At 72.5% G+C, this 56,455-nt stretch carries 49 protein-coding genes and 1 riboswitch (1 of these 50 cut by a window edge); of the genes, 27 read left to right on the forward strand and 22 right to left on the reverse strand.

Going from position 1 to position 56,455, the window contains the following annotated elements; all coding sequences use genetic code 11:
* Positions 1-90 precede the first annotated feature (90 nt).
* Complete coding sequence (locus AB0G17_RS21065; RefSeq protein WP_361384706.1) at positions 91-1,575, reverse strand: M23 family metallopeptidase; 1,485 nt, start codon at positions 1,573-1,575, stop codon at positions 91-93.
* 326 nt (positions 1,576-1,901) lie between these two features.
* Positions 1,902-2,765, reverse strand: coding sequence for an alpha/beta fold hydrolase (locus tag AB0G17_RS21070; protein WP_361384709.1), 864 nt, complete (start codon positions 2,763-2,765; stop codon positions 1,902-1,904).
* Positions 2,766-3,127: 362 nt separating this feature from the next.
* Here AB0G17_RS21070 and AB0G17_RS21075 point away from each other — a divergent pair, with 362 nt between their 5' ends.
* A complete protein-coding gene (locus tag AB0G17_RS21075; RefSeq protein ID WP_361384712.1) occupies positions 3,128-3,541 on the forward strand; it encodes a cobalamin B12-binding domain-containing protein in 414 nt (137 codons plus the stop codon).
* A gap of 463 nt (positions 3,542-4,004) precedes the next feature.
* Here the strand turns inward: AB0G17_RS21075 and AB0G17_RS21080 are convergent, their stop codons facing one another.
* Both AB0G17_RS21080 and AB0G17_RS21085 read right to left on the reverse strand, forming a co-directional pair.
* The gene (locus AB0G17_RS21080) at positions 4,005-5,618 is read right to left on the reverse strand and encodes a DUF5691 domain-containing protein (protein ID WP_361384715.1); all 1,614 of its coding nucleotides are present in this window, start codon (positions 5,616-5,618) and stop codon (positions 4,005-4,007) included.
* Positions 5,619-5,725: 107 nt separating this feature from the next.
* Positions 5,726-7,117, reverse strand: coding sequence for an SWIM zinc finger family protein (locus tag AB0G17_RS21085; protein WP_361384718.1), 1,392 nt, complete (start codon positions 7,115-7,117; stop codon positions 5,726-5,728).
* Between the two features lie 139 nt (positions 7,118-7,256).
* Between AB0G17_RS21085 and AB0G17_RS21090 the strand changes: the two genes are divergently transcribed.
* The 5 genes from AB0G17_RS21090 to sucD all read left to right on the forward strand — a co-directional run bounded on the left by AB0G17_RS21090 (position 7,257) and on the right by sucD (position 14,479).
* Entirely contained in the window at positions 7,257-8,393 is a 1,137-nt protein-coding gene (locus AB0G17_RS21090) for an AAA family ATPase (RefSeq protein ID WP_361384721.1), read from the forward strand.
* Between the two features lie 164 nt (positions 8,394-8,557).
* Positions 8,558-11,023 (forward strand): DUF5682 family protein, encoded by a 2,466-nt coding sequence (locus AB0G17_RS21095; RefSeq protein WP_361385126.1) that lies wholly within the window; start codon positions 8,558-8,560, stop codon positions 11,021-11,023.
* A complete protein-coding gene (locus AB0G17_RS21100) occupies positions 11,020-12,189 on the forward strand; it encodes a VWA domain-containing protein (RefSeq protein ID WP_361384723.1) in 1,170 nt (389 codons plus the stop codon). The genes AB0G17_RS21095 and AB0G17_RS21100 overlap by 4 nt, the downstream gene beginning before the upstream one ends.
* Before the next feature lie 205 nt (positions 12,190-12,394).
* Complete coding sequence (gene sucC, locus AB0G17_RS21105; RefSeq protein WP_361384726.1) at positions 12,395-13,573, forward strand: ADP-forming succinate--CoA ligase subunit beta; 1,179 nt, start codon at positions 12,395-12,397, stop codon at positions 13,571-13,573.
* A 21-nt stretch (positions 13,574-13,594) separates the two neighbouring features.
* Entirely contained in the window at positions 13,595-14,479 is an 885-nt protein-coding gene (gene sucD / locus AB0G17_RS21110) for a succinate--CoA ligase subunit alpha (protein WP_361384729.1), read from the forward strand.
* A gap of 66 nt (positions 14,480-14,545) precedes the next feature.
* Here sucD and AB0G17_RS21115 read toward each other — a convergent pair whose 3' ends face one another.
* On the reverse strand, positions 14,546-15,901 hold the full coding sequence (locus AB0G17_RS21115) for a DNA-directed RNA polymerase sigma-70 factor (RefSeq protein ID WP_361384732.1): 1,356 nt from the start codon (positions 15,899-15,901) through the stop codon (positions 14,546-14,548).
* 153 nt (positions 15,902-16,054) lie between these two features.
* Between AB0G17_RS21115 and AB0G17_RS21120 the strand changes: the two genes are divergently transcribed.
* Positions 16,055-18,160: a DUF6350 family protein gene (locus AB0G17_RS21120; protein ID WP_361384735.1), complete on the forward strand. Its 2,106-nt coding sequence runs from the start codon at positions 16,055-16,057 to the stop codon at positions 18,158-18,160.
* Positions 18,161-19,021: 861 nt separating this feature from the next.
* On the opposite strand, the gene AB0G17_RS21125 is transcribed toward AB0G17_RS21120, so the two are convergent.
* Complete coding sequence (locus tag AB0G17_RS21125) at positions 19,022-20,119, reverse strand: hypothetical protein (RefSeq protein ID WP_361384738.1); 1,098 nt, start codon at positions 20,117-20,119, stop codon at positions 19,022-19,024.
* A 576-nt stretch (positions 20,120-20,695) separates the two neighbouring features.
* Here AB0G17_RS21125 and purN point away from each other — a divergent pair.
* The gene (gene purN, locus AB0G17_RS21130) at positions 20,696-21,331 is read left to right on the forward strand and encodes a phosphoribosylglycinamide formyltransferase (protein WP_361384741.1); all 636 of its coding nucleotides are present in this window, start codon (positions 20,696-20,698) and stop codon (positions 21,329-21,331) included.
* A complete protein-coding gene (gene purH / locus AB0G17_RS21135) occupies positions 21,328-22,884 on the forward strand; it encodes a bifunctional phosphoribosylaminoimidazolecarboxamide formyltransferase/IMP cyclohydrolase (RefSeq protein ID WP_361384744.1) in 1,557 nt (518 codons plus the stop codon). Before purN ends, purH begins: the two co-directional genes overlap by 4 nt.
* 59 nt (positions 22,885-22,943) lie before the next feature.
* Here the strand turns inward: purH and AB0G17_RS21140 are convergent, their stop codons facing one another.
* Positions 22,944-23,570, reverse strand: a complete 627-nt coding sequence (locus tag AB0G17_RS21140) for a hypothetical protein (RefSeq protein WP_361384747.1) — start codon at positions 23,568-23,570, stop codon at positions 22,944-22,946.
* 206 nt (positions 23,571-23,776) lie between these two features.
* On the opposite strand from AB0G17_RS21140, the gene AB0G17_RS21145 reads away from it, so the two are divergent.
* The 4 genes from AB0G17_RS21145 (at position 23,777) to AB0G17_RS21160 (ending at position 27,811) form a co-directional block, all read left to right on the forward strand.
* Entirely contained in the window at positions 23,777-24,637 is an 861-nt protein-coding gene (locus tag AB0G17_RS21145; protein ID WP_361384750.1) for a bifunctional methylenetetrahydrofolate dehydrogenase/methenyltetrahydrofolate cyclohydrolase, read from the forward strand.
* An 18-nt stretch (positions 24,638-24,655) separates the two neighbouring features.
* On the forward strand, positions 24,656-25,183 hold the full coding sequence (locus tag AB0G17_RS21150; protein ID WP_361384753.1) for a DUF3017 domain-containing protein: 528 nt from the start codon (positions 24,656-24,658) through the stop codon (positions 25,181-25,183).
* A gap of 387 nt (positions 25,184-25,570) precedes the next feature.
* A complete protein-coding gene (locus tag AB0G17_RS21155; protein ID WP_361384756.1) occupies positions 25,571-26,605 on the forward strand; it encodes a DUF2690 domain-containing protein in 1,035 nt (344 codons plus the stop codon).
* A 216-nt stretch (positions 26,606-26,821) separates the two neighbouring features.
* A complete protein-coding gene (locus AB0G17_RS21160) occupies positions 26,822-27,811 on the forward strand; it encodes a malate dehydrogenase (protein ID WP_361384759.1) in 990 nt (329 codons plus the stop codon).
* Positions 27,812-27,972: 161 nt separating this feature from the next.
* On the opposite strand, the gene AB0G17_RS21165 is transcribed toward AB0G17_RS21160, so the two are convergent.
* From AB0G17_RS21165 to AB0G17_RS21175, 3 genes are read right to left on the reverse strand one after another with little or no spacing between them, the layout of a single operon-like run.
* Complete coding sequence (locus tag AB0G17_RS21165) at positions 27,973-28,692, reverse strand: isocitrate lyase/phosphoenolpyruvate mutase family protein (protein ID WP_361385129.1); 720 nt, start codon at positions 28,690-28,692, stop codon at positions 27,973-27,975.
* Positions 28,689-29,138: a carboxymuconolactone decarboxylase family protein gene (locus AB0G17_RS21170; RefSeq protein ID WP_361384762.1), complete on the reverse strand. Its 450-nt coding sequence runs from the start codon at positions 29,136-29,138 to the stop codon at positions 28,689-28,691. The genes AB0G17_RS21165 and AB0G17_RS21170 overlap by 4 nt, the downstream gene beginning before the upstream one ends.
* A complete protein-coding gene (locus AB0G17_RS21175) occupies positions 29,135-29,662 on the reverse strand; it encodes a carboxymuconolactone decarboxylase family protein (protein WP_361384765.1) in 528 nt (175 codons plus the stop codon). The genes AB0G17_RS21170 and AB0G17_RS21175 overlap by 4 nt, the downstream gene beginning before the upstream one ends.
* A 47-nt stretch (positions 29,663-29,709) precedes the next feature.
* Here AB0G17_RS21175 and AB0G17_RS21180 point away from each other — a divergent pair, with 47 nt between their 5' ends.
* Positions 29,710-31,131, forward strand: a complete 1,422-nt coding sequence (locus AB0G17_RS21180) for a PLP-dependent aminotransferase family protein (RefSeq protein ID WP_361384768.1) — start codon at positions 29,710-29,712, stop codon at positions 31,129-31,131.
* 405 nt (positions 31,132-31,536) lie between these two features.
* On the opposite strand, the gene AB0G17_RS21185 is transcribed toward AB0G17_RS21180, so the two are convergent.
* The gene (locus AB0G17_RS21185; protein ID WP_361384771.1) at positions 31,537-32,364 is read right to left on the reverse strand and encodes a hypothetical protein; all 828 of its coding nucleotides are present in this window, start codon (positions 32,362-32,364) and stop codon (positions 31,537-31,539) included.
* A gap of 153 nt (positions 32,365-32,517) precedes the next feature.
* On the opposite strand from AB0G17_RS21185, the gene AB0G17_RS21190 reads away from it, so the two are divergent.
* Both AB0G17_RS21190 and AB0G17_RS21195 read left to right on the forward strand, forming a co-directional pair.
* Positions 32,518-32,850 carry a hypothetical protein gene (locus AB0G17_RS21190; RefSeq protein WP_361384774.1) on the forward strand — a complete coding sequence of 111 codons (333 nt, stop codon included), beginning with the start codon at positions 32,518-32,520 and terminating at the stop codon, positions 32,848-32,850.
* A gap of 3 nt (positions 32,851-32,853) precedes the next feature.
* Entirely contained in the window at positions 32,854-34,035 is a 1,182-nt protein-coding gene (locus AB0G17_RS21195; RefSeq protein ID WP_361384777.1) for a glutathionylspermidine synthase family protein, read from the forward strand.
* Between the two features lie 151 nt (positions 34,036-34,186).
* On the opposite strand, the gene rocD is transcribed toward AB0G17_RS21195, so the two are convergent.
* Entirely contained in the window at positions 34,187-35,395 is a 1,209-nt protein-coding gene (rocD, locus tag AB0G17_RS21200; protein ID WP_361384780.1) for an ornithine--oxo-acid transaminase, read from the reverse strand.
* A 109-nt stretch (positions 35,396-35,504) separates the two neighbouring features.
* Positions 35,505-35,594, forward strand: a riboswitch (ZMP/ZTP riboswitch).
* 26 nt (positions 35,595-35,620) lie between these two features.
* On the opposite strand from rocD, the gene glyA reads away from it, so the two are divergent.
* From glyA to AB0G17_RS21215, 3 genes are all read left to right on the forward strand, one after another.
* Positions 35,621-36,892, forward strand: a complete 1,272-nt coding sequence (glyA, locus tag AB0G17_RS21205) for a serine hydroxymethyltransferase (protein WP_361384783.1) — start codon at positions 35,621-35,623, stop codon at positions 36,890-36,892.
* A gap of 251 nt (positions 36,893-37,143) precedes the next feature.
* Positions 37,144-38,154 (forward strand): tryptophan--tRNA ligase, encoded by a 1,011-nt coding sequence (trpS, locus tag AB0G17_RS21210; protein ID WP_361385132.1) that lies wholly within the window; start codon positions 37,144-37,146, stop codon positions 38,152-38,154.
* Positions 38,155-38,334: 180 nt separating this feature from the next.
* The gene (locus AB0G17_RS21215; RefSeq protein WP_361384786.1) at positions 38,335-38,910 is read left to right on the forward strand and encodes a 2'-5' RNA ligase family protein; all 576 of its coding nucleotides are present in this window, start codon (positions 38,335-38,337) and stop codon (positions 38,908-38,910) included.
* Between the two features lie 111 nt (positions 38,911-39,021).
* On the opposite strand, the gene AB0G17_RS21220 is transcribed toward AB0G17_RS21215, so the two are convergent.
* Positions 39,022-39,777 carry a decaprenylphospho-beta-D-erythro-pentofuranosid-2-ulose 2-reductase gene (locus AB0G17_RS21220; protein WP_361384789.1) on the reverse strand — a complete coding sequence of 252 codons (756 nt, stop codon included), beginning with the start codon at positions 39,775-39,777 and terminating at the stop codon, positions 39,022-39,024.
* A 27-nt stretch (positions 39,778-39,804) separates the two neighbouring features.
* Positions 39,805-41,094, reverse strand: a complete 1,290-nt coding sequence (locus AB0G17_RS21225) for an FAD-binding oxidoreductase (protein WP_361385135.1) — start codon at positions 41,092-41,094, stop codon at positions 39,805-39,807.
* A gap of 298 nt (positions 41,095-41,392) precedes the next feature.
* Here AB0G17_RS21225 and AB0G17_RS21230 point away from each other — a divergent pair, with 298 nt between their 5' ends.
* Genes AB0G17_RS21230 through AB0G17_RS21245 form a run of 4 tightly spaced genes read left to right on the forward strand, consistent with a single transcriptional unit; the run spans position 41,393 to position 44,293 of the window.
* Positions 41,393-41,983: a phosphatase PAP2 family protein gene (locus AB0G17_RS21230; protein ID WP_361384792.1), complete on the forward strand. Its 591-nt coding sequence runs from the start codon at positions 41,393-41,395 to the stop codon at positions 41,981-41,983.
* Entirely contained in the window at positions 41,980-42,927 is a 948-nt protein-coding gene (locus AB0G17_RS21235; protein ID WP_361384795.1) for a decaprenyl-phosphate phosphoribosyltransferase, read from the forward strand. Before AB0G17_RS21230 ends, AB0G17_RS21235 begins: the two co-directional genes overlap by 4 nt.
* Before the next feature lie 47 nt (positions 42,928-42,974).
* The gene (locus tag AB0G17_RS21240; RefSeq protein ID WP_361384798.1) at positions 42,975-43,394 is read left to right on the forward strand and encodes a GtrA family protein; all 420 of its coding nucleotides are present in this window, start codon (positions 42,975-42,977) and stop codon (positions 43,392-43,394) included.
* A complete protein-coding gene (locus AB0G17_RS21245; protein WP_361384801.1) occupies positions 43,382-44,293 on the forward strand; it encodes a YihY/virulence factor BrkB family protein in 912 nt (303 codons plus the stop codon). Before AB0G17_RS21240 ends, AB0G17_RS21245 begins: the two co-directional genes overlap by 13 nt.
* On the opposite strand, the gene AB0G17_RS21250 is transcribed toward AB0G17_RS21245, so the two are convergent.
* A complete protein-coding gene (locus AB0G17_RS21250) occupies positions 44,247-45,551 on the reverse strand; it encodes a D-alanyl-D-alanine carboxypeptidase (protein WP_361384804.1) in 1,305 nt (434 codons plus the stop codon). The genes AB0G17_RS21245 and AB0G17_RS21250 overlap by 47 nt on opposite strands.
* Before the next feature lie 109 nt (positions 45,552-45,660).
* Between AB0G17_RS21250 and AB0G17_RS21255 the strand changes: the two genes are divergently transcribed.
* Both AB0G17_RS21255 and AB0G17_RS21260 read left to right on the forward strand, forming a co-directional pair.
* Positions 45,661-45,936 carry a hypothetical protein gene (locus tag AB0G17_RS21255; RefSeq protein ID WP_361384807.1) on the forward strand — a complete coding sequence of 92 codons (276 nt, stop codon included), beginning with the start codon at positions 45,661-45,663 and terminating at the stop codon, positions 45,934-45,936.
* 158 nt (positions 45,937-46,094) lie between these two features.
* On the forward strand, positions 46,095-47,651 hold the full coding sequence (locus AB0G17_RS21260) for an ABC transporter substrate-binding protein (RefSeq protein WP_361384810.1): 1,557 nt from the start codon (positions 46,095-46,097) through the stop codon (positions 47,649-47,651).
* Between the two features lies 1 nt (position 47,652).
* Here the strand turns inward: AB0G17_RS21260 and AB0G17_RS21265 are convergent, their stop codons facing one another.
* The 3 genes from AB0G17_RS21265 to AB0G17_RS21275 all read right to left on the reverse strand — a co-directional run bounded on the left by AB0G17_RS21265 (position 47,653) and on the right by AB0G17_RS21275 (position 50,450).
* Positions 47,653-48,381, reverse strand: a complete 729-nt coding sequence (locus AB0G17_RS21265) for a TetR family transcriptional regulator (protein ID WP_361384813.1) — start codon at positions 48,379-48,381, stop codon at positions 47,653-47,655.
* A gap of 37 nt (positions 48,382-48,418) precedes the next feature.
* The gene (locus AB0G17_RS21270) at positions 48,419-49,078 is read right to left on the reverse strand and encodes a Uma2 family endonuclease (RefSeq protein ID WP_361384815.1); all 660 of its coding nucleotides are present in this window, start codon (positions 49,076-49,078) and stop codon (positions 48,419-48,421) included.
* Between the two features lie 124 nt (positions 49,079-49,202).
* The gene (locus tag AB0G17_RS21275) at positions 49,203-50,450 is read right to left on the reverse strand and encodes an MFS transporter (RefSeq protein WP_361384818.1); all 1,248 of its coding nucleotides are present in this window, start codon (positions 50,448-50,450) and stop codon (positions 49,203-49,205) included.
* Between the two features lie 86 nt (positions 50,451-50,536).
* On the opposite strand from AB0G17_RS21275, the gene AB0G17_RS21280 reads away from it, so the two are divergent.
* The gene (locus tag AB0G17_RS21280; RefSeq protein ID WP_361384821.1) at positions 50,537-51,049 is read left to right on the forward strand and encodes a MarR family transcriptional regulator; all 513 of its coding nucleotides are present in this window, start codon (positions 50,537-50,539) and stop codon (positions 51,047-51,049) included.
* A 67-nt stretch (positions 51,050-51,116) separates the two neighbouring features.
* On the opposite strand, the gene AB0G17_RS21285 is transcribed toward AB0G17_RS21280, so the two are convergent.
* From AB0G17_RS21285 to sdhC, 4 genes are read right to left on the reverse strand one after another with little or no spacing between them, the layout of a single operon-like run.
* Positions 51,117-51,875: a succinate dehydrogenase iron-sulfur subunit gene (locus AB0G17_RS21285; RefSeq protein ID WP_361384824.1), complete on the reverse strand. Its 759-nt coding sequence runs from the start codon at positions 51,873-51,875 to the stop codon at positions 51,117-51,119.
* On the reverse strand, positions 51,875-53,629 hold the full coding sequence (gene sdhA / locus AB0G17_RS21290; RefSeq protein WP_361384827.1) for a succinate dehydrogenase flavoprotein subunit: 1,755 nt from the start codon (positions 53,627-53,629) through the stop codon (positions 51,875-51,877). Before sdhA ends, AB0G17_RS21285 begins: the two co-directional genes overlap by 1 nt.
* Positions 53,630-53,659: 30 nt before the next feature.
* Positions 53,660-54,136 (reverse strand): succinate dehydrogenase hydrophobic membrane anchor subunit, encoded by a 477-nt coding sequence (locus AB0G17_RS21295; RefSeq protein WP_361384830.1) that lies wholly within the window; start codon positions 54,134-54,136, stop codon positions 53,660-53,662.
* A gap of 8 nt (positions 54,137-54,144) precedes the next feature.
* On the reverse strand, positions 54,145-54,525 hold the full coding sequence (gene sdhC, locus AB0G17_RS21300; RefSeq protein ID WP_361384833.1) for a succinate dehydrogenase, cytochrome b556 subunit: 381 nt from the start codon (positions 54,523-54,525) through the stop codon (positions 54,145-54,147).
* 760 nt (positions 54,526-55,285) lie between these two features.
* Here sdhC and AB0G17_RS21305 point away from each other — a divergent pair.
* Positions 55,286-56,455 carry the 5' portion of a family 20 glycosylhydrolase gene (locus AB0G17_RS21305; RefSeq protein WP_361385138.1) on the forward strand. It continues 423 nt past the right edge of the window, so the window shows 1,170 of its 1,593 coding nt (coding positions 1-1,170); its start codon is at positions 55,286-55,288; the stop codon falls past the right edge of the window.

Raw genomic sequence — 56,455 nt, forward strand, 5'->3', positions numbered from 1 at the left:
CCCTCGTACTGGACGTACGTGGGCTTTCGCCCGGTGCGGCGAGAGTGCGTGCCAGGCGTCGCAGGACAGACGGGAATTTGACGACAGGCCCTAGGTGGGGTCGAGCCCGTGGCCGCGCAGCCACGGCAGTGGGTCTATCGGCGACCCGCCGCCGGGGCGCACCTCGAAGTGCAGGTGCGGACCGGTGGAGTTGCCGGAGTTGCCCGAGTACGCGATGACGTCACCGGCCTTGACCGGGCCGGACCGCAACTTGGTGCTGGAGAGGTGGCAGTACCAGGTCTCGGTTCCGTCGGCGGCCGTCACTATGGCCATGTTGCCGTAGGCGCTGTTCCACTGCGTACGGATGGTGCCGTCGGTCGCGGACATCACCGGAGTGCCGTACGAGACCGGGAAGTCGATGCCGGTGTGCACCGACATCCAGTTGACGCCCGCCTGGCCGAAGTACGCGCTCAGCCCACGCTGCTTGACCGGCAGCAGGAACTTCGGACGCGCGGCCTCCTTGCGCGCGGCCGCCTCGGCCTTGCGCTGCTTCTCCGCCTGCTGGCGGGCCTTGAGGTCGAGACGTTCCTGCGTACGGCTGGCGCGGTCGGCGAAGTCGCCCGCGCCCGCGCTGAGGTTGGCGAGCTGGGTGTCCAGCTTGCTGTTGGCGGCGACCGGCTTGACCGAGGACGGGTCGGAGGCGGTGACCGCCGCGGCGTCGCTCTTGCCCTCGCCACCGAGCCCGCTGACGGACGCGGCCGCGACGCCGGCGACCCCCATCACGCACACGGACGGCACCGCGACGGTGAGCAGGGCGGACCGCTTGGCCGGACTGCGCCGACGGCTGCGGGTGCCTCCGGCGGGGCGGCGGGGGGTGAGGGGAGCGACGGCGACCAGCGGCTCGACGCCGGACTCGTCGTCCAACTCCCCTTCGGGGAGCGGCGTTTCGAGACCGTCGTGGTGGCCGGTCCCGTCGGACTCGGGGTCGAGCACGGGGAACTGGGAGGTGCTCTCGGCGGGCGCGGGGAACTGCGAGGTGCTCTCGGCGGGCGCCTCGACGTGCTCGTAACCGTGCTCGTACGCCTGCTCGTGCCCGGCTCCGGGCTGGGCGACGGCGGCGTGCACGTCCGAGGCGCCGTGTGCGCCCATGCTCTCGACGCCGACGTTCCAGGCGGCCGTGTTGTACGTCCCCGTCTCGTCGTACGCACCGGCCACGTACCCCGCGCCGGGCACGGTCCACTGCCCGGTCGTGTCGTAGGCGGCGCCGTACGCGAACGCGGTGGTCTCGAACTGCCCGGTCTGCTGCGCCTGGTTCCAGGCGCTCGCGTCCCACTGCCCGGTGACATCGGGCCCGGCCGACTGGGCGGGGATGGTCCACTGCCCAGTGGTGTCGTACGAAGTCTGCTGGTGTTGGTGCTGATACTGCTGCGCGCCGTAGGTGTCCCACTGGCCCGTGTCGTACGTACCGGTGTGGCCCGAGTCGTAACCGCCGGGCAGGGCACCGAAGAGCGGGTCGGTGTTGAGGGCGCCGGTGGCGTCCGCCGTGGAATAGCCGTCGTATCCGGCGTACCCGGCGTGGGCGTGCTGGTCAGTCACCAACTTCTCTCTCGCCTCGGCAACAGGACCTGGGTTCGGGGGCCCTGGGGAGGGGCTCCCGTGGGGGAAGCAGTGGCGCGACTGTACCCGGCGGTACGCGACAGCGACAATCTTCCGCAGGTTTTATTGGAAGAGGAAACGGGCAATCAGCGTCTTTCGGCGGACTGCGGGCAGAGGCTTGGTCTTGCGTTCGAGGAATGTTCGAGAAAGTGGGCGGCGGGGGCGGGTTGGCGGCGGGTTGGCGCGGACTGTCGACGGGTTGGCGTCGAGTTGCGTCGGTTTGGCGGCGGGTCGGCGGCGGGTCGGCGGCGGGTCGGCGGCGGGGCTCAGGCGACGGAGAAGGTCTCGCGCGAGCTTCCCGCTTCTCCCTTCTGTCCCTCTCCTGCCGTCTCCACGGTCAACACCTGTCGTATGCCGGTCGCGACGGTCGGGTGGACCGGCAGGGCGAGATGCCCGATTCCTGATACCCGTATGTTGTGGACGGTCAGATCGGGGTGGTCGATACGGGCCGTCTCCACCGGGACCATCAGCGTGTCGAGGTCGCTCCAGAAACTCACGAACCGGGTCCGGCAGCCGGGGGCGGGCCGGCGCAGCTCCTCGACGACGTCGGAGCCGGGGCACATCTGGCGGACGATCGGGTGCGCGCTGATGAGCTGCGCCGAGCGGGTGCCCGCGTGCGGGGTGCCGAGGGTGACGAGCGTACGGACGCGCGTGTCGCCGCCGAGGCGCTGGACGTAGTAGCGGGCGATCAGACCGCCGAGGCTGTGCCCGACGATGTCCACCTCGGTGTGCCCGGTGCGCGCGCAGATCTCCTCGACGTGGCGGCCGAGCAGCTCGGCGGCGGTGCGGATGTCGCAGGTCAGCGGTGAGTAGTTGAGCGATTCAAGATGCCGCCAGCCGTGCCGGGACAGGGAACGGCGCAGCAGGACGAAGACCGAGCGGTTGTCGATGAAGCCGTGCAGCAGCACGACGGGCGGCCGGGCGCGCCCGGCGGTCGGCAGCTGCGGTGCGTCCTCGGGGACGGGGTCTCTGCGCTCGGCCGCCACGCCGGAGGGGTAGAGGACGAGATGGCCGGCCAGGACGGCGAGGTCGAGTGCGGTGGCGCGCAGCATCGCGGCGGAGACCCAGGCGCGGCGCAGACACTGCGGAAGGAGCGGAAACACCTGCACGGACGACCTCCCGAACGGCACGCCGGGAGGACGGCTCCGTCCCCCGTGTGCCCTCATGGGGGCGCCCCCGCGCCCCACGAAAACGCGCTCGTCCAGAACGCTGTGGGCCGGACCTCCGTGCTGTGCGGCTGACGGCACGGTGGTCCGGCGCCCTTCAGAGCGGCTCCTCTTGCGGCCGACCTGGCTGGTCCGGCGCGCGGGCGGCGGACAATCGGGTACGGCGGCGCAAAACGAACATGTCCCACTGTGTGATTTCCCCCTCCCCGGCCACCGTGAAACGGCGCCTTGCGGGATGCTGTAGATAACGTTCGTTCACTTCAGTTCGTTCACTTCAGTTCGTTCACTTCAGTTTGTTCACCTCGTGTGGTCGTGTGGAGGCAGTGATGGGTGTAACCGGTCCGATCCGCGTGGTGGTGGCCAAGCCGGGGCTCGACGGGCACGACCGGGGCGCCAAGGTCATCGCACGGGCGCTGCGCGACGCGGGCATGGAGGTCATCTACACCGGCCTGCACCAGACGCCGGAGCAGATCGTGGACACGGCCATCCAGGAGGACGCGGACGCGATCGGCCTCTCCATCCTCTCCGGCGCCCACAACACGCTGTTCGCGAAGGTCCTGGAACTCCTGAAGGACCGCGACGCGGAGGACATCAAGGTCTTCGGCGGCGGCATCATCCCCGAGGCCGACATCGCCCCGCTGAAGTCCCTCGGCGTGGCCGAGATCTTCACGCCCGGGGCGACGACGACGTCGATCGTGGAGTGGGTCAACGCGAACGTTCGCGCGGCGGCGGGGGCGTAAGGGGGGCCTGCTGTTGGCCTGCGGCCCGGCGCGGCGCGCCCGCGCGACGGAGCGGCATATGCCTCGGCCCCGCGCCCCTGAAGGCCTGACGGTTCGTCGGGTGCAGGTCCGCTCGGGCTGGTCGCGCCCGCGCGGCGGAGCCGCATGTGTCACAGCCCCGCGCCCCTGAAGGGTCCGGCCGTCCGTCCGGCGGGTGCCGGTTTGTTTGGGCTGGTCGCGCACTTCCTCGCGCCCCTAAAAGATCTGCCCGTCCGTCGGGTGCGGGTCCGTTTGGGCTGGGGGCCTGGTTTCCTGCGCTTCTGTAGTAGGTGGCCGGTTCCGTGTTTTTAGGGGCGCGGGGAACTGCGCGATCAGCCACGTGCAGCCCGCAGACGAACAGGGGCCGGGGCGCAGCCCCTGGGAGGTTGGCCTCGGCCGCCCGCCCGCCCCCGGAGGGTTAAGGGAACGGGCGGGGTGGGGGAAATCAACCCCCCAACTCCACCCGCATCGCCCCCCGCAACCGCAACGTCCCCACCAGCCGCTGAAACGCCTCCGCCCAATAACCCCCCGCCCCCGGCGACGCCCCTTCCTCCTCCGCCGGCACAGCCGTCAGCCCCTCCAGCCTCCCCGCCTCCGCAGGATCGAGGCACCGCTCCGCCAGCCCCATCACCCCGCTGAAGCTCCACGGATAGCTCCCCGCGTCCCGCGCGATCTCCAGCGCGTCCACCACGGCCCGCCCCAGCCCCGCCGACCACGGCACCAGACACACCCCCAGCAGCTGGAACGCCTCCGACAACCCGTGCGCGGCTATGAACGCCGCGACCCACTCCGCCCGTTCCTCCTCCGGCAGCGTCGACAGCAGCTTGGCCCGCTCGGCCAGCGACACCGTCCCCGCGTTGCCTCCCGGCGGGGAGGACGGGGTGCCGAAAAGCGCACGCGCCCACTCCGCGTTCCCCTGCCGCACCGCCGCCCGGCACCACGCCGCGTGCAGCTCGTCCCCCCAGTCGTCGGCGACCGGCAACGCCACGATCTCCCGCGCCGAACGCCCCCCGAGCCGCCCCGCCCAGCCCCCCAGCGGCGCCGCCTCCACCAACTGGCCGAGCCACCAGGACCGTTCACCCCGCCCGGTCGGCGGCTTCGGCGCCACCCCGTCGTGCTGCATTCCCGCGTCGCACTCGTGCGGCGCCTCCACCGCTATCCGCCCGCCGCCCCCGTCCCCCGACCGGTCGAGTGCGACGCACGACGCCGCCCGCGCCGCCATCCGCCCGGCCAGCGCGGACGCGGGCAGCGCCGACAACAGCTCGGCGGCGGTCGACCGGACGTTCCGGCTGCGGTCCGCGAGCGCCCGCTCCAGGAACGGCTCGTCCTCCCCGCCGAGCCCCGTCCGCAGCGAGTCGAGGAACATCAGCCGGTCCTCGGCCCGCTCGGCCGCCCACGTCGTGGCGAGCAACTCCCGCGCGGCTCCGGGCTCGTACGCCCGTACCGCCGCGAGCAGCGCCACCCGCTCCGCGAACAGCCCCTCCTCCCACAGCCGCCGCACCGCCTCGGCGTCCGAGGGGTCGGGCAGGACCGCGCCGCCCGCCCCGCCGCGCAGCGCGAACCGCCACTCCGGGTTCAGCCGGGCCAGCCACCTCCCGCGCGGCCCGGCGAACTCCAGCGCCTGCGGCCGCAGGTCCGTACGCGCCCGGGCCGCGTCCAGCAGCGCGGGCAGCAGCGCGGGCGGCGCCCGGAAGCCCCGTTCGGCCGCCGCGCTCAGCCACTGCGGCAGCAGCTCCGCCAGATCCGGCGCCGCTCCCCGCCGCCCCCCGGAGTGCGCCGCCGCCGAACGGTCCGCGAGCAGCTGTCCGAGCCGTCGCCGCGCGGCCTTCGGCAGCTCCGGCCGCTCATCGTCCGGCGCCCTCCCGGGCCGTACGGACGCGGGCGCGGGCCGAAGCCCCGCCCGGCGGCGGACGGTGTGCAGCGCGGCCTCGTCGAGGAGCGCGGCGGGCTCCCCGGCAGCGGGCCGCCGCTCGGTCCCGAGCAGCGCGGCGGTGACGAGCTCCTCCCAGGAACCGCCGTCCCTGGCCCGGCCCCCGGTCCTGGTCGCGGCAGCGGGCACCGTGGCCTCCCCTCCATGCATATGTGCAACCTCCTGTACGTGAGCGTGTACCTGTACGTGTACGTGCCTACGCGACGCGGTGACGGCAGCCGTCAGGGCAGCAGCCCTCACCGCAGCGACACCATCTCCCCCTCCGCCCACCCCGCCAGCGGCGCGAACCCCCGATGCCCGCACTCGCCGAACACGGTCACCGGGCCGCCGCCCGACAGCGCGACCAGCTTCCACAGACCCGCCCGGTCGGTTGCGCCCGCAGCGACAGGCAGCGCCAAGTCCCTCTCGGGATCCGCGAGTTGCCACCGTCCGCCGCCGCCTCCTTCGCCCGACGGCACCGGTATGACCCCGCTCAGCGTCACCGGCCACGCGTCCAGCCACGGGTCGTCCCGCAGCGCCCGGCCGTACCGCTCCAGCGCCTCGCCCGTCGTGCCGCCGGGCGGCGGGCCCCCGGCCGGGAGCGGCGCCCCGAACCGCTCGCCCAGCGCGGCCCGCAGCTGCCCGCCGCCCGGGTACGGCGTGAGCTCGGCGTCGATCGCGAGGCCGACCGGCAGGGCGAGCTCGGGCGCCCGGCCCGCCGCGCCGAAGTCGAGCAGCATCGCCGCACGGCCCGACTCCCGCCCGTACAACCAGATCCGGCGCGTGGTCAGCTTGGCGTCGGCCGTGTCGTACTGGGCCAGGACCTGCCAGATGTCCCGCACCGGCGGCCCCTGCGGCGGCGCGGGCACCCCGACCCGCGAGCGGACCGTGGCGGCCAGCGCGTCGGGCAGCGTCTCGCGGCCCAGCCAGGCCCGGTCGAGCAGATGCAGCAGCGCGCACTCCTCCAGGAGCCGCACCGGCCAGCCCGGACCGGAGCCCGGTATCGCCCCCAACTCCCTTACTCTGCCCGCCAGTCCGGGCGCCTGCGCGTCGACCATGCGGGCGGCCGTCTCCTCCCACAGCCCGTACCCCGGCCGCTCGGCCGCCGCCAGGCCGACCCGCAGCAGGTCCTCCAGACGCTGCTCCAGCTCGCTCGCCCCGGCCGTGACCCGCTCGGCGCGCTTCTCCGCGCGGCGCCGGGCCGCCTCCGGATCGGCGGTCCGCGCCTCGGCCGGGCTCGCCGCCCCGTCCCCCTTCTTCTCCGCCCGCTCCCGCCGGCTGCGCAGCCACTGCCCGGCCCAGCCGGGCACCTCCCCGTCCGCGACAGCCGGTACCGCCTGCTCGTCCGCCGCCCAGAGCAACAACAAGCCCAGCGCGTGCTTGCACGGGAACTTCCGGCTCGGGCAACTGCACTTGTATCCGAGCCCGCCCGCGCCCGTCCCGCCCGTCCCCGTCCCGCCCGTGTCGACCACCGTCTGGTACGGCCTGCTGCCGCTGCCCTTGCACAGGCCCCACACGCTTGAGTTGTCGCAGCCGCTCTCGGACCACGGCCCGGCCGTGCCGAGCTTGCTTCCCGCCTTGCGTGACGCGGCGTCAGGAGCCAGGGCCAGCACCTGTTCCGCAGTCCAGCGCACCCCCTGCTGATTCATGGTTTCGAAGGTAGACGCCCCCACTGACAATGGCTCTGGAGACCGCTCTGACCTGTGGGTTCACCCTCGCCGAGGCCGATTGTCAGTGGCGTGGTGCACCGTGGAGTCACATCGGGTCGACTGATCTGGAGGGGGATCCATGACCGTGTCCGAAATCCATTCCGCAGGCGCCGCGAGCGGTGTCGAGGCGGCCACCGCCGAGGCCCTGCGCCCGCACGCCGAGCACGCGTTCGCGCACGAACTCAAGGCGCTGGCGGCCGCCGACGACCGGCCCAGGCCCGCCCGGTGGCAGCTCTCGCCGTGGGCCGTCGCCACGTATCTGCTCGGCGGCACCCTGCCCGACGGCACGGTGATCACGCCGAAGTACGTGGGCCCGCGCCGCATCGTCGAAGTCGCCGTCACGACCCTCGCCACGGACCGGGCGCTGCTGCTGCTCGGCGTCCCCGGCACCGCCAAGACCTGGGTGTCCGAACACCTCGCCGCCGCCGTCAGCGGCGACTCCACGCTGCTCGTGCAGGGCACGGCCGGCACCCCGGAGGAGGCGATCCGGTACGGGTGGAACTACGCGCAACTGCTCGCGCACGGCCCCAGCCGGGACGCCCTGGTGCCCAGCCCGGTCATGCGGGCCATGGCCGAGGGGATGACGGCCCGGGTCGAGGAGCTGACCCGTATCCCCGCCGACGTGCAGGACACGCTGATCACGATCCTGTCGGAGAAGACGCTGCCCATCCCGGAGTTGGGCGACGAGACCCAGGCCGTGCGCGGCTTCAACCTCATCGCCACGGCCAACGACCGCGACCGGGGGGTCAACGAGCTGTCGAGCGCGCTGCGCCGCCGCTTCAACACGGTGGTGCTGCCGCTCCCGGCGACCGCCGACGAGGAGGTCGACATCGTCTCGCGCCGGGTCGACCAGCTCGGGCGCTCGCTCGACCTGCCCGCCGCGCCCGACGGCATGGACGAGATCCGCCGGGTCGTCACCGTCTTCCGCGAGCTGCGGGACGGGGTCACCGGCGACGGCCGCACCAAGCTCAAGTCCCCTTCGGGGACGCTCTCCACGGCCGAGGCGATCTCGGTGGTGACGGGCGGCCTGGCGCTCGCCGCGCACTTCGGCGACGGCGTGTTGCGCTCCGGCGACGTGGCGGCGGGCATCCTCGGCGCGGTCGTCCGCGACCCGGCGGCGGACCGCGTCATCTGGCAGGAGTACCTGGAGACGGTGGTGCGCGAGCGGGACGGCTGGAAGGACTTCTACCGCGCCTGCCGAGAGGTGTCGGCATGACCGCGCTGCCCCCGGCCACGGCGGATGCGGTCGCGCCGGACGCGGTCGCGTCGCATGCGGGCGTGCCGGACGTGGGCGGGCCGGATGCGCGCGTGCCGGACGTGGGCGGGCCGGATGCGGGCGTGCCGGACGTGGGCGGGCGGGACGTGGGTGGGCCCGGCGCCATGGACCCCGCGCCCGCCCCGCCCGGCGGCCCTTGGCTGCTCGGTGTGCGGCACCACGGGCCCGGGTCGGCGCGGGCCGTGCGGGCGGCGCTGGAGGCGGCGCGGCCCCGGGCTGTGCTGATCGAGGGCCCGCCCGAGGCCGACGGGCTGCTGGCGCTCGCCGCCGACCCGGACATGCGGCCCCCGGTCGCGCTGCTCGCCCATGTGGTGGACGATCCGCGCCGGGCCGCGTTCTGGCCGATGGCCGAGTTCTCGCCGGAGTGGGTGGCGCTGCGCTGGGCCCTGGACGCGGGCGCGGAGGTCCGCTTCATCGACCTCCCGGCGGCCCACTCCCTGGCGGAGGAGCCGGCGGCGGGGGAGGAGCCGCCGGAGACGGAGCCGCTCGGCGGGACGGACGACGAGCGCGACGGACGGGGCGGGCCACAGGAGCGGCAGCCGGCCCGGGACGGCGAGGGCGGGGCGGAGGAGCGGCAGCCCGCGCTGCGGGTCGACCCGATCGGCGTGCTCGCCGAAACCGCCGGATACGACGACCCGGAAGCCTGGTGGGAGGACGTCGTGGAGCACCGCGACGGCACGCCGGGATCCGATCCGTACGGCCCGTTCACCGTCCTGGGCGAAGCCATGACGGCGCTGCGCGAGACGTACGGGGACGGCGGCCACGCGCGCGACCTGATCCGCGAGGCCTACATGCGCCAGCAACTGCGCACCGCCCGGCGCGAGTTCGGGGACGAGGTCGCGGTGGTGTGCGGCGCGTGGCACGTGCCCGCGCTCGCCGCCCGGACCACGGTCGCCGCCGACCGCGCGCTGCTCAAGGGCCTCCCCAAGGTGAAGGCCGAGCTGACCTGGGTGCCCTGGACCCACCGCCGCCTCGCCCGGCACAGCGGCTACGGGGCGGGCATCGACTCGCCCGGCTGGTACGGGCACTTGTTCGGCGCCCCCGACCGGCCCGTGGAGCGCTGGATGACCAAGGTCGCCGGGCTGTTGCGCGAGGAGGACCGGCAGGTCTCGTCCGCCCACGTCATCGAGGCGGTGCGGCTCGCCGGGACGCTCGCCGCGATGCGCGGCCGCCCGCTGCCGGGCCTGACCGAGACGACCGACGCGGTGCGGGCGGTGATGTGCGAGGGCTCCGAGGTGCCGCTCGCCCTCGTCCAGGACCGCCTCGTCGTCGGCGATGTGCTCGGCGAGGTCCCGGACGCCGCCCCGGCCGTCCCGCTCCAGCGCGACCTCACCCGCGCCCAGCGCGCCCTGCGGCTCAAACCGGAGGCGCTGGAGCGGGAGCTGGAGCTCGATCTGCGCAAGGAGACCGACGCCGCGCGCAGCCGTCTGCTGCACCGGCTGAGCCTCCTCGGCATCGGCTGGGGCGAGCGGACGGCGTCCCGGAGCAGCACCGGCACGTTCCGGGAGAGCTGGCGGCTGCGCTGGGAGCCCGAGCTGTCGGTGCGGGTGGCCGAGGCCGGGGTCTGGGGCACGACGGTCCTGGCCGCCGCCACCGCGCGCGCCGAGTCGGAGGCCGCCGGGGCGACGGTCCTGGGCGAGATCACCGCGCTGGCCGAGCGGTGTCTGCTCGCCGAACTCTCCGACGCGCTCCCGGTGGTGATGCGCGCGCTCGCCGACCGGGCCGCGCTCGACACGGACGTCGCCCACCTCGCCCAGGCGCTGCCCGCCCTGGCCCGCACGCTGCGGTATGGAGACGTGCGGGGCACCGAGACAGCCGCGCTCGGGGAGGTCGCGGCCGGGCTCGCCGAGCGGATCTGCGTCGGCCTGCCGCCCGCCTGCACGGGCCTGGACGCGGACGGCGCCACCGAGATGCGCCGCCGCATCGACGACGTCCACACGGCCATGGCCCTGCTCCCCGAGGCGTCCGAGAGTCCGGTGACCCTGCGGGACCGCTGGGCTTCGGTGCTGGCCAGGCTGGCCGGACGGGACACGGTGGCGGGGGAGATCCGGGGCCGCGCCGTCCGCCTGCTCCTGGACGACGGACGCCTGGAGGACACCGAGGCCGAGCGCCACATGGGCTTGGCGCTCTCCGTGGGGACACCGCCCGGCGAGGCGGCCGCCTGGATCGAGGGGTTCGTCGGGGGCGCGTCGGGCGGCGGGATGCTCCTCGTCCACGACGAGCGCCTCCTCGCCCTGGTCGACACCTGGCTGACCGGCGTCCCCGCCGACGCCTTCACGGACGTACTGCCGCTGCTGCGCCGCACCTTCTCGGCGTACGAACCGGGTGTGCGCCGCACCCTCGGCGAGCTCGTCCGGCGCGGTCCCGGCACGACCGGCCCGGCCGCAGCCGACGCGGGCGTCCCCGGCTTCGGGGCCGGGCTCGACGAGGAGCGCGCCGCCGCCGTGGAGCCACTGCTGCGGCTGCTCCTCGGCGGAAACACCCCCGGCTCCGGCGCCCCGCCGGAGCGGTCCGACCACCTGGCATCCAGCCCCCTGGAATCCGACCACCCGGCAGGAGTAGCGAAATGAGCACGGAACAGCTCGGCCCGGTCGCCGGCGAGCGGCTGCGCCGCTGGCGGATGGTGCTCGGCGGGGAGCAGGGCGCCGACGGCACGGGCTGCGCGCTCACCGCGCGCGACGCCGCGATGGACGGCGCCCTGTCCGCGCTCTACGGCGGCTCCGGCGGCCGGGGATCCTCGAAGGAGCGGGGTGCCGGGCTAGGCGCCTCGGCCCCGAGCGTCGCCCGCTGGCTGGGTGACATCCGTACGTACTTCCCCAGCTCCGTCGTCCAGGTGATGCAGCGCGACGCCATCGACCGGCTCGGGCTCTCCGCGCTGCTCCTGGAGCCGGAGATGCTGGAGGCCGTCGAGGCGGACGTGCACCTCGTCGGCACGCTCCTCTCGCTCAACAAGGCGATGCCGGAGACCACCAGGGAGACGGCCCGCGCGGTCGTCCGCAAGGTCGTCGACGACCTGGAGAAGCGGCTGGCCACGCGGACGAAGGCGACGCTCACGGGCGCCCTGGACCGTTCGGCCCGGATCAGCCGGCCGCGCCACCGGGACATCGACTGGGACCGCACCATCCGGGCGAACCTGAAGAACTACCTGCCGGAGTACGGCACGGTCGTCCCGGACCGGCTGGTCGGGTACGGGCGGGCCGCCCAGTCCGTCAAGAAGGACGTGGTGCTCTGCATCGACCAGTCCGGCTCGATGGCGGCCTCGGTGGTGTACGCCTCGGTCTTCGGCGCCGTCCTCGCCTCCATGCGCTCCATCTCCACCCGGCTGGTCGTGTTCGACACGGCCGTCGTCGACCTCACCGACCAGCTCGACGACCCGGTGGACGTGCTGTTCGGCACCCAGCTGGGCGGCGGCACCGACATCAACCGCGCCCTCGCCTACTGCCAGTCGCAGATCACCCGTCCTGCCGACACCGTCGTCGTACTGATCAGTGATCTTTACGAGGGAGGGATCCGGGACGAGATGCTGAAGCGGGTGGCGGCGATGAAGGCGTCCGGGGTGCAGTTCGTGGCCCTGCTCGCCCTCTCCGACGAGGGCGCCCCGGCCTACGACCACGAGCACGCGGCGGCCCTGTCGGCCCTGGGAGCGCCCGCCTTCGCCTGCACCCCCGACCTCTTCCCGACGATCATGGCGGCGGCGATCGAGAAGCGGGCTCTGCCGATACCTGACACGCTGTGAGCAGGTGATCTGTGACAGGTATCACCGCTCCGGTGTGATCTGCGATTTAGGGCGGCCGCTCTGGCGGGGATAACCTGCGAGACGGACATGCCGCGTACCCGGCCACCGTGTACGCCTCCCTCAGTGACAGCGCCGTCACGTTGCCCTTCGCGGCACGCCCACGCAGAAAACGAACCGCGAGACCACTGAAAAGGGACGGACGCGCGTGGACCTGTTCGAGTACCAGGCGAGGGACCTCTTCGCCAAGCACGGTGTACCGGTGCTGGCCGGTGAAGTGATCGACACGCCTGAGGCAGCCCGCGAGGCGACCGAGCGGCTGGGCGGCAAGTCCGTCGTCAAGGCGCAGGTGAAGGTCGGAGGCCGCGGCAAGGCCGGCGGCGTGAAGCTGGCGGCGACGCCGGACGAGGCCGTCGCCCGCGCGACGGACATCCTCGGCATGGACATCAAGGGCCACACGGTCCACAAGGTGATGATCGCCGAGACCGCTCCCGAGATCCTCGAGGAGTACTACGTCTCGTACCTCCTCGACCGCACCAACCGGACCTTCCTGGCCATGGCCTCGGTCCAGGGCGGCATGGACATCGAGGAGGTCGCGGAGAAGACCCCCGAGGCCCTCGCGAAGGTCCCGGTCGACTCCAACGACGGTGTGACCATCGAGAAGGCCCGCGAGATCGTCGCCCAGGCGAAGTTCCCGGCCGAGGTCGCCGAGCAGGTCGCCGAGGTCATGGTGACCCTGTGGAAGACCTTCGTCGCCGAGGACGCGCTCCTCGTCGAGGTCAACCCGCTGGCCAAGGTCGCCTCCGGCGACATCCTGGCCCTCGACGGCAAGGTGTCCCTGGACGCCAACGCCGAGTTCCGCCAGCCGGAGCACGAGGCGCTCGAGGACAAGGACGCGGCCAACCCGCTCGAGGCGGCGGCCAAGGCCAAGGGCCTCAACTACGTCAAGCTCGACGGCGAGGTCGGCATCATCGGCAACGGCGCGGGTCTCGTCATGAGCACCCTCGACGTCGTCGCGTACGCCGGTGAGAACCACGGCGGCGTGAAGCCGGCCAACTTCCTCGACATCGGCGGCGGCGCGTCCGCCCAGGTGATGGCGAACGGCCTGGAGATCATCCTCGGCGACGCGGACGTCAAGTCCGTGTTCGTCAACGTCTTCGGTGGCATCACCGCCTGCGACGAGGTCGCCAACGGCATCGTCCAGGCGCTGAAGCTCCTCGCCGACAAGGGCGAAGAGGTCACCAAGCCGCTGGTCGTGCGCCTCGACGGCAACAACGCGGAGCTGGGTCGCAAGATCCTGTCGGACGCGAACCACCCGCTCGTGCAGCGCGTGGACACCATGGACGGCGCGGCCGACAAGGCCGCCGAGCTCGCGGCTGCGAAGTAAGGGACGAGGTCAGACACCACCATGGCTATCTTCCTCAACAAGGACAGCAAGGTCATCGTCCAGGGCATGACCGGCGCCACGGGCATGAAGCACACCAAGCTCATGCTCGCTGACGGCACCAACATCGTCGGCGGTGTGAACCCGCGCAAGGCCGGCACGTCCGTCGACATCGACGGCACCGAGATCCCGGTCTTCGGCACGGTCGCCGAGGCGATGGAGAAGACCGGCGCCAACGTGTCCGTCCTCTTCGTGCCGCCGGCGTTCGCCAAGGCCGCCGTGGTCGAGGCGATCGACGCCGAGATCCCGCTCGCCGTGGTCATCACCGAGGGCATCGCGGTCCACGACTCCGCCGCCTTCTGGGCGTACGCGAAGGCCAAGGGCAACAAGACCCGCATCATCGGCCCGAACTGCCCCGGTCTGATCACGCCGGGCCAGTCCAACGCCGGCATCATCCCGGGCGACATCACCAAGCCGGGCCGTATCGGCTTGGTGTCGAAGTCCGGCACGCTGACGTACCAGATGATGTACGAGCTCCGTGACATCGGCTTCTCGTCCGCCGTCGGCATCGGTGGCGACCCGGTCATCGGCACGACGCACATCGACGCGCTCGCCGCGTTCGAGGCCGACCCCGACACCGACCTGATCGTCATGATCGGTGAGATCGGCGGTGACGCCGAGGAGCGCGCGGCCGACTTCATCAAGGCCAACGTGACCAAGCCGGTCGTCGGCTACGTCGCGGGCTTCACCGCGCCCGAGGGCAAGACCATGGGCCACGCCGGCGCCATCGTCTCCGGCTCCTCCGGCACGGCGCAGGCCAAGAAGGAGGCCCTGGAGGCCGCGGGCGTCAAGGTCGGCAAGACGCCGACCGAGACGGCCAAGCTGGCGCGCGAGATCCTCGCCGGCTGACCCTTCCGCACGTACGTGGGCCCGCACCCCTGCCGGGGGTGCGGGCCCGCGCGCGTTCCGCCGGGCTCAGCGGATCTGCGGAACCAGCCGTTCCGGCCCGTGGGCGGGCTCTTCGAGCAGCTTGCGGTGGAGCTCCAAGTCCACCTCGCTCTGCCGCTGCGGGCCGCTCTGGAGCGGGACGCCGCCGATGCGCTGCCCCGGGGAGACCGGCGGGATGTAGCGGGTGGGCGCGGTGGAGAGCGTGAAGGCCGTCGCGCCGACGATGACGGCGGTGAGGGCGACGGCGGCGCGCGTCCAGACCCGGATGCGGCGCTCGCCGCCGCGGCGTACGCGCCGGGGGCCCGGCAGCCGGGGCACGGCCCGCGGCTCGGCGAGGGCGAGTTCGCCGATGCGCCGCCGCAGCAGCGCGGCCAGCGCCTCCGGGGTGGTGGCCGCGGCGAACTCCGGCACCCGGAAGGCGACGGCCTCGCGGGCGTGCAGCACCCGGTTCGCGGTGGCCGGGGTGCTGGCCTCGGTCTCGGCGGCGGTCTCGGGCAGGTCGATGCCTAGTCCGTCGTAGAGCAGGAGCGTACGGCGGTACGCGGGCGGCAGATCGAGCAGCGCGCGCAGCAGCCTACGTAGCTCGGGGTCTGCCGGGGGGTGGTCGGGGTGCTTGTGCGCGCGGCGGAAGCGGTGCCAGGGGGAGAGGGCGTACTCGTGCGCCGCCGCCCGTACCCACCCCGCCGGATCGGCGTCGGTCGCGACCTCGGGCCACCGCTGCCAGGCGAGGTGGAAGGCGCGTTTGACGGCCTTCTTCGCCAGCCGCCGCCGCCCGGTGAGCAGATACGTCTGCTGTACGAGAAGGGTGCAGTGGGCGGCGTACAGCGCGTCGAAGGCGTCGGCGGGGGTCTCGAAGACGGGATGGGGAGGCTCGGGGGCGGGGACCGCGTCGGGCGAGGCCGCAGCTGGAGCCGGGGACGGGTCCGGGGATGACTCGTCCGCCTCGGCGGGGAGAGAGGGCGCACCGTCGAGCGCGGGGGCCGGTACCGGCACGGGGCCATGGGTGTGGGCCGCGTCGTGGCGGACCGGCGCCGGGGCCGGGGGCTTGGCGGCGCGCTTCGCGGCGGAGCGGGGGCGGTAGGTGCCCAGGCGCTTGGCGGGCGTGCCGGGTTTGATGCGGGTGGCAGGGGTGGCAGGGGTGGCAGGGGTGGCGGGTGCGACCGGGGTCGCGGGGGTGGCGGGGGTGGCGCCCGCGCCCGGACCGGCCTGCGTATCCGGGGCCGACGGGGCGTCGGCGTGCCCGTCGGGTTCCGGCGGGGCCCCGCCGGAACCCATGACGGCCTGTTCCTCCGGGTTCGGGTCGGGGTCCGAGGCCGGGTTCGGGGCCGGGGGCAGGGGCGGCGGCGACATGGAGGCACCGGTGTCGGACGTGCGCTCTGTCATGAAGGGCTCCCAGGACTCCCCGCGAAGGCCGAGACGGCCGTACCGCCCGCAGCCTTACCCCGAGCGGAAAAGTACATAAACATATATTGGGCGACACGGCGGGCATTTTCCTGCTTACGCGGAGAAAGCGCGTGTCGTTGGCAGCATGGCGGCGTGACACAAGTGAGCGATCGCGGCCTGATGTTGCCGGCGGCCCAGGGCCGCTCGTCCGTACTGGCCACCTGCGCGCTGCGCGGGGCGATGGCGGCGGGGCTCGGCCTCGGCGCGCTCGCCGTGCTGGTGACGGTGGTGTGGATCAGCTCGCCCTACCCCGACAGCGGGCCCGGCGGCGTGCTGCGCGCGGCTGCCTCGCTGTGGCTGCTCGCCCATGGAACGCAACTGGTCAGACCCGACACGCTCAGCGGCGTGCCCGCTCCGGTGGGGATCGTGCCGCTGCTGCTCGTCGGGCTGCCGGTGTGGCTGGCGCACCGGGCGGCGCGGGACGCACTGGCGTACGAGGGCGACGGGGGGGACGACAAGGGGGAGGACGAGGCGGCGCCGGAGGAGGCTGCGGGGCTGCCGCCCGTGTGGGCTGCTTTCGCGGCGCTGACCTGCGGGTATCTCGTGGTGGGCGCGGCGGCGGCGCTGTACGCGTCCGACGGGCCGCTGCCCGCCGCGCCCTTCAGCGCCGCGCTGCACCTGACCCTGGTGGCGTCGGGCGCGGCGGCGGCCGGGCTGTGGACCGCGTACGGCCGCCCGCGCGCGCCGCTGCCCGGCTGGGTGCCCGGGGTGGTCCGCCGGGTGCTGGTCCATCGTCGTACGAATACGGTTGTACGAGCCGGGTCAGCCGGGGTGGCGGTGCTGCTGGCGGGCGGGGCGCTGCTCGCCGGGACGGCGCTGGTGTGGCACATCGGCGAGGCCCAGGACGCGTTCGTGCGGCTGGCGGAGGACTGGCCGGGGCGGCTCGCGGTGGCGCTGCTGGGGCTGGCGCTGGTGCCGAACGCGGCGGTGTGGGGGGCGGCGTACGGGCTGGGGCCGGGGTTCGTGCTCGGCGCGGGCGCGGTGGCGACGCCGCTCGGGGTGGCCGGGACCTCGGCGGTGCCGCACTTCCCGCTGCTGAGCGCGCTGCCGACGGAGTCGCACGGGAACTGGCTGACGTGGTCGGCGGCGGCGCTGCCGGTGCTGGCCGGGCTGGCGGTCGGGTGGTGGACGGCGCGGCGGGCGACGGACGAGGCGTGGGGGCGCGGGGAGACGGCGCTGGCGGCGGCGTACGGGGCGGCGGCGTGCGGGGTGGCGCTCGCGCTCCTGTCCGCGCTGTCGGGCGGCCCCCTGGGCACGGAGCGCCTGGCGGCGCTGGGCCCGGTGTGGTGGCGGACGGGAGGGGCGGCGTTGGTGTGGACGGGGGTGGTGGGGGTGCCGGGGGCGCTGGTGCTGCGGTGGTGGCGGGGGCGGAGGGCGGCGAAGCCGCCGGTTTCGGGGGTGCGGGGTGAGGGGGTGGCCTCGGGTGCCGCCCCGGGCGGGTTGCCCGTGCGGGCGGCGGTGCGGCGGTGGTGGGTGCGGCTTGCCTGGTGGCGGCGGAAGGCTGGGGTGGGGGAGTCGGGGGGCGCGGCCGGTGCGGCCGGGGCGCGCTGGTGGTCGCGCTTTGCCTGGCGGCGGCGGAGGGGTGAGGCGGGCGGGGTGCGGCGGTGGCGGGCGCGGCTTGCTTGGCGGCGGCGGAAGGGCGAGGTGGTGGAGTCGGGGGACTTCGAGCCGTACGACTTCCTGCCGGCGGGGGCGTGGCACGACAACGGGGCGCGGGAGATGCGGTTGGCTGCGCCGCGGGAGGCTTCGGGCGGGCTGATGCCGGAGCTTGCGGCGGGGGGCGGGGTGCCGGGGGTTGGCGTGCCGCCGGGGTTGGCTCCGCCGGGTGTGTCGCCCGAGGCGGGCGGGGTGCCGGGGGTTGGCTTGCCGCCAGGGTTGAGCGGGGTGCCGGGGGTTGGCGTGCCGCCGGGGTTGGGCAAGGTGCCCGGGCCGGGCGGGCTGCCGGGGTCGGGTGTGTTGCCGGAGGCAGGCAGGTTGTCGGGGCCGGATGTGCTGGCTGAGGCGGGCGGGATGCCGGGAATTGGGGAGCGGCCCGAGGTTGCGGTGCGGCCGGAGCCGGAGCCGGAACCCGAGCCCGGGCTCGGGGCGCTGAGGGAGTCCATCGCGCCGGAGGCGGTGGCGCCGCGGGATCCGGGTGAACCCAGGCCGACGGGCTCCCCCCTCCCTGAACCGGAGGGCGAGCCCCCGGCACCCCACTAGCCACGATGTCCCACCCGCCCGCCCGTTCGGCGGGGTTGGAGAGGCCCGGGTCTCTGGTGGTGGGTTGCCCCTCGTTGGCGGCTGCGGCTCGCTGGTCGTGGCGCCCGCCTGCGGCGCGATGTCCCGCCCGCCCGCCCGTTCGGCGGGGTTGGAGAGGCCCGGGCCTCTGGTGGTGGGTTGCCCCTCGTTGGCGGCTGCGGCTCGCCGGTCGTGGCGCCCGCCTGCGGCGGGCCGGGCACGTCCCGCCCGCCCGGCCGTTCAGCAGCGAAGGCGTGGCTCAGGTCTCCGGTGGTGCGTTGCTCCTCGTTGGCGGCTGCGGCTCGCCGGTCGCAGCGCCCACCTGCGGCGGCCGATGTCCCGCCCGCCCGGCCGTGCAGCAGGGTTGGAGAGGCCCGGGCCTGGTGGTGGGTTGCCCCTCGTTGGCGGCTGCGGCTCGCCAGTCGCAGCGCCCGCCTGCGGCGGGCCGGGCACGTCCCGCCCGCCCGGCCGTTCAGCAGCGAAGGCGTGGCTCAGGTCTCCGGTGGTGCGTTGCTCCCCGTTGGCGGCTGCGGCTCGCCGGGGCACCCGTTCGCCCGTGCAGCAGCGAAGGCGAAGCCCGGGGCCTCCGGCGGTGGGTGTCGCCCCCGTCGGCGGCTGCGGCTCGCCGGTCGTGGCACCCGCCTGGCGGCGGGCGATATCCCGCCCAGCCGCCGGTCGTGCGGCGGCTGGGCGGCTCGGCCGAAGCCCGGCCTCTCGTGGCCGCCGTGGCCCCGCCGACCGTCGCCCCGCCCGTCGCGGCGCCCCCCTGGCGGCGGGCCACGCGTCGAAGCCCAGCCCGACGGTCCGTCAAGAAGCCGCCGTCGCCCGCACCTCGTGCTCGCCCTACTCCTTGACCCCGAACAACGGCACCAGCGGCTTCGGCAGCAAGTCGTTGCAGGCCAGGGAGCCCGTCTTGGTCAGGGCGTCGTCCACGCACGTGTAGTAGTCGCGGTACACGATCTGCATCGTGAACGTCGCCGCCACGATCGACAGGGACAGGATCGCCGTCACCAGGCCCGTGACCGCCGCCGTCGTCTGGGGCTTGGCGGGGGGCGGCGGCGGGGCCGACGCGGGGTGGGCCGGGGTCGTCTCCGGGGGCTTCGGCTTGGCGCGGAGGGAGCTGATCGCCCAGTACAGCGCCAGGGAGCCGAGCAGCAGCGCGACCTCCGGCATGTCGAACAGGGCGAAGAAGAACGCCCACATGCCCGAGAGCAGTGCGTAGCGCGCCCGGCGCTGGGCCGGGTCCGTGGGGTCCCAGCGCAGAGCCGGGCCCTGCGGCGGCTTCTGGCCTGAACCGGGGCCAGGGCCGGGCCCGGGCCCGGGCCCGGGGCCGGAGCCGCGCTCCGGGTCCTCGGGGCGGTTGCCGAAGCCGCCCTGGCCGGGGCCGGGCTGGCGGCTGCTCCACTGGCTGCCCCAGGGGGACGAGCCGTCCGCCGGACGGCGCGGCCGCCACGGCTGGTCCGGACGCCCCTCCGGCGGCGGCGCGAACGGATTGTCGTCGGCGGCCGGCTGGTCGGAGCCCCCGCGCTGGTCGGAGCCGCGGTGCTGGTCGGAGCCCCCGCGCTGGTCCGAGCCGCGGTGCTGGTCCGAGCCCCCGCGCTGGTCCGAGCCGCCGCGCTGGTCCGAGCCCCCGCGCTGGTCCGAACCCCCGTCGGCACTGCCGTCCGGCGCCTGCCCCGCACCGCCGGTGGCCGAGCCCTCTCCCCGGACTCCGTCCTCCCGCGCGTCCGGGGCGCCCGCGGCTTCCTCCCGCCGCGACGACGTCGAGTTCGTCGAGTTCGTCGAGTTCATCGGATTCGTCGACTTCATCGGAGTCGTCGAGCTCATCGGATTCGGCGAGTTCGGCGAGTCCATCGGCTCGGTCGGCTCCGTCGGGTCCGTCGAATCCGTCGTCGCGGGGGACTGGCGTTCTGCGAACGGCTGGTCGCGTCGGTCCGGCATCTGGTGAACGTCTTCCCCTCGGACCCCTGGCCAAGGGGGTCGCATTCGTCGAGCATTAGGTGTCGAGCAATACGTGTCGAGCAATACGTGTCGAGCATTAGGTGTCGAGCATCAAGCTTCGCGCATCAGGCGTTGAGCCCGGGTCCGGTGTCACGTCGGCCCCGGCCCGCTCCCGCCCGGGAGTCCGGCCAGACGCCCGCCGTGCTCCCGCCCGGGAGTCCGGCCAGACGTCCGCCGTGCTCCCGCCCGGGACCCCGGCCAGACGCGCTCGCGGCGCCGTCCTCGGGCGGCGCCTCCCCAGACGCTACCTGCCGGGCCTGCCCCCGTCCCGTGGGGGCGGTTCGGTGTGCCGGTATCGTTGCTGACGGTCGGCGCTTTCGTAGGGTTCCCCGTATCAAGGGGGGCGACTCGTTCGTATGACCATACAAAGGACCAGTGAAGGACCGACAAAGGTGCGTGTGCGTCGCGGGCGGTGTCCGGCCGGGCGCCAGGCCCCGCCCGCCCGGCGAGGCGCAGCGCGCGCACCCGCACAACGACCCACCACGCCTCACCCCGTACGCGAGAAAGGGCCCAGCCGTGGCCTCCCCGCCCCCCTCCGCCGCTCCGGCGCGCCTCGTCGTGCTCGTCTCCGGATCCGGTACGAACCTCCAAGCCCTGCTCGACGCCATCGCCGCCGACCCGGAGGGGTACGGCGCCCGGATCGTCGCCGTGGGGGCGGACCGGGGCGGGATCGTGGGGCTGGAGCGGGCCGAAAAGGCTGGTCTGCCCACCTTTGTCTGCCGGGTGAAGGATCACCCCACCCGTGAGGCCTGGGACCTCGCGCTCACCGAGGCCACCGCGGCGTACGCGCCGGACCTCGTCGTGTCCGCGGGATTCATGAAGATCGTGGGAAAGCACTTCCTCACCCGGTTCGGCGGGAAGGTCGTCAACACGCACCCCGCCCTGCTGCCCAGTTTTCCCGGCGCCCACGGCGTCCGTGACGCCCTCGCGTACGGCGCCAAGGTCACCGGATGCACCGTCCACTTCGTCGACGACGGCGTCGACACCGGCCCGATCATCGCCCAGGGCGTGATCGAGGTCCGGGAGGACGACACGGAGGACGCGCTCCATGAGCGCATCAAGGAAGTCGAGCGAAGGCTGCTCGTCGACGTCGTGGGGCGGCTGGCCCGCGACGGATATCGCATTGAGGGACGAAAGGTTCTGTTGCCGTGAGTAGCAAGCGGGAGATCCGTCGCGCGCTGGTCAGCGTCTATGACAAGAGTGGGCTGGAGGAGCTGGCGCGCGGGCTGCACGCGGCCGGGGTCGAGCTCGTTTCCACCGGGTCGACGGCCGGGCGCATCGCGGCCGCCGGGGTGCCCGTCACCAAGGTCGAGGAGCTGACCGGCTTCCCCGAGTGCCTGGACGGGCGGGTCAAGACGCTGCACCCGCGCGTGCACGCCGGGATCCTCGCCGATCTGCGCCTGGACGCGCACCGCGAGCAGCTGGCGGAGCTCGGCGTCGAGCCGTTCCAGCTCGTCGTGGTCAACCTGTACCCGTTCAAGGAGACCGTCGCCTCGGGCGCCTCCGCCGACGAGTGCGTCGAGCAGATCGACATCGGCGGGCCCTCGATGGTCCGCGCCGCCGCCAAGAACCACCCGTCGGTGGCCGTCGTCACCAGCCCCGAGCGGTACGCGGACGTGCTCGCGGCCGTCGAGAGCGGCGGCTTCGACCTGGAGGCCCGCAAGCACCTGGCCGCCGAAGCGTTTCAGCACACCGCCGCGTACGACGTGGCCGTGGCCTCCTGGATGACCAATGTGTACGCGCCCGAGGAGGGCGCCGCACTGCCCGGCTTCCTCGGCGGGACCTGGGAACGCAAGTCGACCCTGCGCTACGGGGAGAACCCGCACCAGGCCGCCGCGCTCTATACGGACGGACAGCCGGGCGGCATCGCCAACGCCGAGCAGCTGCACGGCAAGGAGATGTCCTTCAACAACTACGTGGACACCGAGGCCGCCCGCCGGGCCGCCTACGACCACGACGAGCCCTGCGTCGCGATCATCAAGCACGCCAACCCGTGCGGCATCGCCGTCGACGCCGACCTCGCCGCCGCCCACCGCAAGGCCCACGAGTGCGACCCGCTGTCCGCCTTCGGCGGTGTCATCGCGGTCAACCGTCCGGTGACCGTGGCCATGGCCGAGCAGGTCGCGGAGATCTTCACCGAGGTCATCGCGGCCCCGGCGTACGAGGACGGCGCGGTCGAGATCCTGGCGCGCAAGAAGAACATCCGCGTCCTCAAGGTCGACGGCACCCCGCACCAGCCCGGCGACCTCAAGCCGGTCTCCGGCGGCGCCGTTCTCCAGCAGACCGACGTCTTCCAGGCCGAGGGCGACGACCCGGCGAACTGGACGCTGGCCACCGGCGAGGCGCTCTCCGCGGACGAGCTCAAGGAGCTGGCGTTCGCCTGGAAGGCGTGCCGGGCCGTCAAGTCCAACGCCATCCTGCTCGCCAAGGACGGCGCCTCGGTCGGCGTCGGCATGGGCCAGGTCAACCGGGTCGACTCGGCGAAGCTCGCCGTGGAGCGCGCGGGCGAGGAGCGCGCGCGGGGCTCGTACGCCGCCTCGGACGCCTTCTTCCCCTTCCCCGACGGTCTGGAGATCCTGACCGCCGCGGGCGTGAAGGCGGTCGTGCAGCCGGGCGGCTCGGTCCGTGACGAGCTGGTGATCGAGGCCGCGAAGAAGGCGGGCGTGACGATGTACTTCACCGGCACGCGCCACTTCTTCCACTGATCGTGTACGCGAAAGGCCGCACCCCGCGTGCGGGGTGCGGCCTTTCGTCGGCAAGTGGCTCAGTAGCGCGGGCGGTTGAACCAGGCCGCGCCGTCGCGGGTCATCATGGCCGCCGCCATGATGCCGCCGAAGACCATCCACAGGATGGCCGAGATCAGCGCCCCCGAGGAGCTTTCGTTCGCGGCGCCGACCAGGATGAACAGGCCGACCACCGCGCCCAGGATGCCGTAGACCATCGTCGTGATGCGGACGCCCTGGTAGCCCTTGGAGAGGCGGACGCCGAGGGTGATCGAGAGCGCGGTGAGGCCGAGGAAGATGAGAGCGAACACGAAGAAGATGCCGGCGGCGGCGTGGCCGATGTCACCGAACGGGGTGTCGCCGAAGGTGTCGTCCGTCTTGTTGGACACGTCGTTCGTCACGGCCGCGCCGTACAGGGCGAAGATGCCGACCAGGGCCTGGACGGCGCCCACGATGAACAGGAAGACGCGCGCGGTCTGCATCAGGCCCGGCATCTGCGGCGGCATCACCATGCCGCCGGGGTAGGCCGGGTAGCCGGGCTGCTGCGGGTAGCCGTACGGCTGCTGCGGCGGTGGGCCCTGGGGCGCGGCCGGGTAGCCGTAACCGGGCGGCGCCTGCGGCGGCGGGGGTGCCTGGCCGTACGGGTTGTTCGGGTCGCCGAAGCTCATGACGGGATTCCTCCGTTGTTCCGTGCGGGGACGACGCGGCCCGAGCGGAGGAAAGTTGGTGTGTGAGCGGTCCGCCCCCCGGCACTGCCCGCGGTACTGCACAGATCATCGTTCTAAAGAAGGCATAAGTTTGTCCAGCCGGAAGCTGGATGTGTTGTGCAAGTGCAACTTGGGTGATCGAGTATCGCCCTGGAAGAATGGGAAACATGACCGCCCAGATTCTCGATGGCAAGGCCACCGCCGCAGCGATCAAGTCCGATCTGGCCGTCCGCGTGGCGGCCCTCAAGGAGAGGGGGGTCCACCCCGGTCTCGGCACTGTCCTGGTCGGTGAGGACCCCGCCAGCCAGAAGTACGTGGCGGGCAAGCACCGCGACTGCGCCGAGGTGGGCATCGCCTCCATCCAGCGCCACCTGCCCGCCACCGCCACGCAGGAGGAGATCGAGGCGGTCGTCCGGGAGTTGAACGAGGACCCGGAGTGCACCGGCTACATCGTCCAACTCCCGCTCCCCAAGGGCATCGACGAGAACCGCATCCTCGGTCTCATGGACCCGGCCAAGGACGCGGACGGGCTGCACCCGACCAACCTCGGCCGCCTGGTGCTCAACGAGCCCGGCCCGCTGCCCTGCACGCCGTACGGGATCATCCAGCTGCTGCGCAAGCACGGCGTGGAGATCAACGGCGCCGAGGTCGTGGTGATCGGCCGCGGTGTCACCATCGGGCGCCCGATGCCCCTGCTGCTGACCCGCCGCTCCGAGAACGCGACGGTGACGCAGTGCCACACCGGCACCCGTGACCTCGCCGCGCATCTGCGCCGGGCCGACATCATCGTGGCCGCCGCCGGGGTGCCGCACCTGGTCAAGCCCGAGGACGTCAAGCCGGGCGCGGCCGTCCTCGACGTCGGCGTCAGCCGCGACGAGAACGGCAAGATCGTCGGGGATGTGCACCCCGGGGTCACCGAGGTGGCGGGCTGGATCTCGCCCAACCCGGGCGGTGTCGGCCCGATGACCCGCGCCCAGCTGCTGGTCAACGTCGTCGAAGCGGCGGAGCGCGGCACAGCCGCGAGCTGACCGGAAAGGGACCGAGGCATGGACGCCGATACGAGTACGGGGGACGGCGGCACCGGCGGGGGCGACCCCGTCGAGCCGCCGGCGAGCGGCGCCCAGCCGTCCCCGGGGGCCGGGGCCTCCGTCAACGGGACCGTGGCCGCCGCCACCCCCGCCCCCCGCAAGGCCTCCCGGCGGTTCCCCTCGGTCACGCGGGACACCGCGCGGCCCGAGGGCGGCGGGCGGGCGGCCTCCGGGGCCTCGCCCGCGCCCGCGCGCCAGTGGCCGCTGCTGACCGTGCTCGGGTCGACCGGGCTCGGGCTGCTGCTCGTCTCCGTGGACCTGTTCCGGGTCGGGCTGATCATCGTCGGCCTGGCCCTGCTGGCGGGTTGTGTGCTGCGCTGGATGCTGCCGTCGGTGGGCATGCTGGCGGTGCGCTCCCGGTTCACCGACATCAGTACGTACGGCTCGCTCGGCGTCCTGATCGTGCTGCTCGCGCTGGTGGCGCAGCCCAAGCCCTGGCTGGACATCCCCTTCCTGGAGGACGCGGTCCGGTTCACCGTGCGCTGACGTTCCCCGTGGGTTGACGGACCCACGCGCCCCGGCGTGCGCGCGCTGAACGGGCGCGTACGGCGATGCGTACTCCCGTACGTACAACAGAACGGCGCCCGTCCTCTCCCCCGTGGGACGACGGGCGCCGTCTGTCCCCCGTGGACGTAAGCGTCATGCACGCGCCAAGGCGGCTGCAAGGGAAACCGGAGGCCTGTGGCTCGGAGGTGACCGTTCCGCAACTGTGTGTGCGTCGGGCAACAGCCCGTCTCCGGGCGGCGGGGGCCTTGGTGACGGCATCCCTCCCCGATGGGAGGATGGGGGCGGAACCGGGGCCAAGGGTGTGTCGGGGGCGGCACCGGTCTCGGGGGCACATCAGGCACGTATGGGGGGACAAGGGGGAAGCACATGGCTCGCTGGAAGGCGCTGCCGGAGGAACTCGACCCGCAGGTGAGGGAGTTCGCGAGCCAGCTGCGCAGGCTGGTCGACCGCAGTGGACTGAGCCTGGCGGCGGTCGCCGACCGCACCGGCTACAGCAAGACCTCGTGGGAGCGCTATCTGGGTGGACGGCTGCTCGCGCCCAAGGGCGCGATCGTCGCGCTCGCCGAGGTCACCGGCACCAATCCCATCCATCTGACCACCATGTGGGAGCTGGCGGAGCGCGCCTGGAGCCGCGCCGAGATGCGCCACGACCTGACGATGGAGCAGATCCGGATATCCCAGGCACGGGCGGCGCTCGGCGAGTTCGGCCCGCCTCCCGGGGGCGGCGGCCCGCAGAGCCCTCCCCAGCGCACCGCCGAGCCGCTGCCGACCGCACCGCGTCCGCCCGGGATGGGCGTCCCCGTGGCCGAGCCGGGCGCGGGCCGGGGCGTACCGCCGCAGGGCCCGGACCGGGGCGTACCGCCGCAGGGCCCGGACCGGGGCCAGGGAGGCGGCCCCGGGACCGGCGGGCGGCGCGGGCTGATGATGGTGGTGGCGGGTGTCGTGGGCGTCCTGCTCGTCATCGCCGCGGTCGTGCTGCTCACGGATCTCGGTGGCGGCGGCGACGGCAAGGCGGTTGCGCAGCCCACGCCGACCCCCAGCACCTCGGCGCCCTCGCTGCCCGCGGGAGTGAAGTGCGCCCGCGACAGCTGCACCGGACAGGACCCGGAAGTGATGGGGTGCGGCGGCGCGTTCGCCAAGACGGTGTCGTCCGCGAAGGTCGGCACCACGCTGGTCCAGGTCCGCTACAGCCAGACCTGCCAGGCCGCCTGGGCCCGCATCCAGCAGGCCGCGCCCGGCGACCAGGTGCGGATCAGCGCGGGCACCACGGCGGGCGGGAGTGGGACGGTGGACGCGGACAAGGACGCGTACACCAAGATGCTCGCGGTCGAGGGACCGGCGTCGGCGAAGGCGTGCGCCACCCTCGTCTCGGGCAAGAAGGGCTGCACGGTGCCGCAGTGAGCCGCCCGGAGGACGGGGTGAGGCGTCCCACAGGGGGGTGGGGGTTCGAGGTGGCCGGGTTCGGATAGCCTGACCGCTGGATATCTCTTCACGTCAAGATTCAGTTCGGGATCGCCCCGGCGGGTCCGGGCGCGCACCGAGCGGGACCTTGACGTGAAGAGATAGCCGGAACTAGGGGCAACCCCCCATCACCTGCTGTTCTAAACGGAGATCGCCATGACCCGCACTCCCGTGAATGTCACCGTCACCGGCGCGGCCGGACAGATCGGCTACGCGCTGCTCTTCCGTATCGCCTCCGGTCACCTGCTCGGCGCGGATGTGCCGGTCAACCTCCGTCTCCTGGAGATCCCGCAGGGCCTGAAGGCCGCCGAGGGCACCGCCATGGAGCTCGACGACTGCGCCTTCCCGCTGCTGCGCGGCATCGAGATCACCGACGACCCGAACGTCGCGTTCGACGGCGCCAACGTGGCGCTGCTCGTCGGCGCCCGTCCGCGGACCAAGGGCATGGAGCGCGGCGACCTGCTCTCCGCCAACGGCGGCATCTTCAAGCCGCAGGGCAAGGCCATCAACGACAACGCGGCGGACGACATCAAGGTCCTCGTCGTCGGCAACCCGGCCAACACCAACGCCCTCATCGCGCAGGCGGCGGCCCCGGACGTACCGGCCGAGCGCTTCACCGCGATGACCCGTCTGGACCACAACCGGGCGATCTCGCAGCTCGCGAAGAAGACCGGCGCGGCCGTCTCGGACATCAAGCGCCTGACCATCTGGGGCAACCACTCGGCCACCCAGTACCCGGACGTCTTCCACGCCGAGGTCGCCGGCAAGAACGCCGCCGAGCTCGTCAACGACGAGGCGTGGCTGGCCGACACCTTCATCCCGACCGTCGCCAAGCGCGGCGCCGCGATCATCGAGGCCCGTGGCGCGTCCTCGGCCGCCTCGGCCGCCAACGCCGCCATCGACCACGTGTACACGTGGGTCAACGGCACGGCCGAGGGCGACTGGACCTCCATGGGCATCCCGTCGGACGGCTCCTACGGCGTCCCCGAGGGCCTCATCTCGTCCTTCCCGGTCACCGTCAAGGACGGCAAGTACGAGATCGTCCAGGGCCTGGAGATCAACGACTTCTCGCGCGCCCGCATCGACGCGTCGGTGCAGGAGCTCAAGGAAGAGCGGGACGCGGTGCGCGAGCTCGGCCTGATCTGAGTCTCGGCCTGTCTGAGTCTCGGCCTGTCTGAGCTCGGCCTGATCTGAGTTCGGCCTGATCCGGGCTTCGGTCCGGACGCAGCCGCAACGCCGAAAAGACCACCCCCGGCAGCCCCACCAGGCCGCCGGGGGTGGTCTTTTGGCGTAGCTGACGTATCTCCTCAGCCCGTGCGCAGCTGCTCCGCGACCTCCCGTACGGCCTTCATCGCGCGGCGCTGGAGGCCCGGGCCGAACGTGACGCGGGCGGCGCCCAGTTCGCCCAGGCGGCGCGGGGTCGGGCCGTCCGCGAGCCCGACCTGGTTGACCGGGGCCGGCACGGCGGCGGCGATCTTCGGCAGGTGGTCGGCGGGGGCCCCGTACGGGTAGACGCAGTCGGCGCCCGCCGCCACGTACGCGCGCGCCCGCGTGATCGTCGCGTCCAGGTCGGTGACGCCCTCGATGTACGTGTCCACGCGCGCGTTGATGAAGAGCCGGTCCCCGGCCTCCGCGCGCACCTCCGCCAGCCAGTCGGCGTGGCGCGCCGGTTCCTTGAGGACGCCGTCGGCCGAGTCCTCCAGGTTGCAGCCGACCGCGCCGGTGTCGAGCAGCCGGGCCACCAGCTCCTTGGGGGCGAGGCCGTAGCCGCCCTCGACGTCCGCCGAGACGGGTACGGAGACGGCCCGGACGATCCGGGCGACGGCCGCGAACATCTCGTCCCCGGGCGTCTCGCCGTCCGCGTAGCCGAGCGACGCGGCGACCCCCGCGCTCGGCGTGGCGAGCGCCGGGAAGCCCGCCTCCTCGAAGACGCGGGCGCTGGCCGCGTCCCACGGGCCGGGCAGGATCAGGGGGTCGCCAAGGGCGCGCCCGTGGTGCAGGGCGCGGAAGGTGGCGACGGGGGTCAGCTGTGCCATTCGGTCTCTCCGGGTGCGGTGCGGCGGGCCACCATCAGCCGGTTCCAGCTGTTGATGGCGGTGATCGTGGCGATGAGGTGGGCCAGTTCGGTCTCGTCGAAGTGCTTGGCCGTCAGTTCGTACAGCTCGTCGGGAACGAATCCGTCGGTCAGAACCGTTATGCCCTCGGTGAGGGCGAGGGCCGCACGCTCGCGCTCGCTGAAGCGGTCGCCCGCTTCCCGCCAGGCCGCGACGAGATCGAGCCGTCCCTCGGTCTCGCCGTGCTCGCGCGCGAGGTCGAGATGCATGTCGAGGCAGAACGCGCAGTGGTTGAGCTGCGAGGCACGGACCATGACCAGCTCCGTCAGGGTCGGGTCGAGGGTCTTCTTGGCGGCCGCGCTCACGCCCGCCAGGGCCCGGTAGACCTCTTGCGGAACCTGCCAGGAGCGCGCGGTCACTTGTACATCCCCGGCGTGTAGTGGCCGGGGACCATGCGGGTGGTGACGCCGAAGCGGTTCCAGGCGTTGATCACCGTGATGGCGGCGATCAGATGGCCGAGCTCGGTCGCGTCGAACTGCCGGGCCGCCTTCGCGTACACCTCGTCCGGCACGAAGCCGTCGGTGAGGACCGTGATCGCCTCGGTCAGCTCGATCGCCGCCAGCTCCCTCTCGGTGTAGAAGTGCTGGGACTCCTCCCAGGCGCTGAGCTGCACGATCCGCTCGACCGACTCGCCCGCCGCCAGCGCGTCCTTGGTGTGCATGTCCAGGCAGAACGCGCAGTGGTTGAGCTGCGAGGCGCGTATCTTGACCAGCTCGTGGATCACCGGGTCCACCCCGTGGCCGGCCGCCGCGTCCAGCTTGACCATGGCCTTGTAGACCTCGGGGGCGGCCTTGGCCCAGTGGAGGCGGGGGGCCTGCTCGGCCGCGTAGGGGGCGTCCTTGCTCTCGTCGCCCTCGCTCACCGTGTTTCCGTTCGTCGACATGAAAGTGACCGTACGCGGCACATGTCACACGGGTATGGTCCATTTTCATGGTGGAATCCTGGGCCACTTCCTCCGGAACCCTGGCCGAAGTCTTCGGTGTCGACCTGCATGTGGAGGTGGGCGCGGGCGGGCTGCGCGCCGGCCTCATGGACGCGCTGCGCGAGGCCGTGCGCGGCGGCAGGCTCGCCCCCGGCGCCCGGCTTCCCTCGTCGCGCACGCTCGCCGCGGACCTGGGCGTCGCGCGCAACACGGTGGCCGACGCGTACGCCGAACTCGTCGCCGAGGGCTGGCTCACCGCGCGACAGGGCTCCGGGACCCGGGTCGCCCAGCGGGCCGCGCCGCGCCGCCCCCAGCCGGCCGGGCCCCGCGGTTCGGCGCGCCGCAAGCCCGCGTACAGCCTGATCGCGGGCAGCCCCGATCTGGCGTCCTTTCCGCGCGCCGAGTGGCTGAAGGCGTCCCGGCGGGCACTGACGGCCGCGCCCCACGAGGCCTTCGGCTACGGCGACCCGCGCGGCCGCATCGAGCTGCGCACGGTCCTGGCCGACTATCTGGCGCGGGCGCGCGGGGTCTACGCGGAGCCCGAACGGATCGTCGTCTGCGCGGGTTTCGTGCACGGGCTGACGCTGCTGGGGCGGGTGCTGCGGGCGCGCCGGGTGAAGGCGGTGGGCGTCGAGGCGTACGGCCTCGACGTGCACTGGAACATGCTGGTACGGGAGGGTCTGCGCACTCCACCCCTGCCCTTCGACGAACACGGCACGCTGACGGGCGAGTTGGGGTCGGTGAAGGGTCTGGGGGCGGTGCTGCTGACGCCCGCGCACCAGTTCCCGGTCGGGGTCGCCCTGCCGCCGGAGCGGCGCGCCGCGGTCGTCGACTGGGCGCGGGCCACGGACGGGCTGATCCTGGAGGACGACTACGACGGCGAGTTCCGCTACGACCGCCAGCCGGTCGGCGCGCTGCAGGGCCTCGACCCCGAGCGCGTCGTCTACCTTGGCACGGCCAGCAAGTCGCTCGCGCCCGGGTTGCGGCTGGCCTGGATGGTGCTGCCCGAGCGGCTGGCGGGGGAGGTGGCGGAGGCGAAGGGGGACATGGACTGGTCGTGCGGCGCGCTGGACCAGCTGACGCTGGCGGAGTTCATCGCGTCCGGGGCGTACGACCGGCATGTGCGGGGGATGCGGCTGCGGTACCGGCGGCGCCGCGACCAGCTGGTGGCGGCGCTGGCCGAGCGCGCGCCGGAGGTCCGCGTCTCCGGCATCGCGGCGGGCCTGCACGCGGTCCTGGAGCTGCCTTTGGGCACCGAGCGCGCGGTCATCCAGGCCGCGGCCTGGCAGGGCCTGGCCCTCCAGGGCCTCTCCGCCTTCCGCCACCCCACGACGGGGGTGTCCCGGGACGCGCTGGTGGTGGGGTACGCGGAGCCGACGGACAGTGGGTGGGCGGGGGCGCTGGACGCGCTGTGCCGGGTGCTGCCGTAGCCCCACCCCGCCCGTTCCCTTAACCCTCCGGGGGTGGGTGGGGGTGAAGGCGGCTTCCCGGGAGCCTGCGCCCCCAGACCCCTGTGGGGCTTCGCCCCCAGCCCCTGTTTGTCTGCGGGTCGCATGTGGCTGGTGGCGCAGTTCCTCGCGCCCCTTCGGTGCCGCTGCGCGGCATCCCTGGGCCTCGCTGTTTGTCTGCGGGTCGCATGTGGCTGGTGGCGCAGTTCCTCGCGCCCCTTCGGTGCCGCTGCGCGGCATCCCCGGGCCCGCTGTTTGTCTGCGGGTCGCATGTGGCTGGTCGCGCAGTTCCTCGCGCCCCTTCGGTGCCGCTGCGCGGCATCCCTGGGCTTCCAACCCCCGGAGGCCACGAGGCAGAGACGCGCATGTCACAGCGGGGAGGGGCCACTACGCCGCGTCCACCCCCGTCGGCGCCTCCCCGAACCGTGTCAGCGTCAGCGCTCCCGCCACCGCCACCGCGAACCCTCCCACCGCCAGCCACCCCAGCCCCGCCCGTGTGTGGTCGCCCAGCCACACCACCCCCACCAGCGCGGGCCCGATGGTCTCGCCGAGCACCATCCCGGCCGTGGCCGTCGTCACCGATCCCCGCTGGAGCGCCGACGTCAGCAGCAGAAACGCCGCGCCCCCGCCGAGCAGCAACGCGTACAACGCCGGGTTGGCGAAGTCGATGGAGTCGATGAGCCGCACCGCGACCTCCACCACCCCGAACCCGCACCCCGCCCCGAGCCCGAGCACCAGCGCCCGCGCCCGTCCGGGCAGCCGCCCGGCCACGGCCCCGGCCAGCAGGATCGCCGCCGCGACCCCGAGCAGCGCCCAGGGCAGCGCGGCGGGCCCGTCCTCGTGCCCCTCCTCGCCGGAGGCGAGGCCGAGCATCGCCAGCCCGGCGCAGACGACCCCGACGGCCGCCCACTCCGCCCCGGACAGCCGCACCGCCAGCACCCGCGCCGCGACCACGGCCGTCACCGCGAGCGACGCGGCGAGCGCCGCCCCGACCGCGTAGATCGGGACCGCCCGCAGCGCCACGATCTGGAGGACGAATCCGAGCCCGTCGAGCCCGAGCCCGGCCATGTACCGCCACTGCCGCACGGCCCGCAGCAGCAGCGCCGGATCGACCCCGGCATCGGACCCCGCCTCGGCCGGGACCGCCCGGGCCGCCACCGCCTGCAGAACGGTCGCGGTGCCGTAGCAGACCGCCGACCCCAGCGCACAGATCATCCCAAAGAGCACAGACGGACTGTAATGGAAGGGAGTTCGGGCGGCGGGGGAGAGCGGATTCCCGGTCCCGTATGGCCGGGAACTAGGGTGTGGCCGGTTCACGTCCCAGACAGATGTACGAGATCACGAGGATCACGAGGGGGAGGCCCGCACATGCGTAGATTCCGGTCCACAACGGTCGTGCTCGGCGGCATGGGCGTGCTCGCCGCCACGCTGGCGGCGTGCTCCCACGAGCCGGACCGCCGCTGCGTCGACCCCGTCTCGCACAAGGAACTTCCCAAGTACGAGTGCAAGAGCGGCGGCCACGGCTCGTACTACTACGGCGGCTACACCCGCAACGGCGCCGTCTACGGCGGCTCCTTCAGCCGGTCCGGATCCGGCTCCTCCACCTCCTCCGGCACCTCGGGTTCCTCCACCTCCTCCGGCTCCTCCGGCGGCGTGGACCGGGGCGGCTTCGGCGGCCACTCCGGCTCGGGCGGCGGCTGACCGATGCAGCGGCACCGCATCGACCCGCGCCCCGGCTGGCAGCAGACCGTCGAGGCCCAGGGCCTGATCTACCCCCTGACCCGCTACCCGGACGGCTCGCTGCGCCCGTACTGGGACGAGAGCGCGTACTACTCCTTCACCCTCCCCGAGGTCGAAGCCCTGGAGGAGGTCGTCGAGGAGCTGCACGGGATGTGCCTCGCGGCGGCCGCGCACATCGTCGAGCGGAACCGTTTCGCCGACCTCGGGATCACCGACCCGGCGCTCGCCGCCCGGGTCGCCGAATCCTGGCACCGCCGCTCCGAACTCCCGTCCGTCTACGGGCGTTTCGACCTCCGGTACGACGGTACGGGCCCGGCCAAGATGCTGGAGTACAACGCCGACACCCCCACCTCGCTGGTCGAGGCGGCGAGCCCGCAGTGGTTCTGGATGGAGGAGCGCTTCCCCGGCGCCGACCAGTGGAACTCGCTCCACGAACGCCTGATCGCCGCCTGGCGGCGGCAGGCCCCGCTGCTCCCGCCCGGCCCGCTCCACTTCGCCCACTCGGACGACGACGAGCTCGGCGAGGACCTGATGACCGTCGCGTATCTGCGCGAGACGGCGGAGCAGGCGGGCATCGAGACGCAGGCGCTCTCCGTCGAGCGGATCGGCTGGGACAGCCTGACCGGCCGCTTCGTCGACGACCGCCTCCGGTTCATCCGCAGCTGCTTCAAGCTCTACCCGTGGGAGTGGCTGACCACGGACCGGTTCGCGCCGCACGTCCTGGAGACGCTGGACAACGGCGGCGGCACCGGCAGCACCTGCTGGATCGAACCCGCCTGGAAGATGCTGCTCTCCAACAAGGCGCTGCTCGCGATCCTCTGGGAGCTGTACCCCGGCCATCCGAACCTGCTCCCGGCGTACCTGGACGGCCCGCGCGAGCTGGCCGGCACCGCCGGATACGTCTCCAAGCCGCTGCTCGGCCGGGAGGGCGCCGGGGTCGAGATCCACGCCCCGGGCACGCCGCCCGTCCTGCGCGACGAACCCGCCTGCTACCAGGCCCTCTCCCCGCTCCCCGACTTCGACGGGAACCGGGTCGTCCTCGGCGCCTGGGTCGTCGAGGACGAGGCGGCGGGGCTCGGCATCCGCGAGTCCTCGGGCCTGGTCACGGACGAGTACGCGCGCTTCATCCCGCACGTGATCCGCTAGCCGGGGCCGGGGCCGATGCCGGGGTCTGGACCGGGGCGGGGCTCGGCACCGAGCCGTGCTCAACGGCCCTGCTGCGCAAGCCGGTTGTGCCGGCCGAGCCCCGCCTCGGCGCCCGGCCGGGGCTAGGCCCAGCCGGGCGCCCGGACAGGCCTTAGTCCTGGGCCAGCACCGACCGCAGCTGGTCGAGCCCCCAGTCCAGGTCCTCCTTGCTGATCACCAGCGGCGGGGCGATCCGGATCGTCGAGCCATGGGTGTCCTTGACCAGGACGCCCCGGTCCATCAGCCGCTCGGAGATCTGCCGCCCCGTCCCGAACGCCGGGTTGATGTCGACGCCCGCCCACAGGCCGCGCCCGCGCACCGCCTCCACCGCGCCGGTCCCGGCCAGCAGGCCCAGCTCGTGGTGGAGGTGCTCGCCGAGCTCGGTCGCCCGCTGCTGGTACTCACCGGTACGCAGCATCGCGATCACCTCAAGCCCGACCGCGCACGCCAGCGGGTTGCCGCCGAAGGTCGACCCGTGCTCGCCGGGCCGGAACACCCCGAGCACCTCCGCCGAGCCCACCACCGCCGAGACCGGCACGACCCCGCCGCCGAGCGCCTTGCCCAGCACATACAGATCGGGCACCACGTCCTCGTGCTCGCACGCGAACGTCTTCCCCGTCCGGCCGAGACCCGACTGGATCTCGTCCGCGATGAACAGCACGTTCCGCTCGCGCGTCAACTCCCGTACGCCCGGCAGATATCCGGCCGGCGGCACCAGCACCCCGGCCTCGCCCTGGATCGGCTCAAGCAGCACCGCCACGGTGTTCTCCGTGACGGCCGCCGAGAGCGCGGTCAGGTCCCCGTACGGCACGATCTCGAACCCCGGCGTGTACGGCCCGTAGTCCGCGCGCGCCTCCGGGTCCGTGGAGAAGCTGACGATCGTGGTCGTACGGCCGTGGAAGTTGTTGGCCGCGACCACGATCTTCGCCCTTTCGGCCGGCACGCCCTTGACCTTGTACCCCCACTTCCGGGCGGTCTTCACGGCCGTCTCGACCGCCTCCGCCCCGGTGTTCATGGGCAGCACCATCTCCTTGCCGCACAACTGCGCGAGCTGCCCGCAGAAGTCGGCGAACCGGTCGTGGTGGAACGCCCTCGACGTGAGCGTCACTCTCTCCAGCTGCGCCTTGGCCGCGTCGATCAGCCTGCGGTTGCCGTGCCCGAAGTTCAGGGCCGAGTACCCGGCGAGCATGTCGAGGAAGCGGCGCCCCTCGACATCGGTCATCCACGCGCCCTCGGCCGAGGCGACGACGACGGGCAGCGGATGGTAGTTGTGCGCGCTGTGAGCCTCGGCAGAGCGGATGGCGTCCGATGTAGTCGACACGGGGTCTCCGTTTCATCGTGCGGCGTGGGACGGGGCAGGGCCCAGTTTCTCTCGTCACTCGGATGCTGGACGGGGAAACCTTGATTCCCGGTGTGCCGGTTAGGGTGGTTGTACGTACGGCGACTGGCGCACGGGGAAGCGACCTCGGGGAAGCCGTGCGTGCCACGCGCACGAGGTGCCGCCCGCCTGGGCACCCCGGGACCACGACGGACCCCGGAGGACGCCATGAGCCTGCCCCTTTCCCACCCGGCCCTTTCCGCCACCGACCCCGAACTCGCCGCGCTCGTCGCCGCCGAGGAACGGCTGCAGTCGGACACCCTGCGGCTGATCCCCAGCGAGAACTACGTCTCGCAGGCCGTCCTCGAAGCCTCCGGCACGGTGCTGCAGAACAAGTACAGCGAGGGCTACTCGGGCCGCCGGTACTACGAGGGCCAGCAGAACATCGACCAGGTCGAGACGCTCGCCGTGGAGCGGGCCAAGACGCTCTTCGGCGTCGAGCACGCCAACGTCCAGCCCTACTCCGGCTCGCCGGCCAACCTCGCCGTCTACCTCGCCTTCGCCGAGCCCGGCGACACCGTGATGGGCATGGCTCTGCCGATGGGCGGCCACCTCACCCACGGCTGGGGCGTCTCCGCGACCGGCAAGTGGTTCCGCGGCGTCCAGTACGGCGTACGCCACGACACCGGCCTGATCGACTTCGACGAGGTCCGCGAGCTCGCCCTCAAGGAACGACCGAAGATCATTTTCTGTGGCGGCACCGCCCTCCCCCGCACCATCGACTTCGCGGCCTTCGCGGAGATCGCCCGGGAGGCGGGCTCCGTCCTGGTCGCCGACGTCGCGCACATCGCGGGCCTGATCGCCGGTGGTGCCCACCCGTCCCCGGTCCCGCACGCGGACGTGATCTCCACGACCACCCACAAGACCCTGCGCGGCCCGCGCGGCGCGATGCTCATGTCCCGCGAGCAGTACGCCAAGGCCATCGACAAGGCCGTCTTCCCCGGTCTCCAGGGCGGCCCGCACAACCAGACCACCGCCGCGATCGCCGTCGCCCTCCGCGAAGCGGCCCAGCCCTCCTTCCGTGACTACGCCCAGGCCGTCGTCGCCAACGCCCGGGTCCTCGCCGAGCAGCTCCTCGCGCGCGGCTTCGACCTGGTCTCCGGCGGCACCGACAACCATCTGATCCTGATGGACCTCACCCCCAAGGACGTCCCGGGCAAGGTCGCCGCGAAGGCCCTCGACCGGGCCGGGATCGTCGTCAACTACAACACCGTTCCGTACGACCCGAGGAAGCCGTTCGATCCCTCGGGCATCCGGATCGGCACCCCGTCCCTCACCTCCCGTGGTCTCGGTACGGAGCACATGGCCGCCGTGGCCGACTGGATCGACCGGGGCGTCGGCGCGGCCCGCGCCGGCGACGAGGACGCGCTCTCGGTCATCCGCGCGGAGGTGGCCGAACTGATGGCCGCGTTCCCCGCGCCGGGGCTGCCGACGGACTAGGGTCTGCCCCTCCCGGCCGGTGGCGGCGCGGTGGCGGGCCGAGGGTCGCGCTGTGTTCCTCGTCTCATTCACCATGATCCGTACCGGCCGGGATTCCGGGGTTCCGGGTTGGTGGCTTCGTCCGGGGAGCCGGGCGCCGGTTCGTATCCACAACGGTTTCCGAGGTGTCGGCGGCACCTGAGAGAATGATGAGCATGGCCTCTGATCGCGCGCCCGTCGCCCACCACCACCCTCAGGGGAATGGCTTCGCCATGCAGCATCGCCCGCGAGTGCTCTCCGGAATCCAGCCCACGGCAGGCTCGTTCCACCTCGGCAACTACCTCGGTGCCGTCCGCCAGTGGGTGGCGCTGCAGGAGTCCCACGACGCGTTCTACATGGTTGTGGACCTGCACGCGATCACCGTTCCGCAGGACCCGAAGGAGCTGCGCGCCAACACGCGGCTCGCCGCCGCGCAGCTGCTGGCCGCCGGGCTCGACCCGGAGCGCTGCACGCTCTTCGTGCAGAGCCACGTGCCGGAGCACGCCCAGCTCGCCTGGGTCATGAACTGTCTGGCGGGCTTCGGCGAGGCGTCCCGCATGACGCAGTTCAAGGACAAGTCGGCGAAGCAGGGAGCCGACCGCGCCACGGTCGGCCTCTTCACGTACCCGATCCTCCAGGTCGCGGACATCCTGCTCTACCAGGCCAACGAGGTCCCGGTCGGCGAGGACCAGCGCCAGCACGTCGAGCTCACCCGTGACCTGGCCGAGCGCTTCAACGGCCGGTTCGGGGAGACGTTCAGGATCCCGGCGCCGTACATCCTCAAGGAGACGGCGAAGATCTACGACCTGCAGGAACCGTCGATCAAGATGAGCAAGTCGGCGTCCACGCCGAAGGGCCTGGTCAACCTGCTCGACGAGCCGAAGACCACGGCCAAGAAGGTCAAGAGCGCGGTCACCGACACGGAGACGGTGATCAAGTACGACGCCGTGAACAAGCCGGGCGTCTCCAACCTGCTGACCATCTACTCCACCCTCACCGGCAAGACGATCGCCGAGCTGGAGACGGAGTACGAGGGCAAGATGTACGGGGCGCTGAAGACGGACCTCGCCGAGGTGATGGTGGAGTTCGTCACGCCGTTCCGGGACCGGACCCAGGAATATCTGGACGACCCCGAGACGCTGGACTCTGTCCTGGCCAAGGGTGCGGAGAAGGCGCGGGCGGTCGCGGCCGAGACGCTGGCCACGGCTTATGAGCGGGTGGGCTTCCTGCCCGCCAAGCACTGAGCCGCGCCGGCGCGGCCGGGGCGCGGGGCGCGCGCCGGGGCCGTGACGGGTGGCCCGGGCCGGGCGACCCCCGGCCCGACCTGGGGTCCCGCCCAGGGCTCTGGTCAGAACGGCGGCGCGCCCGCCACACTGCACACTGACGGACACAGACGTACCCGGACAACGACGGAGGAGAACGACGTGGGGACCGTAACGCTCGGCGTTTCGATCGCGGTCCCGGAGCCGTACGGCAGCCTGCTCCAGGAGCGGCGCGCGGGCTTCGGGGATCCCGCCGCGTACGGGATTCCCACGCATGTCACCCTCCTTCCGCCGACCGAGGTCGACGCGTCCCGCCTGCCCGCGATCCGGACACATCTGGCCGAGGTCGCGGCGGCGGGGCGGGCGTTTCCGATGCGGCTGTCGGGGACCGGGACGTTCCGGCCGCTGTCACCGGTGGTGTTCGTGCAGGTCGTCGACGGTGGGGCGGACTGTGCGTGGCTGCAGCAGCGGGTGCGGGACGAGGCCGGGCCGCTCGTGCGCGAGCTGCACTTTCCGTACCACCCGCATGTGACGGTGGCGCACGGCATCTCCGAGGAGGGGATGGACCGGGCGTTCGCCGAGCTGGCGGGGTTCGAGGCGGAGTGGACGTGCGGGGGGTTCGCTCTGTACGAGCAGGGCGGGGACGGGGTGTGGCGGAAGCTGCACGAGTACGGGTTCGGGTTGAGCGGGGTGCCGGCGCAGGGCGGAACGCGGGACGAGCCGTCCGTTCGGGCGTGAGGTTTCGCCCCTCCCCGGGCCTTCCGGGGAAGGGGGCAGGGCGAGGCGCTCTGCCGGGGGCTCCCCCCACGCCCGCCCCCCGAATTCACACCGGCAGCCTCCTGACCGAATTCACACCGGCAGTCTCCTGAAAATCGGGCGTGGCACGTGCCGCAAGGCCGACATGACCACCCTCAGGGTTCCGGGGACCCACACCACCTCCGCGCGGCGCCTCAGGCCCGTCTCGATGGACTCCGCCACCGCCTCCGGGGTCGTGGCCAGGGGGGCCTCCCGGAGGCCCGTGGTCATCTTGGTGCGGACGAAGCCGGGGCGGACCACCATGACGTGGACGCCCGAGCCGTGGAGGGCGTCGCCCAGGCCCTGGGCGAAGGCGTCCAGGCCCGCCTTGCTGGAGCCGTAGATGAAGTTGGCGCGGCGGGCGCGTTCGCCCGCCACCGAGGAGAGGATCACCAGGGAGCCGTGGCCCTGGGTCTGGAGGGCCTTCGCGCAGACCAGGGAGGCCGAGACCGCGCCCGTGTAGTTGGTCTGCGCGACCCGCACCGCCGCCAGGGGCGCGCCCTCGTCCCGTACCTGGTCGCCCAGGATCCCGAACGCCAGCAGGACCATGTCGATGTCGCCCTGGGTGAAGACCTTGCCCAGGGCCGCCTCGTGCGACTCCGCGTCCAGCGCGTCGAAGGCGAGGGTGTGCACGTCCGCGCCCAGCTCGCGCAGCTCCCTCGCGGCCGCGTCCAGCGACGGCGAGGGCCGGCCGGCCAGCCAGACCGTACGGGTGCGGCGGGCCACCAGGCGGCGCGCCGTGGCCAGGCCGATCTCGGACGTACCGCCCAGGACCAGCAGGGACTGGGGGGCGCCGAACGCGTCCTTCATCTTGTAGCTCCTCGCGAGTGGGGTCCGTCAGAGGTTCAGGCGGCGGGAGAGGTCGGAGACGAAGACCCCCTCCGGGTCCAACTTCCGGCGCAGGGCACGGAATTCGGGCAGGCGGGGGTACATCCCCTCCAGCACCTCCGGCCGCACCCTGGCGTCCTTCGCCAGGTACACGCGCCCGCCCGCGCCCGCCACCTCCTCGTCGAGCTCGTCCAGGAAGCCGCCCAGGCCCGGCAGGCGCGCCGGGATGTCCAGGGCCAGGGTCCAGCCGGGGAGCGGGAAGGAGAGCCAGCCGGGGTCGGCCTCGCCGAAGCGCTTGAGGACCGCCAGGAAGGACGGGCAGCCCCGGTGGGCGATCCGGCGCACCACGCGGCGCAGGGCCTCCTCCCGGCCGTGGCCGACCACGAACTGGTACTGGACGAAGCCGCCCCTGCCGTAGATCCGGTTCCAGTGCGGGACGCCGTCCAGGGGGTGGAAGAACGTCGAGAGGGGCTGGAGCTCGCCCGTGCGGTGCTTCGGTGCCTTGCGGTACCAGAGTTCGTTGAACGCCGACACCGAGGGCCGGGTCAGGAGGCCTTCCGGGAAGTACGTCGGGGCTGAGGGCAGTTGGGGCGCCTTGAAGCGCAGGGGCGTGCGGCGGGCGCGCCCCCGCAGTGCGTCCAGTGGTGCGTGGTCGCCCCTCGTCAGGACCGCCCGGCCCGTCCTCACGCCCCGCGCCAGCAGGTCGATCCACGCCACCGAGTAGCGGTAGCGGTGGTCCGTCGCCGACAGCCGCGCCATCAGGTCGTCCAGGTCCCTCGCCCGTTCCGTGTCCACCGTCATCCACGACGTCTGTACGGGGTGGAACTGGAGCTCGGCGGCGAGGATCACTCCCGTCAGGCCCATTCCGCCCGCCGTCGCCTCGAACAGCTCGTCGGTGGGCTTCAGTGTGCGGACCGTTCCGTCCGCCGTCAGCAGGTCCAGCGCGCGCACATGGCGCGAGAACGCGCCCGAGCCGTGGTGGTTCTTGCCGTGGATGTCCGCACCGATCGCGCCGCCGACCGTGACGTACCGCGTCCCGGGCGTCACCGGCACGAACCAGCCCAGCGGCAGCAGGACCTCCATCAGGCGGTGCAGGCTCACGCCCGCCTCGCACACCACCACGCCCGCCTCGGCGTCGATCGTGCGGATGCGGTCGAGGCCGGTCATGTCCAGGACGGCGCCGCCCGCGTTCTGCGCGGCGTCGCCGTACGCCCGGCCCAGGCCCCGGGCGATGGACCCGCGCGCCCCGCCCGCGAGGACGGCGGCCGCCGCCTCCTCGTACGTACGCGGGCGCAGCATCCGGGCGGCGGCCGTCGGGGCGGTGCGGCCCCAGCCGGTCACGGGAGCCGGGGTGGGTGCCGGGGCCGGGGCCGGGGGCGGGGTCGAGGCCGGGGGAGTGGCGGCAGACATGGGAGCGACCGTAGCGAGGGTTTTATCCCTTGTGGCGCGTTATGCACTATTCGTTGTGATACTCACCGAAATGGGTGATTGCGTGAGTGTCAAGCGGCATTGACGCGCATCTGGCGTCCGCTCCGGGGAGAGTCGCGTACGGCTGACGGCCGATCGGCGGGGCCGTCTCACGGAATTGGGGTGGCAGATGCGGTACTCCGACGCGGACCACCGGCTGCTCTGCGCGCTGCGCGACTGCGGGGCGGAGCCACGGGTGGCCGCCGTCGCCCGCGCGTTCTCGCTCGCCGGGGAGCACGGGGCGGTGTGGCTGGCGGCCGGGGCGCTCGCCGCCGCCGTCGACCGGGAGCGGCGCGGCGGATGGCTGCGCGGGGCCGCCCTGGTGGGGGCCGCGCACCTGGCCAGCATGGGCGTGAAGCGGGTGGTGCGGCGGCCCCGGCCGCGACTGGCCGCCCGGGAGCCGCTGGCGCGTACCGCCGGGCGGCACTCGTTCCCCAGCTCGCACGCCACCTCGGCGGCCGCGGCGGTCGTGGCGTACGGCGCGCTGCGGCCCGCCGGGGCGCGCCTCGTACCGCCGCTCGCCGCCGTGATGTGCGTGTCCCGGCTGGTCGTGGGCGTCCACTACCCCTCGGACGTGCTGGTCGGCGCCCTCCTCGGCGCGGCCACGGCCCGGCTGGGGGCGGGCTGGGTGGACCGAGCCGGGCCGGGCGTGGGGTGGCCGGACCGTCCGGCGGGCTCGACGTCCCGCCCGGCCCCCGCCGCCCCCGGAGCCCCCTCATGACCCGGCCCGGGGCGCTCGTCGTGCTGGAGGAGCAGGCGGCCCGGCGCCCGGGGCGGCGCGCGCTCGGCGTGCCAGGGGGCGTGCTCAGGACCGCGCGCCCCCGACAGTGGATCAAGAACGTGCTCGTGGCCGCCGCGCCCGCCGCGGCCGGGCAGCTGGACTCGCCGCACACCCTGCGCCAACTCGCCCTCGTCTTCGCGCTGTTCACGGCCGCCGCCTCCGCCGTGTACCTGGTCAACGACGCGCGCGACGCCGTCGCCGACCGCGCGCATCCGCAGAAGTGCCACCGGCCGGTCGCCACCGGGCAGGTGCCGGTGCCGGTCGCGTACGCCGTCGGGGGGCTGCTCGCGCTGCTCGCCCCGCTCGGCGCGGCCCTCACCTGCAACGCCATGACGGCGACCCTGCTCACCGGGTACGTGGCGATGCAGCTCGCCTACTGCGTCAAGCTCAAGCACGTCCTCGTCGTCGACCTGGTCGTGGTCACCGCCGGGTTCCTGATGCGGGCCATGATCGGCGGGGTCGCGCTCGCCATCCCGCTCTCGCGCTGGTTCCTGATCACCGCCGGGTTCGGCGCGCTGTTCATGGTCGCGGCCAAGCGGTACTCCGAAGCCGTCCAGATGGAGGGGCGCGGCGGCGCGACCCGCGCGCTCCTGGACGCGTACACCACCGGCTATCTGCGGTTCGTCTGGCAGCTCGCGGCCGGCGTCGCGGTCCTCGCGTACTGCATGTGGGCGCTGGAGAGCGGCGGCATGGCGGGCGGCTCGCTGCTGCCGTGGCGGCAGCTGTCGATGGTCCCGTTCATCGGCGGGATCCTGCGGTACGCCGTGTTCGCCGACCGGGGAAGCGCGGGCGCCCCCGAGGACGTCGTCCTGCACGACCGGGCGCTGGTGGTCATCGGTCTGGTGTGGATCGCGCTGTACGGGCTGGCGGTGGCCGACCTGTGAGGCGTGCGGCGGGGGAGCGAACGCGGGCGCGCGGGGCGTGGGGAGGCGTGCGCCGAGCCGAGCTCGTCGGCTTCGCGCTGGCCGGGATCTGCGCGTACGCCGTCGACCTCGGCCTCTTCGTCTGGCTGCGCTCGGGGCTCGGGTGGGACCCGGTCACCGCCAAGTGCCTCTCGTTCGTGGCGGGGTGCACGGTCGCATACGCCGGCAACGCCTTCGGTACGTACCGGGGCAGCCGGGCCGGGCGGCGCGAGTACGCCGTCTTCTTTGCCGTGAACATCGCGGGAGCGCTCGTGCAGCTGCTCTGTCTCGCCGTCACGCACTACGGCCTCGGCCTCACCTCGCCGCGCGCCGACACGCTCTCGGGCGCGGTCTTCGGCATGGCGCTCGCCACCTGCCTGCGCTTTTGGGGGACACGCACGCTTGTCTTCGGGGCGAGGAAGGGTACTCGGACGTCATGGACTGGCTGACAAAACTTCCCGTCGTCGGGCCCTGGGTGGTCCGGCTGATGCGGACGCACGCGTGGCGTTCGTACGAGAGACTCGACCGGGTGCGCTGGTCCCGGCTCGCCGCCGCGATCACCTTCATCAGCTTCCTCGCGCTCTTCCCGCTGCTCACGGTGGGCGCGGCGATCGCCGCCGCCGTGCTGACCCCGGGCCGCGTCGAGAAGCTCCAGAAGAACCTCGCCGAGCAGGTCCCGGGCATCTCCGACCAGCTCGACCTGCAGGATCTGACCCGCAACGCGGGCACGATCGGCGTCGTGGCCGGGGCGCTGCTGCTGTTCACCGGCATCGGCTGGATCGGCCAGATGCGCGGCTGTCTGCGGGTGGTGTGGGACCGCGACGACGACGAGGGCGAGAACCCGTTCCTGGGCAAGCTCAAGGACGGCGGGGTGCTGGTCGGCCTCGGCGGGGCGGGGCTCGCCTCGTTCGCCGCGTCCTCGATCGGCTCGACGGCCGTCGGCTGGACCGCCGACCAGCTGGGCATCGACCAGAACGGCGTCGGCCGGGTCTTGCTGCGGATCGTGGCGATCGCGGTGGCGGCCGCCGCCGACTTCCTGGTCCTGATGTACGTACTGACCCTGCTGCCCGGGGTCTCCCCGCCGCGCCGCCATCTGGTGACCGCCGGGATCATCGGCGCGGTGGGGTTCGAGCTGCTGAAGGTGCTGCTCGGCGGCTATATGCAGGGGGTCGCCACCAAGAGCATGTACGGGGCGTTCGGGGTGCCCATCGCGCTGCTGCTGTGGATCAACTTCACCGCGAAGCTGCTGCTGTTCTGCGCGGCCTGGACGGCCACCCCGGCCAAGGAGGACGACCCCGGGCTCACCGCTTCCGGCGAACCAGCTCCGGCAGCGGCCAACGGCGATTGACCAGGAACACCCCGGCGGCGACGACCGCCAGCACGCCGCCCGCGATGGCGAGCGCGGTGCCGATGCCGCCGGAGCCGGGCCCCTGGCGGGCGGTGACGGCCGCCTTGGCGGGGTCGGCGGCGGTGCCCGCCGAGGGCGTCGAGCCCCGCGGTGTGCCGGTCGGGGCCGCCGACCTGGGCGGGACCAGCTCGCCCACCGGGGTGACCTTGCCGGCCGCCGCGAAGCCCCAGTCCAGCAGGCGGGCGGCCTCCTTGTAGACGGCCTGGCCCTCGGAGGAGTCCGGGTTCATCACGGTGACGAGCAGCACCCGGCCGTCGCGCTCGGCGACACCGGTGAAGGTCGCGCCCGCGTTGCTGGTGTTGCCGTTCTTGACGCCCGCGATGCCCTTGTACGGGCTGAGGCCGTTCTCGCCGGTGAGCAGCCGGTTGGTGTTCTGGATCTCGAAGTAGTCCCGCTCGTTGTTCTTGCCCTCGACGCCGGGGAACTTGGCGGAGGCGGTGGAGCAGTACTCGCGGAAGTCCTTCTTCTGCAGGCCCGAGCGGGCGAACAGGGTGAGGTCGTACGCGCTGGAGACCTGGCCCGGTGCGTCGTAGCCGTCCGGCGAGACCACATGGGTGTCGAGCGCCTGAAGGTCGTCGGCGTGCGCCTGCATGTCCTGGACGGTCTTGGGCACGCCGCCGTTCATCGACGACAGGACGTGCACGGCGTCGTTGCCGGAGCGCAGGAAGACGCCGAGCCACAGGTCGTGCACGGTGTACGGCAGGTTCTCGTGGACGGGGACGATGCTGCTGCCCTCGCCGACGCCGTCGAGGTCGGCCGGGCTGACCGTGTGCACGTCGGTCTTGGGGAACTTCGGCAGCACGGTGTCCGCGAAGAGCATCTTCAGGGTGGAGGCGGGGGGCAGCCGCCAGTGCGCGTTGTGCGAGGCGAGCACCTGGCCGTTCTCCGCGTCCGCGACGATCCAGGAACGCCCGGTCAGCTCCATCGGCAGCACCGGCGCCCCCGCGCCGAGCTTCACCTGGGTGCCGGGCTTCCCGAGCAGCGCGCCGCCGACCGTCGACATCGCGGCGGGCGGCGGGTCGGGGTCCTTACGGGCCTTGCCCGCCTTGCCTGGATCGGACGGCTTGCCCGGTTGGCCCTGGGTGCCCGGTTTTTCATCATTCGGCAGCGCCGACGCGGGCGCGGCGGTGAGCGCGGGCAGCAGCGCGGCGACGGCGACCGCCAGTGCGATTCTCGCGGGCTTCTTCACAGCAGACACGGACGAGAACGTACAGGTCCGCGCCGTCGTTCCGAACACCGGAGGGATGACCCGCCGGGAGCCGCCACCCGCCCGGCTGCGCCCGCTTCGCCCCGGTGATACTGATTCCATGAAGCTCAGCAGCCGCGTCTCCTGGTTCCTGCTCGTGTTCGGAGTGTGGAGCTGGATCATCTGGATCACTTTCGTCAAGAACCTGTGGAAGGACGGCAGCGGGCTGGCCTTCGACGGCGCGGGCGACCCGACGGCGTACTTCTGGGTGCACCTCACCCTCGCCGTCGTGTCCTTTCTCCTGGGGACGGGCGTCGGCCTCACCGGGTTCCGTTCCGTACGCCAACTGCGCGGGGAGACCGCCGGTGCCGCCGGATCACGGACCGCTAACGAGTAGGTGCGACCCCCTTGTCACGCGCGGCTAACGAGTAGCTGTGTAGTGAAGATTTTCTCTTCCGAATGTGAAACCCGTGTGATTGGGTGATCGCCATCACAGGGGTGCCCGGGGGGTCGGGCGCGCCTGAAGGGGTGGGGCGTTCCGAGGAGAGCACGACGATGCGGTCGATCCGTATGCGGGTTCTGGCGACATGTGCGGTAGTGGTGGTCGCCGGTGTGGGGGGATGGCAGCTGCTGCCGTCCGACGGAGAGAAGAAGGACCCGATCGCGGTCGGGACGACGGACGCGATCACGTCCCTGGACCCGGCCGGCGCCTATGACGCCGGATCCTGGGCGCTCTACAGCAACGTCTACCAGACGCTGCTCACCTTCAAGCCCGGCTCGGCGGTGCCCGTGCCGGACGCGGCCAGCGGCTGCAAGTTCATCGGGCTGAAGCTGATGACGTATCAGTGCGAGCTGCGCGACGGGCTGACCTTCTCGTCCGGGCGCAAGATCACCGCGGCCGACGTCAAGTTCTCGTTCGACCGGGTGCTGAAGATCAACAGCGATGTGGGCCCGGCTTCGCTGCTCTCCTCCCTCGGCTCGGTCCAGGCCGACGGCGACACGGTCACCTTCAACCTGAAGACGAAGGATGCGACCTTCCCGTCCAAGCTCGCGACCGGCGCCGGGTCGATCGTGGACAGCGGCGCGTACCCGGAGAAGTCGCTGCGCAAGGGCAACGGCGTGGTCGGCTCCGGCCCGTACCTGCTCAAGTCGTACAAGCAGGGCCAGAGCGCGGTCCTGGAGCCGAACCCCGACTACCGGGGCGCGGTCAGCAAGAAGGGCCTGCCCATCGCGGTCCACTACTACGCCGAGTCCGACCAGCTCAACCAGGCGTGGACGGACAAGCAGGTCGAGGTGGCGCACCGCCAGATGCCGCCCAAGGTGCTCGCCAAGCTGTCGCCCGGCGACCCGGCCATCCGCATCAGCGAGACGCCCGGCGCCGAGACCCGCAACCTGAACATCAACGTCCGCCCCGGCCACCCGCTGGCCAAGACCAAGGTGCGCCAGGCGCTGGCCGCGCTGATCGACCGGCCCGCGCTGGCCGCCGGGGTCTACGACGGCACGGTCGAGCCGCTGTTCTCGCTCATCCCGCAGGGCTTCACCGGCCACAGCACGGCCTTCTTCGACGCGTACCCCAAGGTGGACGTGGCGAAGGCGAAGGGACTCCTGAAGTCGGCGGACGTCCACATCCCGGTGAAGTTCACCCTCGCCTACCGCAAGCTCGGGGCCAACGGCGCTGAGGCGGAGCTGCTGAAGGCGCAGCTGGAGAAGGGCGGCCTGTTCGACGTCGACCTGCTCTCGGAGGCCGACTGGCCCAAGATGCAGAAGAACTACGCGGCCGGTGTCTACGACGCGTACACCGCGGGCTGGGTCGCGGACTTCCCGGACCCGGACAACTTCAGCCAGCCGCTCGTCGGCACCGGCAACAGCCTGCACACCGGCTACTCGGACAAGGCCGTCGACGCCATCATCCAGCGGACCCAGCAGTACAGCGACCGGGGCCGCACCGCCGACGACTTCAAGGCGCTCCAGGACAAGGTCGCCGAGGACGTGCCGCTGGTCCCGCTGTGGCAGGGCAAGGACTACGTGGTGAGCAGCCGCAGCGTCGGCGGCCTCCAGTACCTCTCGGACGGCACGGGCGTGTGGCGGCTGTGGGAGCTGGGCTGGATCTGAGTCACGGCTTCTTGCGGGCGGTCGCCGCCTGGGCCATGCCCGGCAGGAAGTCCGTGAACAGCTCGTGGACCTCGTGGACCAGCGGGCGCAGCACCCGGAAGCGGGCGAGCGCCACGCCGCGCGTGGTGAGCTTGGCGCCGCGCGCGGCCAGCCGGTAGCTGCGCTCACGGCCCTCGGACCGGTCGAACACCCAGTACAGCACCAGGCCCATCTGGGAGAGCCACATCAACTCGGGCAGGACGTCCACGAGTTCGGCCGGGACCTTGGTCTTCGTGCCCGCCAGCACCTCGCGGTGCACGTCGATGGCCGCCTCGCGGGCGTGCTCGGACTCCGGCGAGAAGGGGCTGAGCGGGCTGTCCGGGTCGGCCGCGTTCTTGAAGAACTGCGCCGCGAACTCGTGGTACGGCGCCGCGATGTCGAGCCAGGCGCTCAGCACCCCGGCGAGGCGCGCCTCCAGATCGGTCTCGCGGTCGAGCACGTCCCGGACGGCGGCCTGGTGCTCGGCGGCGATCCGGTCGTAGAACCCCTGGATCAGGTGCTCTTTGCCGGCGAAGTAGTAGTACGCGTTGCCGACCGAGACCCCGGCCTCCTTGGCGATGGCCCGCATGGTCGTCTTGTCGTAACCGAGCTCCTGAAACAGCCGCATGGCGGTCTCCAGGATCAGGGTGCGGGTCTGCTCACCCTTGGCGGGACTCTGCTCGCTCCGGGGGACCTGGTTCTCTGCTGGCACGGCATGAGCCTAAACGGCCACGGAACTGCCGGTGCCATCAGTCCTGCTTCGGCTCCTGCTTCGGCTCCTGCTTGCGCTGCGCTGCCGAGAGGACCGCCGTCACATCAAGGGTGACCTCGGCGCCGATCGACTCGGGCAGGGTGACGAGCTCGCCGGGGGCGTGGATCCGGTGGGTGTCGTAATCGTCTGCGACTGGGTCGGTCAGGACATGAAGGCGGTTGTGCTTCCGGTCGACGATCACGTAGACCGGGAGATTGGAGTTCGCGTAGGCGGTGACCTTGGTGCGCAGGTCGGTCTGGTAGTTGTGGGAGGTGACTTCCAGGACGAGGCGGAAGGCGATGGGGTCGTAGCAGTTGTTCTCGACGTGGTGGTCCTCGAAGTCGGCGTCGACCACGGCGAGGTCGGGGATGGCGTAGTCCTCGCGGCCTTTCTGGAGCCAGAGACCGACTCCTTGGAGCACCTTGACCCGCTCGCTGTGCAGTCCCGCCATCAGGAAAGGGACCATGAGGTCGGTCAGGGCGCGGGCGTGGGCGCCGTCCGGGGGTGGCGACACGAGGATCTGGCCTCCGATGATCTCGACGCGGTAGCCGGGAAGCCGTTCCATGATCTGGTCGGCCGCCCCGCGGAGTGACTGATCGTCCTCGGGACGCTCAGTGGGTGCTTCGCCATAGGGCTGCTCAGCGGGTGCTGCGGACATCACGTGCCTCCCGTGGGCTGCTGTCGAGAGCATCATCGTAGGACGGGCGCGCGCCCGCCGGGGATCACGGCGCGTTCACCCGGGCGAGCGAGCGCGCGGCTTCCGAGCGGGCGCGCGGCCGTGGTCAGGCCTCGGCCCGGGCGAGCACGGGAGCGTCCTGCACCGGGCGGCCGAACCGGCGTACCCCCGGCACCGCCGCCGTCGCCAGGCAGGCCCCGCCCACCACGAACGCGGCGACCAGCAGCGGCACTTCGGGTCCCCAGGCGTCGGCGGCCAGGGGGCCGAGGGCGTATCCGACGGGCATCGCCGCCAGGGAGAGCAGCCAGTCGTACGAGGTGACGCGGGCCAGGGCGTGGCCGGGGATCGCCGACTGCACCGCGGTCTCCCAGACCGGCGAGAGGAAGCCGAGCCCGAGCTGGGCGATTCCGTACGCGGCGATGCAGACCGGCGCCGGGGCGGAGAGGGCGAGGAGGGTGAGCGGCAGGGCGTAGGTGGCCAGGCCCAGATTGGCCGTCAGGATGGGGCGCCTCGGCTTGGCCCGCCCGGCGAGCAGCGAGCCGAGCAGCAGGCCCACCGCGCCCGCCTGCATGAACGCCAGCCAGAACGTCTTGCCGTCGAACTGCTCGAAGGCGATGGCCGGTCCCAGCGTCATCAGGACGGCGGCGGCGCCGTTCCACGCGGAGTGGGCGAACAGGCTGGTCCAGTACCAGTCCCGCGACCGCATCTCGCCCCAGCCCTCCTTGAGGTCGGCGGCGAGCGAGCGCCGGACCAGCGGCACGTGCCGCACCCGGATCGTGCTCAGCAGGGCCGCGCTGACCGCGAAGGAGGCGGAGTCGAGTACGAAGGCCCAGCCGGGTCCGGCGGTCAGGATGAGCACGGTCGCGAGCGCTGGGCCGCCCACCCGGGTCGCGCTGTTGACCACGCCCATCAGGGCGTTGGCGCGCTGCAGGTTCTCCTCCTCGACCGTGCCGGTGATCAGTGGGGCCATCGCGGGCATGGCGAACGCGGAGGCGGCGCCGCCGATCGCCTCGGCGAGCGCGATCTGCCACAGCCGGGGGTCGCCGCCGAGCAGTTCCACGCCCACGAAGAGCTGGGTGGCGCACCGGACGCAGTCGGTGGCCAGGGCGACCGTACGGGCGTTGAAGCGGTCGCCCGTGACGCCGCCGAAGGGCAGGAGCAGCAGCTTGGGGACCATCGAGCAGCCGAGCACGATCGCGAGGTCGGCCGTGGAGCCGGTCGCCATGTAGACGGCGAGGGCGAGCGCCGCCGGGATCACGGCGTCACCGAGCAGGGACAGGGACCGGCCGATGAAGAGCAGCCGGAACGCGCGGGCGCGGAGGGGGTGGGGAGGCGAGGGCAGTGAGGGTGGCATGCGCCGAATGTATTTCGGTTCCGAATAATTCGTCAACGAAATATATGGAAGCGAAAGAGTTGGGGGAGCCGACGTACGATCAGGGCATGGAGCGCGCGGAGGAGGCCGAGGGGAAGCGGGACTGGACCGACGGGCACGTGGAGCAGTGGCTGCCGGTGCTGCCGGGGCTCGACCCGGTCGTCGAGGGCGCGGTGACGCGGATGAAGAAGCTCACCGACCACCTTCGGCGGGTACGGGAGCGGTCCCTGGTCGACTTCGCGCTCGACCGGCCCGAGTTCGACACGCTGCACAAGCTGGCGGGGCGCGGGGGTACGGCGACGCCGTCGCAGCTGGCGGCCGACCTCGACCTCGCGCCCGCGTCCGTCACGGGGCGCCTCGACGCGCTGGAGCGGCGCGGATTCGTCCGCCGTACGCCCTCCGTCACCGACCGCCGCAGGGTCCACGTCGAGCTGACCGACTCCGGCCGGGCGACCTGGCGGGGCGCGATGGACATGCTGGGGGACGAGGAGTCCCGGGTGCTGGGCGCGCTGTCGCGCGGTGAGCGTGAGCTGCTGAACGACATGTTGCGGCGGATCATGGTGGTCGCCGAAGGGCGTTGAGCCCGGACACGCGAAAGGCCCCGCCTCCCGGACCGGGAAGCGGGGCCTTCGCGTACTGCTCAGGGAATCAGAAGCGGCGCGTGATCAGCGCGCGCTTCACTTCCTGGATCGCCTTGGTGACCTCGATGCCACGCGGGCAGGCGTCCGTGCAGTTGAACGTCGTGCGGCAGCGCCACACGCCGTCCTTGTCGTTCAGGATCTCCAGGCGCTGCTCGGCCGCCTCGTCACGCGAGTCGAAGATGAAGCGGTGCGCGTTGACGATCGCCGCCGGGCCGAAGTACTGGCCGTCGTTCCAGAACACCGGGCACGACGAGGTGCACGCGGCGCACAGGATGCACTTGGTGGTGTCGTCGAAGCGCTCGCGGTCCTCGGCCGACTGCAGACGCTCGCGCGTCGGCTCGTTGCCCTTCGTGATGAGGAAGGGCATCACGTCGCGGTACGCCTGGAAGAACGGGTCCATGTCCACGACCAGGTCCTTCAGGACCGTCAGGCCCTTTATGGCCTCGACCGTGATCGGCTTCTCCGGGCTCAGGTCCTTGATCAGCGTCTTGCAGGCGAGCCTGTTCTTGCCGTTGATCCGCATGGCGTCCGAACCGCAGATGCCGTGCGCGCAGGAACGCCGGAAGGTCAGTGAGCCGTCGAGGTCCCACTTGATCTTGTGGAGACCGTCGAGCACACGCTCCTTCGGGTCGATCTCGACCTGGAAGTCCTGCCACTGCGCCTCGTCGGAGACCTCCGGGTTGAACCGGCGGATCCGGAAGGTGACCGTGATGTACGGCGAGTCGGCGAAGCCCGCCTCCGCCTTGTCGAGGGTGGGGGTAGCCATCAGTACTTACGCTCCATCGGCTGGTAGCGGGTCTGGACGACGGGCTTGTAGTCGAGTCGGATCGAGTCCTTGCCGCCGTCCGCGACCTCGCGGTACGCCATGGTGTGGCGCATGAAGTTGACGTCGTCGCGGTTGGGGTAGTCCTCGCGGTAGTGACCGCCGCGGGACTCCTTGCGCGCCAGGGCGGAGACGGCCATGACCTCGGCCAGGTCGAGCAGGTTGCCCAGCTCGATGGCCTCGAGGAGGTCGGTGTTGAACCGCTTGCCCTTGTCCTGGATCGAGACGTTCTTGTAGCGCTCGCGGAGCTCCGCGATCTTCTCCACGGCCGTCTTGATCGTCTGCTCGGTGCGGAAGACCATGACGTTGGCGTCCATGGTCTCCTGGAGCTCCTTGCGGATCACCGCGACGCGCTCCGTGCCGGTCGACGACAGCAGGTTCTTGACCTGGGTCTCCACCAGCTCCGCCGGGTTCGGCGGGAGCTCGACGTAGTCGTGCTTCGCGGCGTACTCGGCGGCGGCGATGCCCGAGCGCTTGCCGAAGACGTTGATGTCCAGCAGCGAGTTGGTGCCCAGGCGGTTGGCGCCGTGCACCGACACGCAGGCGACCTCGCCGGCCGCGTACAGGCCCGGGACGACGGTGGTGTTGTCCGCCAGGACCTCACCCTCGACGTTGGTCGGGATGCCGCCCATGGCGTAGTGCGCGGTGGGCTGGATCGGGATCGGGTCCGTGTAGGGCTCGATGCCCAGGTACGTACGCGCGAACTCGGTGATGTCCGGGAGCTTGGCGTCCAGCTGCTCCGGCGGGAGGTGCGTGAGGTCCAGGTAGACGTGGTCGCCTTCGGGACCGCAGCCGCGGCCCTCGCGGATCTCCGTGTAGATGGAGCGCGAGACGACGTCACGGGACGCGAGGTCCTTCATGACCGGCGCGTACTTCTCCATGAAGCGCTCGCCGTCCTTGTTGCGGAGGATGCCGCCCTCACCGCGGGCGCCCTCCGTCAGCAGGATGCCCATGCGCCAGATGCCCGTCGGGTGGAACTGGAAGAACTCCATGTCCTCCAGCGGGATGCCCCGGCGGTAGCAGGCGGCCTGGCCGTCACCGGTCAGGGTGTGCGCGTTGGAGGTCACCTTGAAGAACTTGCCGGTGCCGCCGGACGCGTAGATCACGGACTTCGCCTGGAAGACGTGGATCTCGCCGGTCGCGAGCTCGTACGCCACCACACCGGCGGACGTCTTGACGCCGTCGACCTCGGTGATGAGCTGGTCGAGCACGTAGAACTCGTTGAAGAACTCCACGCCCTCCTTGACGCAGTTCTGGTACAGCGTCTGGAGGATCATGTGGCCGGTGCGGTCCGCGGCGTAGCAGGACCGGCGGACCGGGGCCTCGCCGTGGTTGCGCGAGTGGCCGCCGAAGCGGCGCTGGTCGATGGTGCCGTCCGGGGTGCGGTTGAACGGCAGGCCCATCTTCTCGAGGTCGAGGACCGCGTCGATGGCCTCCTTCGCCAGGATCTCGGCGGCGTCCTGGTCGACCAGGTAGTCACCGCCCTTGACCGTGTCGAAGGTGTGCCACTCCCAGTTGTCCTCCTCCACGTTGGCGAGCGCGGCGGCCATGCCGCCCTGCGCCGCGCCCGTGTGGGAGCGGGTGGGGTAGAGCTTCGTCAGCACCGCGGTGCGGCTGCGCTTCGTCGACTCGATGGCCGCGCGCATGCCCGCGCCACCGGCGCCGACGATGACGGTGTCGTACTTGTGGATCTTCATCAGAAATTCCTCAGTCCCTCAGCCCGTGGCCTAGCGGATGTTCGGGTCGAAGGTGAAGATCACCAGCGTGCCCAGCAGGACGGTGAACACCGTGGCGGTGTAGAGCAGCATCTTCAGCCAGAAGCGGGTGTTGTCCCGCTGCGCGTAGTCGTTGATGACCGTGCGCAGGCCGTTGGCGCCGTGCAGCATCGCCAGCCACAGCATGGCCAGGTCCCAGGCCTGCCAGAACGGGTTGGCCCAGCGGCCCGCCACGAAGGCGAAGCCGATCTTGGAGACGCCGCCGTCGAGCACCAGCTGGATGCACAGGTGGGTGACGACCAGGACGACCAGGACGATGCCGGACAGCCGCATGAACAGCCAGCCGTACAGCTCGAAGTTGGTACGGGTCGACTTCGGCGTCTTCTTGGTCCGCTTGCGCGGGGCCTCGATGAGGGGCGCGGGGTTGTCGGCGTCGTACAGGCCGGTGGCCTCGACCTCGCCGATCGCGGAAGTGGTTTCGGCAGACATGTCAGTCCTCAGCTCCCGAACAGTTCGCGGGCGGCGTGACCGAGCACCGGGTACAGCGCTCCGGCCATCAGGATCAGCCAGGTGATCACGACGGACCACAGCATCTGCTTCTGGTAGCGGGGGCCCTTCGCCCAGAAGTCGACCGCGATGATGCGGAGACCGTTGAGCGCGTGGAAGAGGATGGCGGCGACGAGGCCGTACTCCAGAAGACCCACGATGGGTGTCTTGTAGGTAGCGACGACCTTGTCGTAGTCCTCGGGGGAGACACGCACGAGGGCGGTGTCGAGGACATGGACGAACAGGAAGAAGAAGATGAGGACACCGGTGACTCGATGAGCCACCCACGACCACATACCTTCCCGGCCGCGGTACAGCGTTCCAGCCGGCACGGAAAAACCCTCCGGGAGCGGGGACTAGGGCCGGCCGGCTTGACTGTCGGTCTGACCCGGCCGGGTACGGTCCACCGGCCCCGGTCATCGTAGCGACGAGATGTCGGTTCGTTCGCGCGGGGTCCTCAGGTGTGATCAAACAGGCAATCAATCTGCCACGGACGGGCTATGGACGGGCCCGGACGGGGCGTCACGGGGCCGGTGGTGGGGGCGGGTTCGGCGGGGCGCCCGCTCTGTCCGGTTACAGATGGTTGGTCGTGAGATGGGCGATCCGGGTACGGGCGAGTCGGCGCAGCGCACCGGCGGGGGCGGCCCCGCGCGCGGGGGAGTGTGATGAAGTGGCGGCGTCGCTTCCGGGGGCGGGCGGCCCGCGACGGCTTCGCGCGCGCGTGGATGCTCGTCCGTACGGCGGCCTCGCGCCCGCGCCGCTCGACAGGCAGCCGGCGGGGGGCGGGGGGCGGGGGGCGGGGGGCGGCGGAGAGACTGCAGGAGAGGCGGGAGGTGAAGAAGAGGTGGCAGTGCCGCCACGCCATCGACGCGCGGGGGAGTGCTCCCGGCGGTCTGTACGCGCGGGGGAGTGCTTCCGGCGCTCGCGTGCGTTTCACCCGGACGTGAGAGGTCGGGTACGCATAGTGGACGCCTCCCGGGTTCCTCGCCTCGCTTTCGCCGTGGTTGTTCCCGTATGGGAGGATTCTGAGTGATGTCGCAGTCCAGGAGTGCCAGCGGCGCCGACGGCGCCCGCGGTGACCGGACGGCCCGGATGAGCCGGGGCGCCCTGGTGGCACGCGTCGCCGTCGCGGCCGCCCTCGCCCTCGCCCTCACCGTGCTGGTCTGGCCCGAGGACGACACCCACGGCGGCCACGGCGGCCCGCTCGCTCCCAAGCCCGGCGACTCCTCCTCGCCCGCCCAGATCTACCCGATCTCCTCGCCGCCCCGCACGATCCCCTCCGTACGGCAGCACGAGCCCGCCCGCGGCCCCGGCTTCCGGCCCGTCGCCGGCACCCGGATCGTGGTCCCCACCGGCAGCGAGGCCCTCGCGGACGAGGCCCAGCTGCTCGCGGAGGAGCTCGACAAGGTGTACGTGCGGGGTGCGGCACCCCGGGCCGGGGACATCGAGCTGGCGCTGAAGCCGCCGAACCCGAAGGACAAGGCCACCCCCGAGTCGTACACGCTGACCGCCCGCGAGCGGACCGTGCGGATCACCGGGCCCGACGAGGCCGGGGTCTTCTACGGCACCCGCACCCTCAAGCAGGCGCTGCGCGACGGCGGGGTGATGCCCGAGGGCGTCGTCGAGGACTGGCCCGACCGCCCGCAGCGCGGCCTCAACCTCGACATCGCGCGCAAGCCGTTCACGGCGGGCTGGATCGAGAGCCGGCTGCGCGAGATGGCCGACCTCAAGATGAACCAGCTCGGCCTGCACTTCTCCGACGACCAGGGCTTCCGCATCGAGTCCGCCTCGCACCCCGAGGTCGTCTCACGCGACCACCTCAGCAAGCGCGAGGTCGAGCGGATCGTCGCGCTCGCCCGGCGGCTGCACATCGAGGTCGTCCCCGAGATCGACTCGCCGGGCCACCTGGGCGCGGTGATCAAGGCCCACCCCGCCCTCGGACTGCGCAGCGCCGCCGGCCGGACGGTCCAGGGCACGCTCGACATAGCGAACCCCGACGCGGCGCGGATCGTCGACGACCTGCTGCGCGAGTACGCGGACCTGTTCCCCGGCTCCTACTGGCACCTCGGCGGCGACGAGTACCTCGCCCTGATGGCCAAGGACCCGGAGGCCAGCTACCCGGGCCTGGCCGCCGCCGCGCGCGCCAAGTACGGCCCCAAGGGCGACATAGCGGACCTGGCGACCGGCTGGCTCAACGACCGGGCGGCGACCCTGCGCCCGTACGGCAAGAAGTTCAAGGCCTGGAACGACGGCTACTTCAAG

Source organism: Streptomyces sp. NPDC023838 (assembly GCF_040639555.1).
In the GTDB taxonomy this organism is placed as follows: domain Bacteria; phylum Actinomycetota; class Actinomycetes; order Streptomycetales; family Streptomycetaceae; genus Streptomyces.

Coding starts and splice junctions, on each gene's coding strand:
- AB0G17_RS21175 (WP_361384765.1), bottom strand. CDS start 29,662: ATGTCGACGAACGGAAACACGGTGAGCGAGGGCGACGAGAGCAAGGAC.
- AB0G17_RS21230 (WP_361384792.1), top strand. CDS start 41,393: ATGCGGTACTCCGACGCGGACCACCGGCTGCTCTGCGCGCTGCGCGAC.
- AB0G17_RS21150 (WP_361384753.1), top strand. CDS start 24,656: ATGGACGCCGATACGAGTACGGGGGACGGCGGCACCGGCGGGGGCGAC.
- AB0G17_RS21190 (WP_361384774.1), top strand. CDS start 32,518: ATGCGTAGATTCCGGTCCACAACGGTCGTGCTCGGCGGCATGGGCGTG.
- AB0G17_RS21075 (WP_361384712.1), top strand. CDS start 3,128: ATGGGTGTAACCGGTCCGATCCGCGTGGTGGTGGCCAAGCCGGGGCTC.
- AB0G17_RS21225 (WP_361385135.1), bottom strand. CDS start 41,094: ATGCTGCGCCCGCGTACGTACGAGGAGGCGGCGGCCGCCGTCCTCGCG.
- AB0G17_RS21095 (WP_361385126.1), top strand. CDS start 8,558: ATGGACCCCGCGCCCGCCCCGCCCGGCGGCCCTTGGCTGCTCGGTGTG.
- trpS (WP_361385132.1), top strand. CDS start 37,144: ATGCAGCATCGCCCGCGAGTGCTCTCCGGAATCCAGCCCACGGCAGGC.
- AB0G17_RS21125 (WP_361384738.1), bottom strand. CDS start 20,119: ATGCCGGACCGACGCGACCAGCCGTTCGCAGAACGCCAGTCCCCCGCG.
- AB0G17_RS21115 (WP_361384732.1), bottom strand. CDS start 15,901: ATGACAGAGCGCACGTCCGACACCGGTGCCTCCATGTCGCCGCCGCCC.
- AB0G17_RS21145 (WP_361384750.1), top strand. CDS start 23,777: ATGACCGCCCAGATTCTCGATGGCAAGGCCACCGCCGCAGCGATCAAG.
- AB0G17_RS21155 (WP_361384756.1), top strand. CDS start 25,571: ATGGCTCGCTGGAAGGCGCTGCCGGAGGAACTCGACCCGCAGGTGAGG.
- AB0G17_RS21270 (WP_361384815.1), bottom strand. CDS start 49,078: ATGTCCGCAGCACCCGCTGAGCAGCCCTATGGCGAAGCACCCACTGAG.
- AB0G17_RS21275 (WP_361384818.1), bottom strand. CDS start 50,450: ATGCCACCCTCACTGCCCTCGCCTCCCCACCCCCTCCGCGCCCGCGCG.
- AB0G17_RS21295 (WP_361384830.1), bottom strand. CDS start 54,136: ATGTCTGCCGAAACCACTTCCGCGATCGGCGAGGTCGAGGCCACCGGC.
- AB0G17_RS21185 (WP_361384771.1), bottom strand. CDS start 32,364: ATGATCTGTGCGCTGGGGTCGGCGGTCTGCTACGGCACCGCGACCGTT.
- AB0G17_RS21260 (WP_361384810.1), top strand. CDS start 46,095: ATGCGGTCGATCCGTATGCGGGTTCTGGCGACATGTGCGGTAGTGGTG.
- AB0G17_RS21195 (WP_361384777.1), top strand. CDS start 32,854: ATGCAGCGGCACCGCATCGACCCGCGCCCCGGCTGGCAGCAGACCGTC.
- AB0G17_RS21180 (WP_361384768.1), top strand. CDS start 29,710: ATGGTGGAATCCTGGGCCACTTCCTCCGGAACCCTGGCCGAAGTCTTC.
- AB0G17_RS21100 (WP_361384723.1), top strand. CDS start 11,020: ATGAGCACGGAACAGCTCGGCCCGGTCGCCGGCGAGCGGCTGCGCCGC.
- AB0G17_RS21160 (WP_361384759.1), top strand. CDS start 26,822: ATGACCCGCACTCCCGTGAATGTCACCGTCACCGGCGCGGCCGGACAG.
- AB0G17_RS21280 (WP_361384821.1), top strand. CDS start 50,537: ATGGAGCGCGCGGAGGAGGCCGAGGGGAAGCGGGACTGGACCGACGGG.
- sucD (WP_361384729.1), top strand. CDS start 13,595: ATGGCTATCTTCCTCAACAAGGACAGCAAGGTCATCGTCCAGGGCATG.
- AB0G17_RS21255 (WP_361384807.1), top strand. CDS start 45,661: ATGAAGCTCAGCAGCCGCGTCTCCTGGTTCCTGCTCGTGTTCGGAGTG.
- AB0G17_RS21085 (WP_361384718.1), bottom strand. CDS start 7,117: ATGAATCAGCAGGGGGTGCGCTGGACTGCGGAACAGGTGCTGGCCCTG.
- AB0G17_RS21220 (WP_361384789.1), bottom strand. CDS start 39,777: ATGAAGGACGCGTTCGGCGCCCCCCAGTCCCTGCTGGTCCTGGGCGGT.
- AB0G17_RS21285 (WP_361384824.1), bottom strand. CDS start 51,875: ATGGCTACCCCCACCCTCGACAAGGCGGAGGCGGGCTTCGCCGACTCG.
- AB0G17_RS21090 (WP_361384721.1), top strand. CDS start 7,257: ATGACCGTGTCCGAAATCCATTCCGCAGGCGCCGCGAGCGGTGTCGAG.
- sdhA (WP_361384827.1), bottom strand. CDS start 53,629: ATGAAGATCCACAAGTACGACACCGTCATCGTCGGCGCCGGTGGCGCG.
- AB0G17_RS21245 (WP_361384801.1), top strand. CDS start 43,382: ATGGACTGGCTGACAAAACTTCCCGTCGTCGGGCCCTGGGTGGTCCGG.
- AB0G17_RS21235 (WP_361384795.1), top strand. CDS start 41,980: ATGACCCGGCCCGGGGCGCTCGTCGTGCTGGAGGAGCAGGCGGCCCGG.
- AB0G17_RS21140 (WP_361384747.1), bottom strand. CDS start 23,570: ATGAGCTTCGGCGACCCGAACAACCCGTACGGCCAGGCACCCCCGCCG.
- glyA (WP_361384783.1), top strand. CDS start 35,621: ATGAGCCTGCCCCTTTCCCACCCGGCCCTTTCCGCCACCGACCCCGAA.